General features: G+C 49.7%; 41 protein-coding genes and 1 pseudogene (2 of these 42 only partly in view). 10 read left to right on the top strand and 32 right to left on the bottom strand.

What is annotated here, in order from left to right:
- From ACFRAM_RS06765 to ACFRAM_RS06780, 4 genes are all read left to right on the top strand, one after another.
- Positions 1-591: the 3' portion of a ThiF family adenylyltransferase gene (locus ACFRAM_RS06765; protein ID WP_379465099.1), read on the top strand. It extends 444 nt beyond the left edge of the window; only the last 591 of its 1,035 coding nucleotides appear in the window; the start codon falls outside the window, past its left edge; the stop codon is at positions 589-591.
- Between the two features lie 34 nt (positions 592-625).
- Positions 626-1,396: a thiazole synthase gene (locus ACFRAM_RS06770; RefSeq protein ID WP_379465101.1), complete on the top strand. Its 771-nt coding sequence runs from the start codon at positions 626-628 to the stop codon at positions 1,394-1,396.
- 11 nt (positions 1,397-1,407) lie between these two features.
- Entirely contained in the window at positions 1,408-2,511 is a 1,104-nt protein-coding gene (gene thiH, locus ACFRAM_RS06775) for a 2-iminoacetate synthase ThiH (protein ID WP_175374075.1), read from the top strand.
- A gap of 159 nt (positions 2,512-2,670) precedes the next feature.
- Positions 2,671-3,759 carry a hypothetical protein gene (locus ACFRAM_RS06780; protein ID WP_379465102.1) on the top strand — a complete coding sequence of 363 codons (1,089 nt, stop codon included), beginning with the start codon at positions 2,671-2,673 and terminating at the stop codon, positions 3,757-3,759.
- Positions 3,760-3,901: 142 nt separating this feature from the next.
- Here ACFRAM_RS06780 and ACFRAM_RS06785 read toward each other — a convergent pair whose 3' ends face one another.
- The 3 genes from ACFRAM_RS06785 to ACFRAM_RS06795 all read right to left on the bottom strand — a co-directional run bounded on the left by ACFRAM_RS06785 (position 3,902) and on the right by ACFRAM_RS06795 (position 7,025).
- The gene (locus tag ACFRAM_RS06785) at positions 3,902-4,501 is read right to left on the bottom strand and encodes a YjgB family protein (protein ID WP_379465103.1); all 600 of its coding nucleotides are present in this window, start codon (positions 4,499-4,501) and stop codon (positions 3,902-3,904) included.
- Between the two features lie 324 nt (positions 4,502-4,825).
- On the bottom strand, positions 4,826-5,458 hold the full coding sequence (locus tag ACFRAM_RS06790) for a LysE family translocator (RefSeq protein WP_379465104.1): 633 nt from the start codon (positions 5,456-5,458) through the stop codon (positions 4,826-4,828).
- A 175-nt stretch (positions 5,459-5,633) separates the two neighbouring features.
- A complete protein-coding gene (locus tag ACFRAM_RS06795) occupies positions 5,634-7,025 on the bottom strand; it encodes an MATE family efflux transporter (protein WP_379465528.1) in 1,392 nt (463 codons plus the stop codon).
- Positions 7,026-7,270: 245 nt separating this feature from the next.
- On the opposite strand from ACFRAM_RS06795, the gene pdxR reads away from it, so the two are divergent.
- Positions 7,271-8,710: a MocR-like pyridoxine biosynthesis transcription factor PdxR gene (gene pdxR / locus ACFRAM_RS06800; protein ID WP_379465105.1), complete on the top strand. Its 1,440-nt coding sequence runs from the start codon at positions 7,271-7,273 to the stop codon at positions 8,708-8,710.
- Positions 8,711-8,747: 37 nt separating this feature from the next.
- On the opposite strand, the gene ACFRAM_RS06805 is transcribed toward pdxR, so the two are convergent.
- From ACFRAM_RS06805 to ACFRAM_RS06830, 6 genes are all read right to left on the bottom strand, one after another.
- Positions 8,748-9,752 (bottom strand): FecCD family ABC transporter permease, encoded by a 1,005-nt coding sequence (locus ACFRAM_RS06805; RefSeq protein WP_379465107.1) that lies wholly within the window; start codon positions 9,750-9,752, stop codon positions 8,748-8,750.
- Entirely contained in the window at positions 9,752-10,774 is a 1,023-nt protein-coding gene (locus ACFRAM_RS06810; protein WP_175374069.1) for a FecCD family ABC transporter permease, read from the bottom strand. Before ACFRAM_RS06810 ends, ACFRAM_RS06805 begins: the two co-directional genes overlap by 1 nt.
- Before the next feature lie 13 nt (positions 10,775-10,787).
- Positions 10,788-11,768 carry an ABC transporter substrate-binding protein gene (locus ACFRAM_RS06815; protein ID WP_175374068.1) on the bottom strand — a complete coding sequence of 327 codons (981 nt, stop codon included), beginning with the start codon at positions 11,766-11,768 and terminating at the stop codon, positions 10,788-10,790.
- Positions 11,769-11,974: 206 nt separating this feature from the next.
- A complete protein-coding gene (locus ACFRAM_RS06820) occupies positions 11,975-13,723 on the bottom strand; it encodes an extracellular solute-binding protein (protein ID WP_379465109.1) in 1,749 nt (582 codons plus the stop codon).
- 27 nt (positions 13,724-13,750) lie between these two features.
- Complete coding sequence (locus tag ACFRAM_RS06825) at positions 13,751-16,111, bottom strand: helix-turn-helix domain-containing protein (protein ID WP_379465111.1); 2,361 nt, start codon at positions 16,109-16,111, stop codon at positions 13,751-13,753.
- A gap of 329 nt (positions 16,112-16,440) precedes the next feature.
- Complete coding sequence (locus ACFRAM_RS06830) at positions 16,441-17,565, bottom strand: glycoside hydrolase family 88 protein (protein WP_379465113.1); 1,125 nt, start codon at positions 17,563-17,565, stop codon at positions 16,441-16,443.
- 617 nt (positions 17,566-18,182) lie between these two features.
- Here ACFRAM_RS06830 and ACFRAM_RS06835 point away from each other — a divergent pair.
- Together ACFRAM_RS06835 and ACFRAM_RS06840 are read left to right on the top strand one after the other, a co-directional pair.
- Positions 18,183-18,443 (top strand): hypothetical protein, encoded by a 261-nt coding sequence (locus ACFRAM_RS06835; protein ID WP_379465115.1) that lies wholly within the window; start codon positions 18,183-18,185, stop codon positions 18,441-18,443.
- 10 nt (positions 18,444-18,453) lie between these two features.
- Positions 18,454-18,588, top strand: a complete 135-nt coding sequence (locus tag ACFRAM_RS06840) for a hypothetical protein (protein ID WP_379465117.1) — start codon at positions 18,454-18,456, stop codon at positions 18,586-18,588.
- Between the two features lie 617 nt (positions 18,589-19,205).
- Here the strand turns inward: ACFRAM_RS06840 and ACFRAM_RS06845 are convergent.
- The 7 genes and pseudogenes from ACFRAM_RS06845 to ACFRAM_RS06875 form a co-directional block, all read right to left on the bottom strand.
- Positions 19,206-20,087, bottom strand: coding sequence for a carbohydrate ABC transporter permease (locus ACFRAM_RS06845; RefSeq protein WP_066373602.1), 882 nt, complete (start codon positions 20,085-20,087; stop codon positions 19,206-19,208).
- A gap of 10 nt (positions 20,088-20,097) precedes the next feature.
- Positions 20,098-21,054 carry an ABC transporter permease gene (locus ACFRAM_RS06850; protein ID WP_379465118.1) on the bottom strand — a complete coding sequence of 319 codons (957 nt, stop codon included), beginning with the start codon at positions 21,052-21,054 and terminating at the stop codon, positions 20,098-20,100.
- 70 nt (positions 21,055-21,124) lie between these two features.
- Complete coding sequence (locus ACFRAM_RS06855; RefSeq protein WP_379465119.1) at positions 21,125-22,759, bottom strand: type 2 periplasmic-binding domain-containing protein; 1,635 nt, start codon at positions 22,757-22,759, stop codon at positions 21,125-21,127.
- Between the two features lie 672 nt (positions 22,760-23,431).
- Positions 23,432-23,893: a GlcG/HbpS family heme-binding protein gene (locus ACFRAM_RS06860; protein WP_379465529.1), complete on the bottom strand. Its 462-nt coding sequence runs from the start codon at positions 23,891-23,893 to the stop codon at positions 23,432-23,434.
- A 78-nt stretch (positions 23,894-23,971) separates the two neighbouring features.
- Positions 23,972-24,094, bottom strand: a pseudogene (locus ACFRAM_RS06865) (RNA 2'-phosphotransferase); the annotation flags it as partial.
- A gap of 159 nt (positions 24,095-24,253) precedes the next feature.
- Entirely contained in the window at positions 24,254-25,111 is an 858-nt protein-coding gene (locus ACFRAM_RS06870) for a helix-turn-helix domain-containing protein (protein WP_379465121.1), read from the bottom strand.
- A 140-nt stretch (positions 25,112-25,251) separates the two neighbouring features.
- Positions 25,252-25,965, bottom strand: a complete 714-nt coding sequence (locus ACFRAM_RS06875) for a DsbA family protein (protein WP_379465123.1) — start codon at positions 25,963-25,965, stop codon at positions 25,252-25,254.
- Positions 25,966-26,363: 398 nt separating this feature from the next.
- Here ACFRAM_RS06875 and ACFRAM_RS06880 point away from each other — a divergent pair, with 398 nt between their 5' ends.
- Complete coding sequence (locus tag ACFRAM_RS06880; protein WP_379465125.1) at positions 26,364-29,030, top strand: glycosyl hydrolase family 95 catalytic domain-containing protein; 2,667 nt, start codon at positions 26,364-26,366, stop codon at positions 29,028-29,030.
- An 839-nt stretch (positions 29,031-29,869) separates the two neighbouring features.
- On the opposite strand, the gene ACFRAM_RS06885 is transcribed toward ACFRAM_RS06880, so the two are convergent.
- The 8 genes from ACFRAM_RS06885 to ACFRAM_RS06920 all read right to left on the bottom strand — a co-directional run bounded on the left by ACFRAM_RS06885 (position 29,870) and on the right by ACFRAM_RS06920 (position 44,632).
- A complete protein-coding gene (locus tag ACFRAM_RS06885) occupies positions 29,870-31,984 on the bottom strand; it encodes an alpha-galactosidase (protein ID WP_379465126.1) in 2,115 nt (704 codons plus the stop codon).
- 27 nt (positions 31,985-32,011) lie between these two features.
- Positions 32,012-32,830 (bottom strand): carbohydrate ABC transporter permease, encoded by an 819-nt coding sequence (locus ACFRAM_RS06890; protein WP_246316925.1) that lies wholly within the window; start codon positions 32,828-32,830, stop codon positions 32,012-32,014.
- On the bottom strand, positions 32,830-33,717 hold the full coding sequence (locus tag ACFRAM_RS06895; protein ID WP_246316924.1) for a carbohydrate ABC transporter permease: 888 nt from the start codon (positions 33,715-33,717) through the stop codon (positions 32,830-32,832). The genes ACFRAM_RS06890 and ACFRAM_RS06895 overlap by 1 nt, the downstream gene beginning before the upstream one ends.
- A 76-nt stretch (positions 33,718-33,793) precedes the next feature.
- Positions 33,794-35,122 carry an ABC transporter substrate-binding protein gene (locus ACFRAM_RS06900; RefSeq protein WP_379465127.1) on the bottom strand — a complete coding sequence of 443 codons (1,329 nt, stop codon included), beginning with the start codon at positions 35,120-35,122 and terminating at the stop codon, positions 33,794-33,796.
- Positions 35,123-35,316: 194 nt separating this feature from the next.
- Positions 35,317-36,906, bottom strand: coding sequence for a response regulator transcription factor (locus tag ACFRAM_RS06905; RefSeq protein WP_379465128.1), 1,590 nt, complete (start codon positions 36,904-36,906; stop codon positions 35,317-35,319).
- Positions 36,899-38,689 carry a sensor histidine kinase gene (locus ACFRAM_RS06910; protein WP_379465130.1) on the bottom strand — a complete coding sequence of 597 codons (1,791 nt, stop codon included), beginning with the start codon at positions 38,687-38,689 and terminating at the stop codon, positions 36,899-36,901. The genes ACFRAM_RS06905 and ACFRAM_RS06910 overlap by 8 nt, the downstream gene beginning before the upstream one ends.
- Positions 38,690-40,224: 1,535 nt before the next feature.
- Positions 40,225-41,163 (bottom strand): aldose epimerase family protein, encoded by a 939-nt coding sequence (locus tag ACFRAM_RS06915; RefSeq protein ID WP_379465131.1) that lies wholly within the window; start codon positions 41,161-41,163, stop codon positions 40,225-40,227.
- A 136-nt stretch (positions 41,164-41,299) separates the two neighbouring features.
- A complete protein-coding gene (locus ACFRAM_RS06920) occupies positions 41,300-44,632 on the bottom strand; it encodes a tetratricopeptide repeat protein (RefSeq protein WP_379465132.1) in 3,333 nt (1,110 codons plus the stop codon).
- A gap of 161 nt (positions 44,633-44,793) precedes the next feature.
- Here ACFRAM_RS06920 and ACFRAM_RS06925 point away from each other — a divergent pair, with 161 nt between their 5' ends.
- Positions 44,794-45,687 carry an AraC family transcriptional regulator gene (locus ACFRAM_RS06925; protein WP_379465134.1) on the top strand — a complete coding sequence of 298 codons (894 nt, stop codon included), beginning with the start codon at positions 44,794-44,796 and terminating at the stop codon, positions 45,685-45,687.
- A gap of 91 nt (positions 45,688-45,778) precedes the next feature.
- On the opposite strand, the gene ACFRAM_RS06930 is transcribed toward ACFRAM_RS06925, so the two are convergent.
- The 8 genes from ACFRAM_RS06930 to ACFRAM_RS06965 form a co-directional block, all read right to left on the bottom strand.
- Positions 45,779-47,401 (bottom strand): response regulator, encoded by a 1,623-nt coding sequence (locus ACFRAM_RS06930; protein WP_379465135.1) that lies wholly within the window; start codon positions 47,399-47,401, stop codon positions 45,779-45,781.
- A gap of 1 nt (position 47,402) precedes the next feature.
- Entirely contained in the window at positions 47,403-49,202 is a 1,800-nt protein-coding gene (locus ACFRAM_RS06935; protein WP_379465137.1) for a cache domain-containing sensor histidine kinase, read from the bottom strand.
- A 141-nt stretch (positions 49,203-49,343) separates the two neighbouring features.
- Entirely contained in the window at positions 49,344-50,996 is a 1,653-nt protein-coding gene (locus tag ACFRAM_RS06940; protein ID WP_379465149.1) for a type 2 periplasmic-binding domain-containing protein, read from the bottom strand.
- A 71-nt stretch (positions 50,997-51,067) separates the two neighbouring features.
- Positions 51,068-51,964 carry a carbohydrate ABC transporter permease gene (locus ACFRAM_RS06945; protein WP_379465151.1) on the bottom strand — a complete coding sequence of 299 codons (897 nt, stop codon included), beginning with the start codon at positions 51,962-51,964 and terminating at the stop codon, positions 51,068-51,070.
- Between the two features lie 4 nt (positions 51,965-51,968).
- Positions 51,969-52,862, bottom strand: a complete 894-nt coding sequence (locus ACFRAM_RS06950) for an ABC transporter permease (RefSeq protein WP_175370243.1) — start codon at positions 52,860-52,862, stop codon at positions 51,969-51,971.
- Positions 52,863-53,166: 304 nt separating this feature from the next.
- Complete coding sequence (locus ACFRAM_RS06955; RefSeq protein ID WP_379465530.1) at positions 53,167-54,780, bottom strand: extracellular solute-binding protein; 1,614 nt, start codon at positions 54,778-54,780, stop codon at positions 53,167-53,169.
- A 138-nt stretch (positions 54,781-54,918) separates the two neighbouring features.
- Positions 54,919-55,809, bottom strand: coding sequence for a carbohydrate ABC transporter permease (locus tag ACFRAM_RS06960; RefSeq protein ID WP_379465152.1), 891 nt, complete (start codon positions 55,807-55,809; stop codon positions 54,919-54,921).
- A gap of 25 nt (positions 55,810-55,834) precedes the next feature.
- Entirely contained in the window at positions 55,835-56,791 is a 957-nt protein-coding gene (locus ACFRAM_RS06965; protein WP_379465153.1) for an ABC transporter permease, read from the bottom strand.
- A gap of 283 nt (positions 56,792-57,074) precedes the next feature.
- Between ACFRAM_RS06965 and ACFRAM_RS06970 the strand changes: the two genes are divergently transcribed.
- Positions 57,075-57,671: the 5' end (the start) of a cache domain-containing sensor histidine kinase gene (locus ACFRAM_RS06970; RefSeq protein WP_379465155.1), read on the top strand. Its footprint extends 1,167 nt past the window's final position; only the first 597 of its 1,764 coding nucleotides appear in the window; it begins with the start codon at positions 57,075-57,077; its stop codon lies off the right edge, out of view.

Raw genomic sequence — 57,671 nt, forward strand, 5'->3', positions numbered from 1 at the left:
CCTTGGATTTACGGCGCTTGCACAGGAAGCAGCGGTATTTCTATGACAGTCCTCCCCGGAGAGAGCGCCTGCCTCCACTGCCTGATTGACGAGCTTCATGCGGAAGGCGATACCTGCGACACGGTGGGCATCATTCAACCAGCTGTTCAGATGACTGCCGCTTACCAAACGACCGAGGCGTTAAAATGGCTCGCCGGACAGAAGGATTCTCTGCGCGGCACGCTGGTTTCCTTTGACCTGTGGGAGAATCGGCATGTCTCGGTCGCTACGGAACAGCTTAAACGTGCCGACTGTCCGAGCTGCGGCGAGAAAGCGGTCTATCCCTTCCTGTCTGCGACCAATCTGTCCAAGACCGCTGTATTATGCGGGAGAGATACCGTACAGATCCGGCCGGCCCGGGCGGTTCTCCTGAATCTGGAACTATGGGAAGAACTGCTGGCAGTACACGGTGAAGTTAGGAGAAATCCATACATGCTGTCGTTGGAACTGGAAAAACACCGAATCGCACTGTTCCCGGATGGCCGGGTACTCATTCACGGCACGTCGGATACCGCCGTGGCCCGTACGTTCTATCATCGATATTTTGGCTAAAAAATAACTTGGCTTTAAGAGAGGAGTTCTACGTATGAACGACATCTTTCAGATTGGCGGCAAAGCACTGACCAGCCGTTTGTTCATTGGCACTGGCAAGTATAACCGCAACACACTAATTCCCGAGGTGATTACAGCATCAGGCGCTGAAGTCATTACTGTCGCGTTAAGAAGAGTCAATCCCGAGTGGGGTGAGGAAAATATTTTGCAGCATATCCCTGGCAGTATGACGCTACTTCCCAACACCTCAGGTGCCCGGACTGCAGAAGAAGCCATTCGTATCGCCCGGCTCGCCAAAGCGGCTGACATGGGCAACTGGATCAAGCTTGAGGTCATTAAGGATCAGCGCTATTTGCTGCCCGACAATATAGAGACGATCCGCGCGACAGAAGTATTGGCTGCGGAAGGCTTTGTCGTGCTCCCTTACATGACCCCTGACCTGGGCGCTGCTCTCAGGTTGCGGGATGCCGGGGCGGCGGCAGTTATGCCGCTTGGATCGCCCATCGGCAGCAACAGGGGACTGCGGACCAAAGAGCTCGTCGGAATTATGATTGAGGAAGTAGATTTGCCTGTGATCGTGGATGCAGGGATCGGCCGCCCTTCAGAAGCAGCGGAAGCCATGGAAATGGGCGCCGCCGCTGTGCTGCTGAATACGGCCATCGCCACTGCACGTGATCCGTTAGGTATGGCGGCTGCCTTCCGGAATGCGGTAACTGCAGGCCGACTCGCTTATCTGTCAGGGCTGGGTCCGGTACAGCAGGAAGCCGCCGCTTCTTCGCCATTGACCGGATTTCTGAGCCAATAGGAGGGTAAAACATGAGCTTCTACGATAGACTGCTAGAATTAGAACGCTTCCCGTTTAGAGAGCGGTTCCCGGAATATACGGATCTGGATATCCAGCGCATTTTGACTAAGCCTAAAATGAATGAAGACGACCTTCTTGCCCTCCTCTCTCCTGCCGCCGGGAGACATCTGGAGGCTATCGCTCAGAAAGCGCAGCAGGTCACCCGCAGTCAATTCGGTCAGGTGATGCAGCTCTTTACGCCGATCTATGTATCGGATTACTGTGTGAATCATTGCGAATATTGCAGTTTCAGCTATATTTATGATTTTCCGCGTAAGAAGTTGGACATGGACGAAGTCGAAAAAGAAGCAATCGCGATTGCCGGGACCGGCATTCGGCATATCCTGCTGCTGACAGGCGAATCCCCTAAAGACTCCCCTGTCAGTTATATGAAGGAATGTGTTCAGGTACTGCGGAAGCACTTCTCATCCATTGGCATCGAAGTTAACCCATTGTCCGTTCAGGAGTACCATGAGCTTGGAGAGGCGGGCGTGGACAGCTTGACACTCTTTCAGGAAGTCTATCATCAGGAGACATACAGAAAACTACATATAAAAGGCCCTAAACGTAATTTCAGGGCTCGTCTGGATGCTCCTGAACGAGGCTGTGCGGCTGGCTATCGCTCCGTCACGATAGGCGCGCTGCTCGGCCTGCATGATTGGCGGCAAGAGGCTTTTATTACAGCACTGCATGCTAATTATTTGCAGAGCAAGTATCCCGACTGCGAAATCAGCCTGTCGATCCCGAGGTTCCGCCCGTTTCTGGGAGACTATCATCCCGATTCGGATGTCACCGACAGTGCGCTGGTGCAGGTTATACTCGCGTATCGCCTTTTTCTGCCCCGGGCCGGAATTACCCTCTCCACCCGCGAACCAGCACATCTGCGCGACCGGCTCATCCATCTTGGCGTAACCAAAATGTCGGCAGGTGTATCCACCGCAGTAGGCGGACACGTTAGCGACGGAGGCACCCCTCAGTTTGAGATCTCCGACGGACGCAGTGTGTCCGAGATCCGGGAGATGCTGTATCAGAACGGACTGCAGCCAGTGTTCAAGGATTGGGATATTCTGGTGTGAAATTATACGAAACTCTATATGCAAATTAACATTTTTTTACTTGTTGCAATCATAGATGTTAGTATAATAATATATATTATGGAAATAGAGGGATATAATATTAATTCATTATTTTCTTAGGTGAATAGTGAATCAATATAAATAAAAAAGAAAAGGAAGATGAAATTGAAATCATACCGTAAGTATTTTTTGATCTTTTCGTTGCTTATCGTCGTGTTCACATCTGGTTCATTTAATACCTTAGCATCGGCTGAGCCCGCAACAGAAGATCTTACTGTCACTACGTCTGCTGTAGAATCAAGCAATGACGGAGCGGCACTTCAGCCTGCAACCATTCAACTTCAAGCTGACCAAACTATTCCTGTGAGCCGTCCAGCCTTTTCAATAATGGCCAATTACGATGTTACTGGTGACTTGATGAACTTTACTGATTCGCTTACAGCTGCAGACCCTACCGATTTTTGGTTTTTTAGCGTCCCTACTAACCGCAACATCCTCTTTCAGATCAAATCTACCAACTCGAATTATAGAGTCGAGCTGTATAAAATCGATTGGACAACAGGAACGGCTACATCCACTAATATCTCGTCCGCCCCAAATAATGTAATGTATGTTACTGGACTTGGTGCAGGGGACTGGGGACTGCGTGTAACTTCTACAGGTACACTCGGTACTTCCTACAGTATTCATATGAACGCCACAAACCCTTTTGATCATCAGGCGGCGGTTTTGTCTTATACTAACTCTCTGCTATACGTAACAATGCAGTACCCGGATGATAAAATTTTCGTCAATGGTTCATTTGTTGCCAGCACTAAGAATGCCGCCGACGTCAACCCTCATTTGGACTGGAAACGTGACTATACATTCTCCTATGGCGGCAATTATTCATCACGCAATCATAGTATTTCTGATGCAAGGGTGTCACGTGTGACCACTGGCGTCAGCTATTCTTCAGCATATGCCAGCTCCAATAATGCCGTTCTGCTTTATTTGAAAGAAGGTACGCTGTTCACTTATTTTGAATCCGAGTTCCGGTCCGGCCCGCCGACCCAACATTATTCTTCTTTTGTAGATACAAGCGGAAGAACAACACCACGCCGTTTTGATTTTATCGATACTGCTGGAGATCCGGATCTGCTGGTATTTGATTTGAATACCAATAAAGTCATCGATTTTGTCAGCAGTTTGAACAAGTGGTATGCAAGCGGGGCTGAACCTTCACCGACAATTAACTTTTATAATTAATCTCCGGCACAGCGGGGAATGTTTAGGTTAGATACCCCAATGCTCCTCCTCCAAAAAAAGCAGGGCAGCGGCTCCCTCAGGGAATCACTGCTCTGCTTTTTAGTTCTTTTCCAAGCCATTGACACAGGCTTATATCATGTTATTAAGAATGCAGCAAATTAATATGATCCAAATCCGTGCTGCTGTTGAAAATAAACTCCAGTTTATAATCACCGCGAACATAGGTTAGTTTTGTTTGTTTGAGCTTGCCATTTTTAATGGTAGTTGTAGAGGTCGGAGCAAACCAATTTTTCTTCAGCATACTCATCGTGATGCCGCCGATATTGGTCTGGCGTTCAACATTTGTGCCCAGGTAGCGAATTTCGCGAATCTTGTCCAGTTTATAGGCAATTGCATAACCCGGATGGCCCATTTCAGCGTGATAGACTTCAAATGCATCTGCATCTGGAGCCTTTTGCTCAGGCTTGCCGATCAATTTATAAACATCCTGACGAGTGCTCTTGCCCACGGCCAGTCCGCTGACAGAGCCAGGGAATTGGCCTTTAAGCGCTGGCTTATAGAAGCTGTTCAAGGTCTTCAGGGCTTGTTCTGACGCCGAGCTCGCCGCAGGTACGGTTGATTTCGCGGAAGCAGCATGGCTTACAGGCAGAAGGCCTGGATTCGCTATAACGGCCCCTACACCAACTACGGTCGTCAATGCAGCAGCAAGGGTTATTTTTAGAATGGGTTGTTTCAAAGTCATCGTGAACTTCCTCCTTGTGTATAGCGCTTATGTTAGGACCATCTTAGCACGGAGGATGTGGCGGTAAGTAACGATCCTATGAAAGAAACCTTACTGCTTTGTAACTTCACGAGTACTAATATACATCCTGAACTGGATGCCTTCCACTCCAATTCCAATAACAGGTTAGTTCTAATTCCGATGATGACACGGGTGAAGCCGGGAAAAAGCCCCTCCCTCTCTTTGCTGACAGTAACCGGCCCATAATCACGGCTATTATTGCGATCTTCGTTACAGAAAATTCATTTTAGTTTGCAAAGAATTTACCTTTAGGGCTGAGCTCACTTAGAAATATTGTCTCACACTGATCACAAACTGGTAGAAGAAATAACCTGCAAAACCGATCAGGACTACGCCCGCTGCAATTGTCACCCATTTGATGGCCGTGTGGTTCAACGCTCTCCGCGTAGTCGCTACAATCGTCATTAGGCCCAAGTCATGGATCAGAATGCCGAGCATGATCCCCAAACCGACGATCAGGAAGCTTCCTTTATTGGATTGGTCGAATGAATCCGCGAGCACGGTGCCGAAGACGCTCACCCAGAACACAAGATTACCTGGCGAAACGGCAACGAGCAATCCATTTTTATAAGATGAAAATAGCGATTTGGTGTTCTTCTCTCCGGCTAGTGAAATATCATGATTCGCATTCTTGATGCTGTCATAGCCCACGTAACATAAGAACAGTGCACCAACCAGCCACATAATCACTTGTATAATTGGAAGAGATAGTACCGAAGCCAGGCCCAAATAGAGCCCGATGATTAACAACATGTCCACGGTCATTCCGCCCAGTCCGACAATCCATCCGTGCATGAATCCATTCTTAAGTCCCTGCTTCGTCATTTCAATTGTAATCGTACCAACTGGAAGAGCGATAGAGAATCCTAATAGAACGTAGGTAAGTAATAGTGCCATTTCTTTAAAATCACCTCTGTATATTTATGCGTAATTATTTATTTTACACGATGAAATCATTAGGATCAATCCCTTTTTCTTCAATTTACTATACAAAAAAGAGAGCCACATATTTTATGCAGCTCCCCGCTATACCCATCTCTGTCCTGTCTCTTATTTAGCTTATGGCAGATTCTTAAATCAGCTTATGCGCATACCACTTCTTGCCGCGGAACCGCCACAGGAAAATACCCCCGCGGACGGCCCATTCGCTGTTCATCGCCAGCCATACCCCCAGAATGCCGTAGCCGAGCACGATCCCCAGAATATAGCCAAGAATTACCCGGAACAGCCACATGGTCAGCATTGAAGTGATGGAAGTGAATTTGGAGTCCCCCGCCGCCCGTAACGCGGACGGCAGGACAAAGCTGATGGCCCACAGCGGCACCTGTGCGATGGAATTGACCAGCAACACCACAAACAGATCATGAATGATCTCCGGCGGTGGCGAGAAGATCGATACCAGCGGGTGGAACAGTGGCATCAGAATTAAGGCAATCAGCGCCAGCGACCCGGAACCGATCCAGAGAAAGGCCTTGATGAACTTTCTGGCATCAGCGACATTCCCCCGTCCAATACATTGACCGACCACCGTCACAATGGTTAGTGACAACGCGCTGACCGGAATCTGAAACACCATAGCGAGCGAACCCGCGATAGCATTGGTCGCAATGGCGTAGGTACCCAGGCTGACAATGAATACTTGGGTCAAAAGCTTACCGCCATTGAAGAACATCTGCTCTGCTGCGAATGGCAGGCCGATGAACATGATTTTTCGAAGCATAGTCATTGGAATATGGAATAAGTCGCGCACGCGGACTCGTAGTGCAGTGTCTACTTTGAACAGATAGTACAAGGCACAGGCCATTCCCACATAACGGGCGATATTAATCGCAAGTGTCATTCCCAGTACACCCATATGCAGCAGGTTAATAAAAACTACGTTGAGGACAACGTACAGCAAGTTCATGATCAACGACAGTACCAGGGACGCCCGGGTTCTACCGACACCCCGTAAGGCTCCGCACACCGCCTGAACCGTAGCGATACCCAGATAAGAGATGCTGCTGCCGATCAGATAAACCCGCGCGCTATCCAGTACGTCGGCCGAAGCTGACCCGAACAGAAGATTAAGTATAGGCGTGTGGAAGCCCATCAGAAGAAGGCCGATGCCAACCGCGATCAGTGACACCGAAGTGACGGAGCCTGCTGTCGCCTGAGAGACCATTCGGTCATTGCCGCTCCCCTTATACTGTGCAACTACTACCGTTCCCCCGGTGGCAACCGCGACAAAGACGTTGATCAGGAAAATATTCAGCGCATCCACCATATTGACCGCACTGACCGCCGCTACTCCCGACGAGCTGATCATCGCGGTATTCACCAGGTTGAGCCCGATAATGAAAGCCTGATCAATCAAAACCGGAATAAACAACGCTATAATTTGCCGGTAATCCATGCTCTCCCCTGAGAGGTACTTTTCTAGAAAACGTTTCTTCGGAAGACGAGCGCGAAGCTGCATAACCATCATCACATTCTTTTCTGTAAAATTGGAAAAAACTCTTCACATGAAGAGCCTTTTCAGAAAAACACTAACTGTTCCGTAACCACTTTACATTCAGTTTACACTAAATACGATGTTAAGTCTGTACTCCAAGGCAACATATTTATCTCAAAAGCTGGAATATGGATCGACTGGGTAGTCCCCACCGAAATAGTGTAGAATGAAAAAAACTACCCTAATCAGGATTAGCAATGGCAGGTGATAAATATATGTGGAAACCGAATCGGCAAAGCAACAGACCGGTGTATCTTCAAATCGCTGATCTTCTGGGAGAAAAAATAGCACAAGGAGAGTACCCTCCTGGCAGTAAGCTACCCTCGGAACGGAAGCTGGCGGAGCAGTACAAGGTCAATCGCAGCACGGTAGTGCTCGCTTATTCAGAGCTGCGCTCACAGGGTGTGATCGAGACCCGGCCAGGCAGCGGGACGCTTGTCAGCCCGTTCAGACAAAGAAGTATGCCCCCTACGCCGAGTTGGCAGGCTTACGCGGATAGCGGCAACTTTCTGCCCAATCTCCCCCTGCTCCGCCGCGTCCGCGAAGCACTGGAGCATGATCCCGGGCTGATTGATTTTGCCAGTGGAAAGCTTTCGCTAGAATTAGTGCCGACAGACGAGATCAATCGTATTATTAGCGAATACCGTTATTCTCCGCATGAAGGGCCCGATCTTCCGCAAGGGTATCTTCCTCTACGTCAGGCCTTGGCAGAATTTCTTGCACGCTATAGGGGCATCCAGACGACTCCGGATTCTATAATGGTCACTTCGGGCTCACAGCAATCACTGCACTTAATTACCCAATGCCTGCTGTCACCGGGTGATGCCATTGGGGTCGAGTCACCTTCTTTTTTCCGTTCATTGTCGATGTTCCAGTCAGCAGGACTACGGTTATTCAGGCTGCCAGTGGATGATGAGGGCATTTGCCCGGATAGTCTGCGCACACTGCACAGGAAGCATCGGATCAAGATGCTGTTCATCAACCCTAATTTCCAGAATCCTACTGGAACGCTGCTGAGCAGGGAAAGACGTAAGCTACTGCTGGAGACAGCCAGCGAGCTGCGGCTTCCGGTTGTAGAGGATGATCCGCTGGGCTTGACCGGATACAACGGGGAACAGGCCTTCCCGCTGAAATCTGAGGATACAGCCTCCGGTATGCTCTATACAGGCTCCTTCTCCAGAATTGCTGCACCAGGCCTGCACATTGGCTGGATTGTTGCCCCGAAGTCTATCCTCAGTCGACTTGCCGATGCCAGACGGCAGATGGATCTTGGCTTCAGCATCATCCCTCAGCATATTGCGGCAGAGTTTATGTCTTCGCCTGCCTTTGTGTCCCACCTGGAGCTTTTGCGGCAAAGGCTTCTGTACAAACGAAATTTAACCATCAGTGCCTTGGAGCGAGAGCTGCCTGGGATAGTCAGCTTCAACAAGCCTGAGGGTGGAATCTATCTATGGTGCAAGCTGCCGGGCGAGATCAACGAAAGCCGGCTGCTGGAAGCAGCACTGCAAAGAGGTATAGCGTTTGTGCCGGGCGGGGTATACGGCGCTGAGTCAGGTTATCTGCGGCTGGCCTATAGCAGACCGCCAGATCAGGATATTGTACCTGGCGTAACTGGCCTAGCGGACGCTGTGCGCGCTGAATTGCAGAAATACTAGAAAAATGACACCAAACAAACCAAACAAGAGCCAGCCCTTAACGGGACCGGCTCTTGTTTGGCTGTGCTCTGCGAATGAGCAGCAGATAGATAAAGTAAGGCGCACCGATCAGGGCAGTGAAGATTCCCGCCGGAATTTCCAGGGGAGGCAGAACCACGCGGCCGGCCAGATCTGCCAGCGTAACCAGCAAAGCGCCCAGCAGAGCTGATACAGGCAAGTACAATCGGCTATCAGGACCGACAAGCCATTTGGACAACGGCGGGATGACCAGGCCAACAAAGCCGATCGTGCCGGAGACAGCCACCGAACTTGCGGACAGTCCTACTGCTGTAAGCAGCAGCAGCACGCGTACCAACTGGATACGCAGCCCAAGACCGGTTACCGTATCTTCGTCTAATTGCAGCGTATTGATCTGCCGGTGACTGAGCAGTGCCAGAATCACTCCACCCAGTGTCCAGGGCCAGAGCATCTCCACATGCTGCCATGAGCGGGCATAGAGACTACCTTTTAGCCAGACAAGTGCCTGGGAAGAATCCAGTGCATATTTGACAATCAAGAACGTAATCAGCGAATGAAAGCCCAGAGACACGGATACACCAGTTAATGCAAGTCGGGTAGGCCGGATTCCGCCGCGCTGGTAAGCGAACAAGTAGACGATCACAGCAGCTGTCACTGCTCCGGCAAAAGCTGCTATCGGGAGTCCCACCGCGCTCCATGTCGGAAAAACAAGTAGCACAACCACTGCACCAAAACCGCCGCCGGCGGTGACACCGACAATATCGGGTGCAGCCAGCGGGTTCCGGGTGATGCTCTGCAGGATGGCCCCGGAGACAGCCATATTGATCCCGGTCAGGACTGCGATGATCAGCCGCGGCAGACGATATTTAAGCACCAGCGGTTCTCCGCCGGCCAGTTCGGCCAAAATCTCCCGCAGCGGCGTATTCACCGCTCCAAAACGGAGACTCAAGACCGCCGCTATAATCAGCAGCAATAACAATAACGCAACGATCTGCCCAAAACGGGTCCATTTTCTCAGTTTCATTATCTATGGCCCTCCCGCTGACGGCGCAGCAGGTACAAAAAGAAGGGTACCCCCATGAATGCCGTAATAATACCTACTGGCAGATCAGCAGGATAAGTCAGCCATTGCGACAAAAAATCAGCAGCAGACAGCAGCACCGCTCCCATAATCGCGGACAGCGGTAAAATAACCTTGTGATCTAAACCGCCGAGCCGTTTCGCCATATGCGGTACCATGAGTCCGATAAAACCGATTGGTCCCGCTACGGCGACAGCACTGCCTGTCAGAACAACGATCAGTACACCGATCAGTTGCCGGACACGGGGCACATTTACCCCAAGCCCGGTGGCCAGCTCTTCCCCTTGCCCCAGCAAATTCAACGTTCTGGCCAGCAAAAAAGCCACGATTAGGGCGGGAATATCCAGTGCCCAGACCAGTTTGTTGTCACTCCATGTAGTCCCTGTCAATTTTCCGGCCATCCAGTACAAAATCTCGATAAGCTGCGTCTCAAAGAGCAAAATAAATCCGGTTGTTAAAGCACCCATAAATGCACTTATCGCAACACCCGCCAGCATTAGCCGGGAGGCATCATTTCCACTGTAACGGGATAACCAGGAAATTAAGAGACCGATAGCCCCGGCACCGCATAAAGAAGCCAGCAGAATCACGGTCGAGCTGTCCCGCTCGCCAAATCCGACGATGGCAATAACTGCGAAGCAGGAAGCACCTTGGTTAATCCCCAGAATCTCGGGATCAGACAGCGGATTGCGGGTCATACTCTGCAGCAGGCAGCCCGCAACCGCAAGCCCGGCGCCCAAAATGATGGACAGGAGAAGCCGGGGCGCGCGAATAGACCACAATGTGTAAGTCAAGACTTCATCGTTTGTGGTGGAGAACAACGTTGACCAGGTCAATCCCTTTACCCGGTAGCTGAGGGTGACAGCGGCTATAGCAAGCAGAATCACTCCGAAAATGCTGAAAACCAACCACAAGGGGGGCGCTTTACGCGCCTCCCCTTCTTTTTTCAAACCGATATCACTCAAAAGAGATCTCTCCCTACTTGGATGCACTTTTTTCCTTCAGGATATCCTGAACCTGAGTCAAAATCTTATCCGCTGCAATCGGTCCGCGGGCACGCGCCCATAGATCACGGTCTACATTCACAAGATGGCCTTCCTTCACAGCCTTCATATCTTGATATAGCGGGTTGGACTTCAGCTTATCTGTGCTGTCGCCATACATCATGATATAATCCGGGTTCAGCTCATGCAAACGTTCCAGTGCCATACGCGTTCCCTCGCCCTTGCCTTCCGTACTGGTAATCTCTCCATTGAAAGCATAGTTCAGGCCGCTTTGCGTCAAGAGCGTTCCGATAAAGGAATCCTTGATCCACACCGTGAAGTGATCGTCGAAGTAGCCGACTACCAGAACCGAAGGGGAGCCTTGCATACTACTCTTCACTTCTGCAATCTTCGCTTTCAGTCCATTGTTCACCTTGTCGGCTTCTTCACTCTTGCCCAGCATTTCTCCAATAGTGGTTACATTGCTCATGATTTGATCAATACTCGCATCATCAAAAGCAACCGTCTGCGTAATACCCTCCAGTTCCTTCCGAATCATGGCATGACGGTCCACACTGGCAATGATCAGATCTGGCTTCAGGGACTGGATGACCTCCAAATTGGGAGCCTTGCGCTCTCCCACATCGGCCACTCCAGTCACTTTATCCGCCAAGTATTCAGGAACCTTGGTCTTGCCTACGCCTGCATTCCCTACCGGCGTCACTCCAAGGGCAGTCAACGTATCAATAAAGGAAAAATCCAGTGTAACGATTTTTTGCGGCGTTTGTGCAAACTCCGTTTCGCCCCATGCGTGCTTAATGGAGACAGCCTTGGAAGCTTGCTCAGTGGGAGCGGCCTCCCCTTTTGTTGTGTTAGAGCCGGAAACCGACGCTTGATCTTTATTGCCGCAGCCAGCCAAAGCAAGGCTTAGCAGAATAGTAAAAACAATTCCCATATGTAGCTTTCTTTTACGCATCTCTGTTTTTCTTCCCCTCTTATGAAAATGATAATTATTATCAATGATTAGTTTAAGACAAGACCGTCACTTTTACACCATCCGGTTTTTCAAACAGGACCTCATCCAGTTTGGCTCAAATAAACAAGAAAAAACCCTGCCACTTTTCGGCAGAGCTCTTTATGTCTTTATAGCTTTCTGTTATATCGACATTCACTGATGCTCTCTCACCGTTTCACATAACGCTTCAGCGCTGCGGTCTGAATCTCGATCGCCTGGTCGATCTTCAGGGCTTTGATCTGGGCTACGTAATCGTCGAAGTTCTCTAGCGGCTCGATGCCAAAAATAATCTTCAGGGACATTTCATCCACCAGTGTCGTAACATCCGCCATGATTGCGGAGAACTCAGTACTCTCCTTCTCGGTTTTAGAGATTTGCGGCAGCATAGTGTGCTTGGCATCGGTGTCTGACCAGATGCTTACAGCATCCTTCTGCTCAGGCAGGAAGTAATACTGCTCCAGATAACGGGCATCCTGTACAAAAGGGCCAAAATAACTGGCCCGCGTATACATGGCCAGTGATTGAGCCGGTGCCAGCCTATCCTTGTTCTGCATGATAAGATCGGTATAAAGCGGATACCCGTTCTTCATCTCATAGCTAATTCCTTCAATACCAAAGTTGAAGAGCAGATGTCCTGCGGGACTGTAGCCGTAATCCAGCATGCGAACCGCTTCCTCTACATTCTTGCTACTGCTGGAAATCGCTACGCCACCACTGCCCATGTAGGCATTGGCTCTCTGCCCGAATTTCGGCTTCTCTCCAGCATGAAGCACCGGATAAGGAGCCGGGACGAACTTGGCCTGCGGCCATTTGTCCTTCACAGCGGGCTGCCACATCCCAATGCCTGCACCAGCATTCCAAATGCTGGCCCCGCTTCGGCCGGAGATCATATTGGCATCGAGCGTCTTGGTGTCGACGGAAGACATATTTTTGTCAATCAATCCTTCAGCATACCACTCTCGGAACAGAGCCAGAAAGGACTTGTATCCAGGCTCCATTGCCCCGTACTTCACTTGACCCTGATCCAGATAAAAGCCTTTCTTAATCCCGTAGGCCCCGACAAAGGCCCCACTCTCAATACCGAATAGCGGGCTGGGGACGCCCAGGAAACTAAGGGGTGCCGCAATCCCCTTCTTCTCCTTAAAGGCCTTCAGGACGGTATGCCAATCGTCAATGGTGACAGGCACCTGAAGCCCCAGCTCATCCAGCCAATCCTTGCGGATAATCGGCCCCTGGTAAGTAAGCAGTTGTTCTTCTCCCTGGATGAAGGGGAATACGTAATAGCTGCCGCTATCCGTCTTAATCTGCTTATCGATCTCGGGATGCTCACGTAGATATTGCTTCAGATGAGGTGCATACTTGTCCATGACTTCATTCAAGCGCAAAATGTACCCGTCGCTGATCGCCTTCTCCGGCCCCCCAGGAAAACCGGCCCATTCGTATTCCAGCATATCCGGTAGATCCCCCGAAGCCAGTAACACATTAATGGCCTCTCTGGCCTGATTGGCCGGAGGCTGAATGAAATCCAGCTTTACCCCGGTCCGGTGCTGCCATTCCTGAAAGAAGGGGACATCCTGAAAGGTAGGTTTGATATTGCCGGCGTTGCCATTCAGCTCAGCCCAATACGTGAGCGTCTTATTCGTATGGATCGGATAACCGTCCTCTTGGGGAATATCCGCCTCTATACTATTTTGTGCGAAAGGTGGCAATGAGGCCTCCTGTTGCCTTGGTTCCTGTGCCTTGCAGGAGGATCCCAACACCGCAAGCAACAGCAGCAGCCACAGGATGTGCCGGGATTGACCGACTATCCCCCGCTTGCCATCCTTGGTTGATTCGTTCTGATCATCCAGACTTCCTGTATATTGTTCTCCAGCAACTCTCTCTACACCATTGCTCTCCGTTCTATGTTCTCTCATGAAACGTCCTCCTTTCTTCCGGATGTGTCATTTCATTTCCTTGAATTTGCCCGGGGTAATCCCCTCATATTTCTTGAATACACGAATAAAGGTCGCCACCTCGTTGTACCCGGCCTGCTTAGCAATATCGGAAATTGAAGCCTGCCTCGTCTTCAGCATCTCCTTAGCCTGCCCGATCCGGTATTTGTTGATATAATCCAGCACGCCTTCCCCGGTCTGGCTCTTAAACAACTTCGATAAATAACTGCCCTTCATGTTAAAATGCTCACCGATCATATTGACGCTCAGATTGGAATTACTGTATTGGTCCTCAATATGCGCTGTAACCTTCAGAACCAGATCGCGCAGCGATTCTGCCCGTTCATGTGAGACGTTCTGCTCCAACTTGGCTGCGGCAAACGTACAGACTTCGGCAACCAATGTCTGGAGCTCCGCCTTCATCTCCAGGATGGTGTCACAAGCAATGATTTGATCCAGCCATAAAGGGTTATCGCCCAACATGCTGCTGTCCCCGTCGCCAAGTTCGTTCATCGCCTTCACCATAGTTCCAGCAAGATTAAAGATCAGACACCTTGCAAGCGTCAGTGAAATAATCGGCTGATTGAAGTTACGGTCTGTCACCTCGTCGATGATTTTGGTGACCTGCTCCATGTCACCCACCTTGATCAGATTGATAATCTGTTGCTCCACCTGTAGCGGATAATAATATCCGGTCTGTGAATGATCCGTTGTCTCTCTGCGAATTTCGTCATAAGCAATGATCTCCTGTTTGCCGAGCACCATTTTATAGGCCATGGCGTCTACTGCCTCGCGGTACGCTTCAGCAATACCTGACAGGGAGGAATGAATGCCGCCGATGGACAGCGTCAGTACCATCTGATAGCTGGCCAGAAAGCGCTGCGCTTCCGCAGCAATAGCCTTAAGGTCGTCTTTGAACACAGTGGACTCAGGCTCTCCACAATTCACCAAACACACCATCATATCATCCACTTCCACCGTATATCCGACATGGTGATACTGCTCCGCCAGCTCCTCTACCACATTACTGATGATGAACTGAATCAGCTTGCTTTTCTCATGCAGATCAATGCCTGGCAGCTGGGCGGACAAACTTTCACCGTTCTCCACCATGAACAGGATCACCGCAAACTCTTCTGACAACAGCTTGATGTCAAAAGACTCAAATGCCTCTTCGTATGGAATCAGCGGATCTGTTTTACCTTTGAGAAGCCGATTGAGCATATTAGAGCGCAGCACATGCTGTTGAGCCTCCAGCTGCAGAGCGATTTTTTCCTTTTCACTTCTGGTTTTCGAGATGGATCTTTGAATAAAGCTCAGTTCGTTCCAGTCGGTCCGTTCTTCATGAGAGTTCTTGTCTGTCAGAAGCTGTACAAGCTGCTGAATCGGTGAATAATTGCGGCGCATAAAGAACCAGGTCAGCACCCCCGCGCTCACAAAACTGAGAAAGAGGCTGATATAAGTGAATCTGCGGACATACTCCGCTTTTTCCCAATAAATACTGCTCGGGATCATCAGGACATATTTTAGTTTAGATATGGAAGATTGAATGTAAAAAAGCTCGGAATCCCCGTCTCTTGCCGGAATATTCATGACTTGGCCGCTGTCGGCCGGTAAATCCTGCAATAGCTGCTCCAGATTGATGGATACTGGCAGGTTGGACAGCAGTACCTCGTTCTCTTCATTAAGGACCAGGATTTGACCACCGCTGAAGCCGGATATGCCCTCGATGGCCTTCTGGAACCTTGCGGTATCCGCCATAACCACTACCGTCCCCGTCTCCCTCCCGTTCAAATCCTTCGGCAAGTGGGTCAGGTAAGCTATGCCGGTCTGCGGTTTGGCCGAATCTAGATGAGGCAGCAGCAGAAAACGGTTATTCGCCGATCCATGGATCGTATCCAGCCACTGTTCATAGGTCAAGGAACCGGTGTTGTGAATCGTATTGAAAGCGGTTTCCAAATCGCGCACATTACCGGACCGGATAACAGACCCATCTTGATCCCAGGTGACATAGAACTCGTCTATAGAGGCATACGAGGTCTGATACATCCGCAGCTCTTTGACCAATTGATAGACCGTGAACTGGGCATCGCCCGGGGTTTTGCTTGAATACATCAGATCCTGGAGCTTGTTGTTCCAGGTCATCTCCATATTCAGACGCTTCATCAGATCAATCTGGGTGTCAATGGTATACCGAACCTGTCTCAGCATCGAATCATTGGCACGATGAATCTCACTTTTCAGCGCCTGACTCGACTGGGTGTATACCAGCAGGCTGACAATCATCGGCACGAACAAGACGGCGCTGTATGAGATTAACCAGGTAACGATGATACTTTTCCGTTTCTCCCACAAATATTTTAGATTCAAAAAAACCCCTCATCTTCTGATATGATTTGGATTCGGCGTATTCTTATTATAACGATCATTTCAGCAGAGGGAATGTTCAAAAAGTTAAAACGGATTGATAAAAATGACAATGACCCGAGTGGAAGGTTCCATTTCGGGTCATTGTCATATGGGTGTTTATGCCTGAAAAAGGCCGTAATTACAAGGATGTGGGGTGACAACAGCTCAAAAAATCCGGTGCTGGCATCAAAAAATTCGGTGCTCCCAGCCTTTCAGCTTGGCGATGGCCTCCGCGAAGAAGTAGCTGCGCGGGTGCGGGTGACAACAACTAAAAAAATACGATGCTGCCTTCAAAAAATCCGGTGCTCCCAGCCCTTCAGCTTGGCGATGGCCTCCACGAAGAAGTAGTCGCCGTAGATCAGCGACACGTCCACGTTCTCACCGGCCGGTTTGTGGCCGGTGCCGTGGAGGAGGATGGCCTCATGGCTGTCATCCTCCCACGTGCTGTAGTGCGCATCCAGCGACCCCAGGATGCGCTCCGCCGCCGCGCGATAGACCTGGCCTTCGGCCGGTGTCAGACGCTCGGCGATCTCCAGCAGCCCCGACGCAGCGCAGGCGGCTGCTGAGGTGTCGCGCGGCTCGCCAGTAAGGCTCGCTGCCGCGCGGAAATCCCAGTGCACGACCTCATCCTCCGGGAGGTTCGCGAGGAAAAAATGGGCGACTCGCCGCGCCGCATGCAGAAATACCTCATCGCCCGTGTGGCGATAGGTATTCGCCATGCCGTAGAGCGCCCATGCTGCGCCCCGGCTCCAGCCCGAATCCGGGGCATGGCCCTGCCCGCCGAGCACTTCGAGGCGCTCGCCGGAATCCGGGTCGAACACCACGATGTGGTTCACCGACCCATCATCCCGGATGAAGTGCTTCAGCACGGTCTCCGTATGGGACCGGGCAATCTGCGCGAACCGGGGATCGCCGGACTGCTGCGAAGCCCAGAATAGCAGCGACAAGTTCATCGAGGTGTCGATGATGGACCAGCCATGCTTGTCGCCGTTCCAAGCCCGGATGAACCGGCCTTTCAGGTTGTACCGTCCGGCAAGGAAGTTCGCCGCGAACAATCCGCGGCGCAGACCGTCCGCATCGCCGGTCAGCAGATGCTTGAACACCGCCGTGGGCAAGAATTGAAAGCCCACATCATGATCGTAGGCATTAGGCTCCAGCATGAGCCGCTCCAGCCGCTCGTCCCAGCTCCAGGCAGCCTCTTTGTATGCTTCCTTGCCGGTCATGTCATACATGAGCCACAGGATCCCCGGCCAGAAGCCGGACGTCCACCAGTCGATCCGCTTATCGTCATACTTGCCGTCTTTCCCAGCTACATGCGGCGATTTATCGCCAATCAGGCGGAGCATAAGCGTCGTCTTGCGCTCCAGTCTGCCCCAGACTGCGGCAGCATCGAAGGTATATTGTGTTGTTTCCATAATTGAGGTGCTCCTTTCTATTTTTCTTTTAGATATTCTTGTTATCTCAGCAGTTTTAATGTCTCGTTAGCCCTTTAATATCACGTTAACTCCTTGTTATCTAGATGACTATTTATTACTTTAGTTATATAAGGATTTTAAAATTCAAACAGTGTTCCCCGTGGCTCTCCAGCAAAGACGAGCTTTCGGCCACAGTTGTCTTGGACTCCATAAAGATGATCAACGGTATTTCATTCTGCATTCCAAATTAACGGCATTTTTGTACCTTATATTTCTTGTTTCGTGGAAAATTAAGGATATAAGAGCAATATTGTACCTTATTTTGTGAAAAGTGTCGTCCTGGGACTATATCAGGAAGAATTAGCATACAAAAATGCACTTATTTTGCTCAGATCATCCATTTCAACAAAATTAAGGTACAAAAATGCCCTTATTTACATTCGGAGTAGCTTGAGAGTGGTAGCCAGGGAGCGGTTTGAGTTACTTAAGTTGCTTGAGTTGCTTGAGTTCGCGTGAGTTACCTAAGTTGCTTGAGTTGCTTGAGTTGCCTGAGCTGCCTGAGCTGCCTGAGTTGCCTGAGCCGCCTGAGTTACCTAAGTTTTCTTGAGTTACTTGAATTGCTTGAGTTACCTGCGTTGCTTGCGTTGCCTGAGCTGCTTAAGTTGCTTAAGTTGCTTGAGTTGCCTGAGCTGCTTGAGTTGCTTGAGTTGCTTGAGTTGCCTGAGCCGCCTGAGTTACTTGAGTTGCCTAAGTTGCTTGAGCTGCTTGAGTTGCTTGAGTTGCTTGAGTTGCTTGAGTTGCTTGAGTTGCTTGAGTTGCTTGAGTTGCTTGAGTTGCTTGAGTTGCTTGAGTTGCTTAAGTTGCTTGAGTTCGCGTGAGTTACCTAAGTTGCTTGAGTTGCTTGCGTTGCTTGAGTTACCTGAGTTGCTTGAGTTACATAAGTTGCTTGCGTTGCCTGAGTTGCTTGCGTTGCCTGAGTTGCTTGCGTTGCTTGCGTTGCCTGAGTTGCTTGAGTTCGCGTGAGTTGCTTGCGTTACCTAAGTCGCGTGAGTTGCTTGAGCTGCCTGAGTTACCTAAGTTGCTTGAGTTACTTGAATTGCTTGAGTTACCTGAGTTGCCTGAGCTGCCTGAGCTGCCTGAGTTGCCTGAGCCGCCTGAGTTACCTAAGTTGCCTGAGTTACCTAAGTTGCCTGAGTTCGCGTGAGTTACTTGAGTTACTTGAGTTTCCTGAATTTACCTTAGTTTCCTGAGTTACTTGAGCAGCTTGGAAGTAGCTTGAGAAACAAACATAGGCCCTACCTCACTACCGTGGATAATTTGGGCTTCCGGTCGCTTTGTCTCGAAGATTATCTCTTTTCAACCACTTCTAACGGCTAAATCTTCTGGCGCCAGATTATGCTTACGGGTAGGAGTTTCCTGCGGTAAGCTTTCAGGCGAGCGGCTCGCTCCTATAGTCCCAAACTTCTCCTCCCTCTTCGCTTTTCGTCACTTTCTTTTGTTCGGCATATTTTGTTCGGCTTATATAGTTTTATTTAATCCTTATCAGCTCTGGACATTTAACCAGCCCTTTACTGTTGCTGTTCACTAGCACTTTACTATCACCAACTCACTTTGCCTCTGCTTATATCGCCACTCTCCACTTATCCTTTCAGCGAACCCACCATAACACCCTTAACGAAAAAGCGCTGTACGAACGGATATACACATAGAATCGGGATCGTAGCCACCATTATCGTCGCGTATTTGATCGTTTCGCCGATCTGCTGACGGTCTCCGGCGCTGGCTCCGGCGGACATGCTGTCCGTGGAGTTGGCGATCAGGATTTCCCTCAGTACCAGCTGCAGCGGGTACAGTTCCCGGCTCTTGATAAATACGGAGGCATAAAACCAGCCATTCCATTTATCTACCGCATAATATAGAATCATCACGGCGATGACCGGCATGGAAAGTGGAATGATAATCCGGAACAGGATGGTGAAATGGTTCGCCCCGTCGATTTTAGCCGATTCCTCCAGACTGTCAGGAATGCCCATAAAGGCCGTGCGCATAATGATCAGATTGAACGTGCTGATGGCAAAAGGAATGATGGTTGACCAGAGCGAATCCAGCAGCCCCACCCCTTTGACGACAAGATACAATGGAATCAATCCGCCATTAAAAAACATCGTAAAAATAATCAGCACCATGAAGGCATTATTCCACAGCACGTTTTTGCGGGACAGTACATAAGCGCCCAGCGCGGTCATAACGAGGTTAACGGCAAGGCCGGCCACCACGATGAACATCGTATTGCGGTAACCGGTCAGGATGCCGGAGTTGGCCAGTACACTTTTATACGCATCAAAATTAATACCGAGCGGCCGCCACAGAATTCCCTTATGCACCATCAACTGCGCGGAGTCGCTAAAGGATGCGAACAGCACATACAGCAGCGGATACAGCGTGACCACAACAAGAAATGTCAGAAATACATAGATGCCGGCATAGAATAGTTTATCGAAAATAGAGCTTTCTTCCTTCATGGGTTTCACCTCACCACAAGCTGTTTTTGTTCACTTTACGGCTTATATAATTCGCGGTGACCAGCAGCGCCAGATTGATCACTGAATTAAATAAACCTACGGCAGAGCTGTAGCTCCAGCCGAATTCAAGCAGACCCTTACGATAGACAAAGGACGATATGACATCGGCCGTCTCGTACGTGATCGGGTTGTAGAGCAAAATGATTTTTTCAAAGCCAACATTGAGCAGGTTCCCCATTCGCAGAATGAGCATAATGGAGATGGTCGGCAGAATCCCCGGCAATGTGATATAAAACATCTGCTTGAGCCGGCTGGCGCCGTCCATGCGGGCCGCTTCATACTGTTCCACATCGATGCTCATCAGCGCGGCGATATAAATAATCGACTCCCAGCCGATCCGCTGCCAGATCTCTGACAGGATATAGATGGGACGGAACAGCTCCGGCTTTTGCAGCATGGCCTGACCGTCATAGCCGAAATAAGTGAACAAGCTGTTGATAATGCCGTCTGCATTCGTGAAGTCGGTAATAATCCCGCAAATGACGACAAGTGAAATAAAATAAGGCATATAGGTAATCGTCTGCGCTACCCGCTTGAAGGATTTGCTGCGTACCTCGTTGATCAGAAGCGCCAGGATGATGGGTGCGGGAAACTCAAAGATCAGCGAATACAGGCTGATGACGATTGTATTTTTCAAAATCCGCCAGAAGTAATAGCTGTTGAAGAAATCATAAAAATGCTTTAGTCCGACCCAATCGCTGCCCAGAATCCCCTTCATGGGGGAATATTCCTTAAAGGCGATGAGCGCCCCGTACATCGGCGCATAGTGGAAGATCAGATAGTACGCGACTACAGGGATCATCATGAGATAAAGATACTTGTTGATCCGGAAGTCGCGGATAAAACGGTTGGTGCTTCTAGCAGATCCCGGCGCTTGCTTGCCCACTGCGGGTTGTGTTTTTGCCATATGGCTGTCTCACCTCTATCCAATTTGAGAGAGAGGGCAGGCACGCCCCCTCCTTCTTATCCTGATGATCTTAACGTGCTTTGTAACGATCCAGTGCGGCCTGCTGAATCGCAATAGCGCGGTCCAGATGTAGCGAATTCATTTTGTTCACATAGCTCTCGTACTGATCAACCGGCTCCTGACCCAAAATAATCTTCAGCGTCATCTCATCCACCAGCGTGTTGATATCGTTCATAATCGTTGCGTATTCGGAGCTTTCCTCCGGTGTCGGTGTGATCGGCGGCAAGCTGTATTTGGCTGCGTCCGTGTTCTTCCAGATGCCCACCGCATCACGCTGGGTCTGCAGGGCAAAAAATTGCTCGGCATACCGTTTATCCTGAATGAATGGACCGTTATAGCTGCCGCGGGCATACATCGAAATGGCCTGTGCCGGAGCCAGCTTGTCAGGATTCTTCATCAGCAGATCGGTATATTTCGGATAACCGTCTTCCATGTTGTAGCTGACGCCTTCCGTCCCGAAGTTAAAGAACAGCCGGCCTTCCTCGCTATAGCCGTAATCCAGCATTTCCACAGCCAGGACAGGGTCCTTCGCAGAAGTCGAGATAGCGACCGTTCCTTCAGATGCATACGCCTGATGTTTTTGACCAAACTTCGGTGTTTCTCCCTTGTTCAGGACCGGATAAGGTGCAGCCACCAGCACGGCTTTCGGGTCATTACCCTCCACCAGCGGCTGCCATTTGCCGATCCCGCCACCTGCGTTACCTACGGATGCGCCAGTCGCACCTGAGGCCATGTTGCCGTCCAATGCCTTGGAATCGGCGGTTGCAATGTTCTTGTCGATCAGGCCATCGGCATACCACTGACGGAACAGCTTCAGGTATTCTTTGAATCCGCTTTCAGAAGGACCAAACTTAATCTTGCCATCCTCCTGATAGAAGCCGCGAGTCACGCCGAAAGCGCCCAGGAAAGCACCATTGCCGGATTCATTGAAGAAACGCGGTTTGCTTACGACCGCGAAAGGAGCCTTGGCGCCTTTCTTCTCTTTGAACGCTGTCAATGTCTTCGTCCAGTCGTCGATGGTTTCAGGTACCGGCAGACCCAGTTCATCAAGCCAGTCCTGGCGGATAATCGGTCCTTGGAACACCCGCAGGAAGTCGTCACCACGTACAAACGGGAAGGCATAATAACTGCCGCTGTCGGTCTTTACCATTTTGTCCACATCAGGATTGTCCTGCAGATATTTCTTCAGATTCGGTGCGTGCTTGTCGATCAGATCGTTTAGCTTCAGAATGTATCCGTCGTTAATCGCTTTCTCAGGCCCCCCTGGAAAGTCACCCAAAAAGTTGTATTCAATCATATCCGGCAAATCACCGGAAGCCAGCATCACGTTCAGTGCTTCCTTCACCTGTCCGGTCGGCGGGGCGGTGAACTTAAGCGGTACCCCGGTTTGCTTTTGCCAATCTCTAAAAAAAGGAACATCCTCGTGCGTTGCTGCAACTCCGATTAAGTTGCCGTTGATTTCTCCCCAATAGGTGAGCTTCTTGTCTGTCTTGATGGGATAGGTCACTGCTTCACTGCTTGTTTCCGTATCATTCGTTGACCCTGTGTTTTTGCTGTTCGTTGCCGTCTCTTCTTTAGAAGAACACGCGGCCAGCGACGTCCCCAGCATCATGAGGACCAGCACAGAAGATAACCATTTTTTCATTACATGACCTCCGCTACTTTAGGTTATGGTGGTGAGATGCATCTCTTCCACAGAATAATGAATATGGAGGGCTGGCGATATGGTCAAAAAATGAATTCGGATGGTGATTTTGAGCCAGGAGGATGGATGATTTGTGAAATAGAATGGGCAAAATCGGGGATGAATCAATTAAAATGACATCAAAAAACCATTTTTTAAATATTATCCTGTTAAAATACAATAAAATGTTACAAGTCAACTATTTCCGTTGATTTTCGGATAATAAATTTTACTTTGGGGATTGGCTGGCACTGGCGCTCTAGCTCTTCCTCTGCTCCATGCAAAGAACATCTCGGCAGCGGGTGACTACACGGAAGGTGTATGCCAGTTTGCTTGTATCATGGAAAAACCTCCTTTTCTCATCGTGATTCTACATTTCCATTTCATCTGCGTAGAATTAAAAAAACATCCCAATTAGCATACTAGCATTCGGGATGTTTCCGTTTGAACCAATTATATGATCATGCGCGATGCTTTTTAGGATGTGAAGAGTCCGGCAAATGGTTGTCTGCTGCTCAGCTTTAGCCTAGCATACAACCGCCAAGTTTGAGAATCACGGCTTGTCCAGCCGGCAAGCAGAAGCAGAACCTCGGTCACCCGAAGGCTCTGCAATGTAAATCCGGTCCGCAATCCTTAATACCGGTACGAGCCGATACGGGCATTGACGTTGACTCCATTCGACTTCCCGGCAACCATCGATTCAAAGGCTTGAACGGCAGCAGTCGCTATTTCGATATCCTGATCAGCGCTCCCTCCGCTTACGCCAACCCCGCCGACGAAATGATCGCCAATTTTTAACGGAATACCGCCCGCAAGAATGACGAGTCTGCCTTCATGGGTCGTATTAATGCCGAATGCAGGGCCTCCCGGCTGAGCAGACTGTTTCAAATTCGCAGTTGGCTGCTGCATGCTGATACTTGTCCAAGCTTTGTTTTTCGAAATTTCTACGCTGGCAATCCGGGTTCGCTCCATTCGATTTAAGACAAGCAAATGCCCTCCATCGTCCACAATTGAAATCGCAATCCGTATTCCCATTTGCCGAGCTTTATGCTCCCCAACTTCTGCCATATGCTTAGCTACCGCCAAAGTTAACACCAAACAATCGCCCCTCCCCATATTCTCTTACAGAATATGTTGTAGCAGAGGAAACCGTGATAGTAAACCAGATTTCAGACGTGAAGCGGACAACAGCTGCTCCATTCTCACCCAGCCTTCCGGGTCCAATTCCAACTGGTAATCCCACGGCGCATGTCTAAGTGCATAAGATACTTCTTTGCTTGTTTGTAAGTAATTCATTTTGTTATCCTCCACTTTCATTCTTCTAACATCCCATCTTACTCTTTGGAGCCACCATTGGAAGTATCCCCTTACTACTAATTACAATGCAAACACCCCTCCAATTCCCATAGAATAGATCCAATGAGCCCGAAGGGGTGCTAATGTATATGCCCAGACCTACTTCTGACGAAACTGCCGTGGGGACTGGCCTGTAAGCTGGTGAAACAACCGGGAAAAGTAATGCACAGAGCTGAAATGATATTTTTCGGCGATTTCTGTGATGCTGAGTGTGGTGTGGAGCAGGTCTTCCTTCGCTCGGCCGATTCGAAAGAGATTCATATACTGAATGGGTGAGCAGCCGGTAGATTTGCGGAACAGTTCAAAAAAATGCCCGCGGCTCATATTAAGATTGGTGTAATAAACCTCCAACGGTTTTGGAGCATCGTGGAGCAAATCCTGCTCCATTACCTCCAGCAGTTGACTGATCCTGCGGTCTGGAATCTGCTGGTCCTTCAGCAAGCTATTCAGGAAGTAATCGATGAAGGTCTGGAAATTCCGCTGAATCGTCAAGCTGCGCATGAAGGTCTGCTCATTGGTAAAGCTAGCGGTTTTATAAAAGTTCTGGAAGAGCTCCTGCCAAATACGCACGGATTCCACCATGACGATTTCCGTAAGCGAATAAGGGAATGGAGGACCCACAAGTTCCTCCAACAACGGCTCGGGCGGGTAACAGACTGGACAAGCTGTATCAAAAAACGCCGCTCGCTCGACATAGGACCAATCGAAATAGCAGCATAGGTGGACCATTGGCTCCTGCGAATCAGCCAGCCATTCATGTGGCTGCCCCGCCGGAAGATAAACAAGCGCACCCGGACCAAGCCGGGTACGCTCCCCATTTGTACACAACACGCCATACCCCTCGCTGATCAAGTAAATGGAACTGGTGTAGCATATCCGCGGAGAACTGGACTGCCCTTTGGAAAAAGGGTATCGGGTCGCAAGATATACATAGGGATGCAAGGAAGTAAAGTTCATGAGGTAAGTCCCTCCAATATTCCATTTAATTACTTGATCAAGGTAAGCGTGACCAAACAACACCATTGTAAACAATTTACTATAGCTTGTTCAAATCGAGTCTCAGCAGGATGTGTTCCTCAGTGCCGATCCAGGCGATTTTATTTGGCGGCAAGTTGTGACTCTATAGCTGCAGCCAGTTCTTCATAGGAGGAGCTAGGCAACAGCTTGCCATCTACCATGAACTGCGGAGTTCCGTTCACGCCGTAATTCGCTCCTGTTTTGAAGTCTTCTTTTACCGAAAGCATATACGTATGATCGTCCAGATCCTTGGCAAACCGGTCATAGTCGATACCACTGATATTCTCCTTAACGAAATCCTTCAAGAACTTGGGGGTCGCCCAAATCTGGGTCTCATCACCCTGGTGGTCATAGAGTTTGCTCATGAACTCCCAAAATTTCTCGTTGTTCTGTGCGGCAATAGCTTCCCCTGCACTAGCGGCCATAATGGAATCACGATCAATAAAAGCATAGTTTATGAAAAAAAGCTCCACCTTACCGGTCTCGATAAACTCTTGTTGAAAACGTTCAAAATAAGCCTGCTTCCAGTTCTTACACGCCGGGCACTTAAAGTCCGCAAACTCGATGACTTTGACCTTGGCGTCCGGACTACCCAGATGGGGCTGCTTCTCATATTTCAGACCTTTCGCGTCATAATCCCCTTTGATTTCCGTATAGTTAGGTAGCCCCTTCAGATCGGAGGCTGTGCCCGAGCCTTTCAGAAAGATTAGCGCCCCGGCAAGAATAAGCACGCTGATTGCAATCACTGTAAAAACATAAGGAAATCCCGATTTTGTCTTTGAATTTTTGGCCATTTGTTATTCATTCCTTCATGGTTGATAGAATAGTTACGGATAGATTTGCGATACAAAAGTACGATAGGATAAGCAGCAGTACATTCTTTTCAAAAAATATTCTAGCTCAAGCCCGAGTTTTTGTTCCGGAACCAGCTGCTACTCTTGGTGAAACAAGGTACCCCTCCCCTGCCGACTTAACAATTGCGCTATATAATGTTAGCGCTTTCTATATTTCGATCTTACCGTGTTCCCTCCTTGGCCGAAAGGTACAATTGGGAAGCCTGGGTACACTTCTCCGGCTCTATCAATTCATCCGCCAATCGTGCAACTATTGGACCTCCCGCTAAATACAGCAATCCGACATTCAGATACATTAGGAACTGTGAATAGCATGATATGACGGGGAGGAACACAAGATGCATAAGAACGTTAAACAAGCTGGCAAGTTAAAAAATAAGCACATGGGATATGAACGGGCCCGCCTGCATGATATTAAGTTCAACGGACCGGCAACGGATTTTTTTGAAGGCGCTTTGCTGGGCAACGGTGGATTAGGCGTGGTCGTCACGACCCGGCCGGATGCGGTGATGCTGCATTTTGGACATAACAATGTGTGGGATATCCGGATTGCGGAGGAGCATAAGGACGAGATTATGACCTTTCAGGAGGTGTTTGACCGATTCGCTGCTCTCCCGGCTGATTTGGCGCAAGTCACCGATAACCCGTGGTATAAACAATATTGTGAAATGGCCGGCGATAATTACCGCAAAGCCTACCCCAAGCCAATGCCTTGCGGTTCGTTGCTGCTTCGGTATGATCGGCGGAATGCCGAGGTGCTGGGCCATACTGTGCATATTGCCGATGGGCGTTGCACGATTGATTTTTTGATACAAGGCAAGCCCGCCGTGTTCGAGTTGTTCGTGGAGGGAGACCATGACCGTGTCTGGATGAAGGTAACCGATGCCGCTAGCGGTATGGCGGTTCCGCTGTTCACGGAGATCAAGCTGATCCCCGACCCGGAAACACCGCCGGAATTCCCACAAGCAGAAGTCATAACCGACACCCTAACGGGAGTACAACACTTCACGCAGATACTGCCGCGTGTAGAACAACCACCCGCTCCTTATATCGGACTGGCGAGCGACAAGGCGTTTCGGCTTGCGGTTAGAGCGACTGGAATATCTGGTGTGGCTGGCGTTTTCAGCGTTTCTGATGTCTGCGGCGATTCCAGCGTTTCTGACGTCTGCGGCGTTTCTAGCGTTTCTGACGTCTGCGGCGTTTCTAGCGTTTCTAGCGTGTTCGACGTATCTGGCGTTTCCAGTGTGGCTGGCGTTTCGAAAGTGCCCAGTCTGCATCCGGAGCACACTTCGGGCGAACCGGTCATTTCAGTGGAACAGACAGCAGCAACGCCAGAAACTAAGGTCCACGCGGCCGCGCAGGATCATTTATCTCAGGATAAATCTGAAGCGCAGCAAGAGCAGCAAGGCTTCATTGCCTGCGTCGAGCTGTGGGAAGGTCTTAGCAGCGAAGTTCAGGCGACAGCGTTCGCGGTGCCGCCCGAGCTAGGAAGTTTCGCTGAAGCCAAAGAAGTAACAGCAACACTCTGGCGAGAATACTGGAGTCGTTCCTCCGTCGCACTGGAGGATGAATTCCTGGAGCGTATCTGGTACCGGAATCTGTATTTCTTCAACTGCTCCGTGAAGGAAGGGGTTACTTGTCCTGGACTGTTCGCCAACTGGAGCTATCGGAAAATCGGTGCGGACTGGCATGGCGACTATCATATGAACTACAATACACAGCAGCCCTTCTGGCTGGCGTTCTCCAGCAATCATCTCGACAAGCACCTGCCTTATGTCGATATGGTGGATCACGTACTGCCCGTCAGCCAAACCTGGGCGCGAGATTACTACGGCCTGCGCGGAGCTTATTTCCCGCACTCAGCCTATCCGGTGGAAATGACGATGATGCCTTACCCTGTACCGCACTGGGGCTGGGAAATCTGCGAAACGCCGTGGACTGTGCAAAGTCTTTGGTGGCACTATCTTTATTCCATGGATGCTGTCTTCCTGCGTGACCGGGCTTTCCAGCCGATTAAGGAAGCTGTTCTATTTATGGTAGATTATATGAAACGCCCGGAAGCACGCGGACAACAGTGGGGAGACGAGAATTATCATATTTTCCCGACAGTTGTGCCAGAGCTGTACGAGATCACACCCGGTTTTGCCAAAAACAGCGACTGCCTCATCGACCTGACATTGACCCGGTTTATTTTTCGGGCGTTCATTCAAGCCTGTGCCGTGCTTGGATCAGAGCAAGAGGAGACTGAGCTGCTGGGTGAGGTAGAAGAAATCCTTAACCATTTCCCGTCCTACCCTACAGCCGAATCCCGAAACGGACGCGTCTTCGTATCGGTAGAAGGCGAGAATCCCGAAGTTGTCTATAACGTGCCAGTTCCGCTCACAACCGTCTTTCCAGGAGAAGATCATGGCCTGCATTCCTCCGAAGAAGACTACCAAACAGCAGTGAATTCCTATCTTAATCACCGCAATGAGGGCGGTAATGAGTTGGTATTCTATCATCTTGCCGGTGCCCGCCTTGGTGTATTGGATCTGGAGCGCTTCAAGCGGCAAATCCAATATTGCTTACTGCCAAACGGAACCTGCACAGACCGTGTCCTAATGAGTGGCGGCCGTTATGCGGACACAGAGAATTTCGATTTCATGTCCCGGATGGGCGTGTGGTTCGAGAATTTCTCCCTGCCTGCGGTTATTAATGAATGCCTGCTGCAAAGCTACAACGGGCACCTGCGCTTCTTCCCCAATTGGCCGGATGGACAGCACGCAAAATTCCATACGCTGCGCGCTGTGGGCGGCTTCCTGGTCAGTGCGGCATTCGGCGATGGTGAGCCAGAGTGGATTGAGATCATCAGCGAAGCTGGCGCTCCCCTCTCCTTCTACATCCCTTGGGAAGATGGTGCGCTATGCACACTCTCGTCCGGGGAACAGCTTGCATTGTTGGGTGAAGTGGGCCGGATCATGACCGCGCCAGGTGAAGTAATCACCATCGTGAAGTACTCACATTAGGAAGATAAATATGATAGCTATATAGTGTGAACTTAATAATCTAACGTCCTGGATCAGCGGGTCGAAATCCTTGGTCCACACTTCACCGGACTATTCACCTGAGGCCAAGTTCGAGCTTAAGAGGACTTTGATAACAGGAAAAAATACCGTTAATTGTTTCTTTTCAGCTTATTTGTCGTCAATAAAGGGAATTTCTCCCGTTAAAAACCTCTTTTATCCGTAATATGGTCTAATCTGAGGTGACTAACGGTATATTTTCCAGTTATTTTTAGAAAAGAAGAGAATTTAATCAAAATAACAGGAGTTATTCCCGTTATTCCAATGCCCTATCGAGTAAAGTTGAGCTTTTCGGCGTATTTGTCACTTGAATGAGTGAAATCCTTGTGAACCAAGGGTTCATTTTGTACCTTAGGATACAAGAAACCCGTTATTGAGACGTCGAAGTCATTTTCGAAATTACGTTGGTTTTCAAATGCGTTTTATATAGACAACAACATGAACCCTTATAGAGATCAATCATCAAGCACTTATCCCCGACAGCGAATAGTGTGGCTCATCGTGCTGTAGCACAGCTATTTATAACAACAAGCAGCAAAACATCATAACAACAACTAGCAAAACATCATAACAACAAGCAACAAAACATCATAACAACAAGCAACAAAACATCATAACAACAAGCAACAAAACATCATAACAACAAGCAACAAAACATTATAACAACAAGCAACAAAACACCATAACAACAACTAGCAAAACTTCATAACGCAAAGAAGCGTCCCCAATCGTACATCGGGGACGCTTCTTCTCTTTCACATTTCACCCATAGATCCGCCCGCTTACGACTGGCGCGTCAAGCGGAACAACTGGCTGGCGTAATCGCCCCACAGGGTCAGCGGCAGGCCAAGATTCATCAGGCTGGAGCCGTGCCATGTCGTACCGGCTTCGCCCTTCTCATCTTGCACGAGATATACGCCTTGCGGGTCAAGCCCTTGCAGAGTCAGTCTTTTCTCCGCGGAACCGAAATACTGGGCCTGCTGGAAGGCAAAGACCACGCTCTCCTGTCCATCTTGGCTGATGTATTGGCTGGCTGCAATATCGCCTTCACGGAACGAGGACAGCCGGTACAGACTTCCCTCCGTGATGACATGGCGAATGTCTTTATACAGCTGCACATACCGCCCTGCTTCGGCTATTTCCTCATCGGACCAGTTGCCGATATTCGCTCCAATGCCAAGGCCGCCCATCATGGCGCTGTGGAAGCGGAACGAGAGCGGCAGATTTCTGCCGTTCATACCATGCGGCGATTCTGTCACCCAGCACATCATAATGGATGGGCTGTAGGCATAAGTGAAGCCCTCCTGTATGCTCAAGCGGTCGCGGGCATCCGTATTGTCGCTGATCCACGCTTGGTCGGCGAACCGCAAAATGCCGTGGTCGATCCGTGCACCGCCGCCGGCACAGGTCTCGAATTCCACCTGCGGGAAGCGGTGTCTCAGCTCTGCCCAAATTTCATACAGGTGATCCACATGCTTGATCCACACGGACTGGTCTTCATGCTCTTTCAGCGGCAGCATCCCTGGCTCTGTGACCGTCCGGTTCATATCCCATTTAATAAAGGAAATGTCGTGGGTACTCAGCAGTTCAGTCATAAAATCAAGCACAAAGTCCTTGACCTCAGGCTTGCCTAAATTCAGCAACAGCTGATTGCGAAGCAGTGTCCCTTCACGGTTCGGGAACTGATAGACCCAATCCGGGTGCTCCCGGTACAGGTCGCTATCCGGGTTGACGGATTCCGGCTCTACCCACAATCCGAAATCCATGCCCAGTCCTTTCACATCATCTATCAGCTCTTGAAGACCCAGCGGGAATTTCTCCGGGTTTACGGTCCAATCCCCGAGACCTGCCCGGTCACTGTTCCGGCTGCCAAACCAGCCGTCATCCACGACGAACAACTCCGTGCCCATCCGGGCCGCCTGTCGGACCAGCGCTTTTTGGCCTTCGGCAGTTACAGCGAACTCCGTCGCTTCCCAGGAGTTATAGAGCACTCTTCTAATCCGCGAGCCTGGAAGGATGCATTCGCTTTGATAGCGATGCAGATTGCGGCTCATTTGCCCAAAGCCGTTCGCAGCGAACCCGCCTGTAAATACTGGCGAGGTGTAGCTCTCTCCCGGCGAAAGTGTGAACGAGCTGTCAAAATCATTGATCCCGCCGACGATACGCAGTCGGCCGAAGCTGGACTTCTCTGCGACAATCTTCCAGTTACCGCTCCAACCCAAGGCTCCGAACCAGACCTTGCCCTGAGTCTCCGTTGCTTGGCCTCCATCAATCGCGAACCATGGATTGGCATGCGGTCCCGTGAATCCTCTTCTGGACTCCAGCACCTTCTTGCCCTCGGTCAGCAGCTGGGAGCGAAGCTGATATTCTCCAGACCAGCGGCCTGTGACATGCGTCAGCCGGTAAGCAGGCAATACCGGGAGCGACCACGCCGCCGCCATAACCTGGTTAATACCCACAGGCAGATCTTCTTCATTCGTGACCTTCACAACTCTTTCGACCAGATCATGTTGAATAACTGCTTTATAGCAGACCTCCACCCGCAGCGAGTAATGGGCATCGGTCAGGATGATCACCAGTTCATTGTCACTGACAATTTCATGTCCTGTGTATTGCAGCTTCAGGTCACGGACCCCATCACCGAATTTCACTTTCAGGCAAGGCTCGGTATAGCTGCTACCTCCCCAACCGCCGTACTCCTCCAGCTCGCCGTTCAAGTCGGCGTCAAAGGAACTGTGAGTGCGCGCAGCCAGCAGGCCCACGCAGTCGCGTGCCTCTACTGGCTCGCCCCAGTACAGATGCTGCACACTATCTTTTTCATTAATGCCCAAAATATAAGAGGATTGCTTCATCCGGATTTCAAAAATTCGTTCCTGTTCCAAATACTGAATCGCCAACGTAAAACACTCCATTCATTTATCAGGTTATCCTTTGACTGCGCCTGCAGCGATCCCCTTAATGATAAATTTCTGCATCAGCAGGAAGAAGACGATGACCGGGATCATTCCCATGACCGCATAAGCGAACGCCAGGTTCAAATCACTGCTGTATTGACCGAAGAAGAAATATTGCTGCAGCGGGATGGTCCGGTATTGATTGTCCTGCAAATAAAGCAAAGGCAGCAGAAAATCATTCCAGATGTACAGTGCATTCAACACAACCACCGTTGCCGTCACCGGCTTTAACAAAGGAAGAATCACACGGAAGAAGATTCCCGGTGTAGAACAGCCGTCAATCGTGGCCGCTTCCTCGATTTCCCGCGAGATTTGCTTGATAAAAGCTGTATAGAACAGCACGCCCATCTGGATACCAAATCCCCCGTAGATCAGGATAATGCCCCAATGCGTATTGAGCATATGCAGGGTTTTTCCAAGCTTATACAATGGGAGCATCGTCACCTGAAACGGAATCATCATTCCCGACAGAAACAGCAGAAATATGATGTTATAAAAAGGCTTGTTCCTTCTTGCAATCGAATAACCAGCTAAGGCAGATACCAGTACAATCAGCACCACAGATAAACCTGTGATGATAAGACTGTTGCTAATCGCCACCGGGAATTTCGAGGTCTGCCAAGCGTGCAGATAATTAGAAAAATCAAGGCTGGACGGCAGAGCATAAAAAGAATCAAAGGTTTGCTTGGCTGTTTTGACCGACATCAATACGGCAATATATAAAGGAAACAAAAAAATCAAGGCCAACACCAAAATCAGTACAAAAACCGCGATTCGCGTCTTTTTCATTACATCTCCACCTCCCGTCTGCGGGAAATGGACATTTGCACAACTGTAACGATCACCAGGATCAGGAAGAACATCATGGACAACGCCATCCCGTACCCGCCCTGGAAGGAAGAAAAGGAAGTCCTGTAGATATACGTGGACACGACCTCTGTGGCGAAGCCCGGCCCCCCGTTCGTAGTTACGAAGACCAGATCAAATACCTTCAGCGACCCGGTCAGCACCAGCAACAGGTTAATGGTAACTGAAGGCGCGAGCAAGGGGAAGGTGATATGACGGAAGGATTTCCACACCCCTGCTCCGTCAATCTTGGCACTTTCGCTGAGTTCCTGCGGAATACCTTGCAGACCGGCAATATAAATGATCATCGGCGAGCCAATCCCCTGCCACAGCGCTACAAGAATCAGCCCGAACAAGGCATAATCAGGATTGCCGAGCGGGCTTGTGACATCCAGTCCGAAGTGGCTCAGCAATTGGGGAATCCCTGTGCTGTAGTTATAGCTCCAAATAAACCCCGACAGAACGATTGAAATCACACTCGGCAGAAAAAAAATCGTCCGGAATACATTGCGCAGTGGCAGAAAAGCATCCAGTACCAGCGCAAGCAACAGAGAGAACACATTCACAAGCAGCGTCAGTATGAGCGCGTATTTGGCTGTATTGCCAAGAGCAGCCCAGAAACCAGGGTCCTGATACGCTTTTACATAGTTATCCCAGCCGACAAAAGCGAACTTATTAGACACACCATCCCAGTTTGTAAAAGAATAACGCGCTCCCATGATCAGCGGAATAACAACCGCCATAATAAACAGACAAACACCCGGCACAATAAAAAGAAGGTACCACATCTCTTTCCGCAGGGCACGCTGGAGATTCCCCATAAGTCTCATATCCTTTCTTCCCGCAGGGTAAAAGACACAGAGTGTTCCTCCATGCCTTCCCCCACGTCTCTTTGTCTACTGAGCGCTATTTATGGTTCTTGCTCAACCAGTCGTCCATATTGGAAATAATCTGCTCCGGCGTAACTTTCTTAAAGAACAGATTTTGCAGGTTCTGATCAAATGGAGCCCGCCAGTCAATGGTCGTCTTCGCCAAATAAAGCTGGGAATCATAGGTCTGACCATTATCGAAGTACGGCTGCAAATCCTTGATGGCAGGGGCAATATCGGTAGAGGTTCCCTTAACATAGCTTAAGGATTTGATGTTCTCCACCCAGGCATCCCCGCCCTCTTTGCTGGACATGAATTCCAGGAATTTGAGTGCAGCTTCCTTGTGCTCGGTCTTGCTGCCGATAGCAAGTGATGCGTCTGCGTTAAAATCCAGCTTGTTCAGGCTCTCGTCGTTGCTGAAGGGGTACGGGAAGTAGCCCAAATCATTGTTGTACAGATCAGGATTCTTCTTCTCAATATCCGGGAGTGGCCAAGTGCCCATATACATCATACCGACATTTCCTTTAGCAAAAAGATCGACAGCGCCGTTGTAGTCCACGCCCAGCTGATCCTTGTTACCGAGCTCAAACAGCTTCGCGGCATGCTCTATCGTTGTTTTTACCGCAGGATTGTCCGCGAACTTCGCCTGACCTTTCTCTATCTTCTCGAAGAAGTCTGGCTGACCTTCTACCAAGGCACTGTTGCTCGGCAGATCACGGGTATTCCACATGGTCATCGTCCATCCGTCTTTCCAGCCAAGAGCGAACGGGGTTTTACCATCTGCTTTGATCTTCTCAGCGGCTGCGATCAGAGCATCATAGGTTCTCGGAACCTCAAGGCCCAGATCCTTGAAGATTTTTTTGTTATAGAACACTGCAATCGGGTTCGCGTTCAGCGGCATCACGTAGTTCTTGCCACCTGTCGCCTGGCCTTTGACTACGCTTTCATCAAAGTTGTTCAAAAAAGGCTGTCCCGTAAGATCTGTCAGATAACCGCCATCCGCAAAGAGTTGCGTATTGAAACCAGCATTTAGCGTAAAGACGTCAATGACGTCACCGCCTGCCAGCTTGGTTTTAAGCAGGGTATAGTAATCATCGTATTTGACTGGCTGTATTTCGACCTTGATATTAGGATTTTCGCTCTCGAATTGCTCTACAATCTTAGCAATCTGATCGGTAAAATCGCTCTTGAAGTGCATGAACTTAATCGTCACCGGTTCTTCAGACTTCGTATTCGTATTGCCTCCACTGCTGGGAGCGCCTTCGGCATTCCCGCCCGCAGACGGTGTATTATTGCCTCCGCCACATGCGGATAACAAGGTACTCAGCAGCATGACACCAAGACTGATGGACATCCATTTTTTCAACGTAATTTCCCCCTTCATCTAGTTCAAGCGTTGGACGCTATACAGATTGAACTTAAGAATCTGAATGGCCGGCTCGCGATACGTGATTCTTAAGTTCAGCTTATATGGCTCTTTATGTCCTGCTTTTATCGTACCGGCTTCCGGGAGAAACCGTAATAAAATAAATGGTGCAGCGTATGTTCAAATTTTTGTAATCAGTCCCGCCGCAGATGGCTGTCCCGGTATTCCGAAGGCGTCTGTCCCGTGCTCTTTTTGAACACCTGGCTGAAATAACGCTGATTCTCATAGCCCACAAGCTCGGAGATATCGCTGATTTTCCGGTCGGAAGCACGCAGCAGCTCGCACGCCTTTTCCATCCGTTTGCGGGTCAGATATTCGATGAAATTCTCTGAGGTCACCGACTTGAACAGTTTGCTCAGGTAGCTTGGGTCCATATGAAATCTAGTGGCAACATCAATCAGACTGATATCTTCAAAGTAATGGTCATCCAAAAAAGCGGCGATGCTCTGAATCATCTGGATTGATTCGGATTCGTTCCGGTCCGTACTGTACTCCTCAATCGCCTCCAGCCAGCGGCCCAGCAGCAAGGTGACTTCTCTGTCATCCATAATGCCTGTGATGGACTGGGGATCAAAGACCGTAGGAGAAGCCGATACCATCACCTTCAGCTCCGAGACTGCCACGTCCATAATTCTCGTCAGCTCCTGCTGAACCTCGCTCACCGTGATCACTCCGCATTCCATTACCTTTGTCAAATAATTGTGCAGCAGCTCCCGGACCTCCTTCACATTACCGGAGGCCACCGCTTGACGGAGAGCCTGCAAATCAAAGGAAGTTAGCAGACCGCCGCCCCTGGTCTCGATTTGATCCTCTGCAGGGTATAGACCGCAGCCGGAATCATGCAGCCGGGCTCCCCCGATGGCTTTATTGGCAGCACGGAACATATGCGGCAGCTCGGCTAGTTCACTGAAAGACGGACTGAGTCCGGCGCAGACCTCCAGCTTCAGCATCCGCTGAACAGCCTTGTGGAACTCCGGTAACCAGGCAGGCCCCTGTGTCCCGGTAGTCAGCGTCCCATTCACGACCAGGCAAATTCGCAGACGATCATCCGATTTGTAGACCAGCGCCAGTTCATCCTGCAAAAGCTCATGCAAAATGTTCTCGATGCTGAACATCAGCAGATCGGCGTTGCCGTGAAACCGGGTACGGGCTGTCTCCTGAAAATGCCGGAACATCATCACTACCAACCGGGAATGCTCCAGGCCAGAAGGAATCTGCAATTCTTCCTGATGCTTAAGGATGTCTGATGGATTAGTGATCCTTTCTGCAGTGACATTTTGCAAAAAAGCGCTCCGCTTCAGCTTGAGCAGATCTACAGCTTCCTTTTTCTGCTGCTGATGACTTCTGTATGTGCGGCTCAGTTCTGCCGCCTTGATCATCGCGCTGCGCAATTCGCCTATAGAAACCGGCTTGAGCAAATACTCGCAGGCCTGATAGCGAATAGCCCCATGCAAATACTCAAACTGGGAATACCCGCTGATCACGATCACCCGGATGTCGCTGTGGTGCTCATGAAGATGCTCCAGAAATTGCAGTCCGTCCATGACCGGCATGTTCATATCGGTAACCACGATATGCGGCTTGCTGACCCCGATCAGCTTAAGCGCTTCTTCCCCATGTCTAGCTTCCGCGATGACCTCGGCATCCAGGTTCAGTTCGCTGATCATCTTGCTGATCGCCCTGCGGCCCCATAGCTCATCGTCCACGACCATCACTTTATACATGCTCAGCCCCCGCTTTTTTATATGGAATTCGGATCTTCACTGTTGTTCCCTCGCCTAACCTGCTATCCAGCGTAAGGCCGTAAGGGGGGCCATAAAATAGCCGAATCCGCTCATGGACATTCCTCAGTCCAATAGAGACTCCCGAGAACACTTCCGGCGAAGGACTGGAAAGTGCGGCTTGCAGCTCGGCCAGCTTCTCCTCCTCCATGCCCGTTCCGTTATCACGGATGACAATCAGCACATCCTTCCCCTCACGGACAGCAGTCACGCCGATCACGAGTAGGTGATGATCCTCTTGGCCTAAAGCATGGACAATCGTATTTTCCATGATCGGCTGGAGCATAAAACGAATCATGGAGCAGTCCATCAGCTCCGACTGCACCTCAAACTCCGTCTTTAGCGATTCCTCGAACCGAAGCTGCTGGATATACAAATAGTTGTTCAGATGCGCCAGCTCTTGCCCCAGCGTCGATTCCATATTTCCTTCATAGAAGCTGTAACGGAACATATCCCCAAGGGCGCGGCACATCTCATGAATCTCATAATCCCCGATCAGCACCGCCTTGCCGCCGATCGTCTGTAACGTATTGTACAGAAAATGCGGATTAATCTGCATTTGCAGTGCCAGAAACTGGGCTTCCTTGTTCCGCAGCTGCATTTTATACTCCTTCTCAATCAGTTCCTGGATCTTCTCTGTCATGAAGTTAAAGTTCGCCGTCAGCTCTGACAAATCATCATGCCAACGATTGGGCTTTAGTGTGGTGTTAAATTTCCCTCTCCGGACAGCACGCATCGCTTTGCCGAGATACTGAATCGGCCTTGTGATGAACTGCTGCGCCAGCAGAGAAAAGCCTGCAATGACGAGCATGACCAGTATAAGCACAACAATGGTAATTCGCAGCGTGTTCCTGCGGTTATCCGCCAGCTCCGTACTGGGATACAAGACGCTCAGTCCGACGTTGGCATGATCCAAGTAAGAGGTGCTGGTTAGCAGTTCACGATTTTGCGAAAAATGCAGCTGGTGTGCATGGCTGTCGATCATCCGCTCCGGACGGACGTAGGGCTTGACCTCCCCGGCATAGGCCTCACTGGTACGGTAAAAAGTCTCTCCGCGCTCATTCTGCAAGACGATCACATTCGGCGAGCGGTTATACTTTTCCATTTTCTTATAGAAGTCTTTCCCTTTCACATAAAAGACCAGCGAACCAAACTTTTTCTTATAAAAAGGATCGTAAATGGTCATCGCATACACAAAAAGATCCTGCTCAATCACAGGATCCGTATAAGTGAACATCAGAGAGTGCTGGAAGGGAAGATCAGGAATCTCCCGGTAATGGGGAACCTGATCGTTCAGGGCAATGACATTGTAGCTGTCGGCTCTGGACCAGCTGTCCTGAACGGTGTTATCACTTCCGAGCACAGTAATCTTGATAATATCGGCATTATTGCTAACCACAAGCCGATAGTATCCCGCCAGCGATTCCCTGATGTCCATAATGTTAGCGTCACTATAGTTTGTTCCGTTCTCCATCAGATCAATGACCCGTTTGAAGCCGTAAACCTGGAGTGCCGAGGTGGATAGATTGCGAAAATATTGGTCCAGATTATCCGACACATATTCGGCGTTCTGGTCAGAGCTGCGGATCATTGCCTGCTCCAGCGAGCTAGTGCTTGTCTGGTAAAACAGATAGGACAAAATCAGCAGGGGGACGAGAGAAATCACCATATTGCTCCATACGATTTTGGTCCGGATGCTCCGGTTCATAAACAGCCATTTGATCATTCCTGTGTCCCTCCTGCTGTATAAATTGATCTTTTTCTTTTATTTTGTTCTATTATATATGACGAACTTAGGATCTGAACGTAAGATCCAAACTTAAGATCCGAACTTAACATCCAAACTTAAGATCCAAACCTAAGATCCAAACGTAAGTTCCAAACGTAAGATCCGAACCTAAGATCCAAACGTAAGATCCAAACGTAAGATCCGAACGTAAGATCCGAACGTAAGTTCCAAACGTAAGCTCCAAACGTAAGTTCCAAACGTAAGTTCCAAACGTAATATCCGAACGTAAGTTCCAAACGTAAGTTCCAAACGTAATATCCGAACCTAAGATCCAAACGTAAGCTCCAAACGTAAGCTCCAAACGTAAGCTCCAAACGTAAGCTCCAAACGTAAGCTCCAAACGTAAGTTCCAAACAGCTCCAAACGTAAGTTCCAAACAGCTCCAAACGTAAGTTCCAAACGTAAGTTCCAAACGTAAGCTCCAAACGTAAGTTCCAAACGTAAGCTCCAAACGTAAGTTCCAAACGTAAGCTCCAAACGTAAGTTCCAAACGTAAGTTCCAAACGTAAGTTCCAAACGTAAGTTCCAAACGTAAGTTCCAAACGTAAGTTCCAAACGTAAGTTCCAAACGTAAGCTCCAAACGTAAGCTCCAAACGTAAGTTCCAAACAGCTCCAAACGTAAGTTCCAAACGTAAGGCTCGATCGCCACTAGGGTGGATGTTTGGACTTCCGGCCGCTGTTGTCCCCGGATTTCTACTTTATGAACCACTTCTGGCGGTCGAAATCACGTGAGCTTATGCTTATGCTTATGCTTACGCTTACGGGTGAGAGCTTTCCTGCGGAAAGCTTGCAGTCGTGCGCTTTCGATGCTAGCTTCCTATAGAAGCTTACAGGCATACACTACTGCTCTTACAGTTCCAAACCTTCCCTCTGCATTCTTTCTCGCTATATAGAACGCATAAAAAACAAACATTGACAAGAAAAAAGAGAGCTTTATATAAGAAGGATCGAACTGTAATTAACGGCATTTTCGTACCTTAAATCCTCTGCAGCTAAGGGTTTATGGAGATTAAGTGCAATATTGTACCTTAAATCTTCCAGAATCCCCATTACAGCGTACTTTTTCGAAAAATAAGATACAATAATGCTCTTATTTTACTCATTTATCTACTTTCAAGAAAAATAAGGTACAAAAATGCTCTTAGTTGTGAATTTGCCCCTCTTATTCACCGTTAAGACGACTGGAGAAAGAAAATATACCGCTTCTGGCGACATCGCTGAATTTGATTAGCCATGGATTATAGGTCTTGCTGCTGACAATCTATATTTCGATGCGAGCTTTCCTATGGAATGCTTTCAGGCATACGCTACCTTTGCCAGCTTTCCTATGGAAAGCTGGCAGGCGAGCGCTCCCGCTCCTACAGTCCCAAACTTCCCCCTTCACTCATCTTCGCTTTTTGTTAATTTCTTTTATTCGCTTATATAGTTGTTATTTTCTTTTATTCGTCTTGTATATATTAAATTTCCCAGTTTAAACAAGACTCACCTCAAGGTGCCAGCGGTACACTTCGCCGCCTTCAACAACGGCGACCTCGTTGCGCCGCACGGCCTCCCCGAGATGGTCCATCCGTCCGGTGGCCGGTTCCAGCGCAAGCTGATAATTGCCGCCGAATCCGCCGTAATTGGCCCAGACGGCGAGATAAGGAACCTGTTCAGCGGGATAGCTGAACGTGATAGACTCTCCAGTCGCAGGATCGCTGACTGCTGCGACTCCTGCCTCTGCCTTGCCGATGAAATAATATTTCTCGGCAAATCGTCCCTCATTCGCTTCCGTCACACTCAAATCGACGGTTCCGCCAGAGCTGGGGGCCAGAGGCCAAGGCTGCCTGTCCCCGAAGACGCCAAGCCTTTCCTCTGCCGAATAAGAAATCTCAATCTCATCCAGACCATTCGGTACATGCAGCTTCATCCCCGCCTGTACCTTCAGCAGCGGATGGGCTGCCCAGAGGAAGGAGAACGGTGCAGCGGACGTATTCGTGACGGCATAGTCTATCCGCAGCGTACCATCTGCTCCGAAGGAATACGTCTTCTCCAGCAGGTAGGGGAACTGCTCACCTTTTACCTGGCAATTCAGGGTGGACCCTGTGCTGTGAGCTTCCCACGGGAGAGACCAAACCTCTCCATGATCCGGGATGGTCCGGCCTTGCCAAGGCTCCAGCGGATACTCACCAGCGTCGATGCAGGGAAACATCTCATCCCAGCCGCTCTCATCCCCATTCGGGAAAGGGGAACCATATCCCTCATTCCCGAGTGCTTTTCCACTGCGCCATAGCCATTCCCGCCCGGTCCGGGTGCTCAGTAGCGACACCGCTTTAGCCCCCAGCCCCGGCACTATGCAGACCGAGAGCTGTGACGATTCGCCAATCCAGGCGTCATGGCCTTCGATTTTATTTTCCCGCCAATGTGTCATGATATCCCTCCCTCTAGACCACCAGAGGATGATCATCGCAGACGACCCTGCAATAATCATCCTCCAGTATACACCCGCTAGTGTTCTTCCAGTATTATTCTGCCGCTATTTTGTCAGTGATGTTCATTATGAGCCGCTAGCTCAGGTTAAGATGGATGAGAGCTCCCTGATGATTGGCTTCCAGCGCCAGCACCTCTTGGAACCGGGTTTTGGCTTCCTCTGTACGTCCCAAGCCAAGTAATCCGAGACCCAGCATGTAGCGGCAATGGATTTCATTGCGTCTGTTCAGATCATCCTCGAAGACGAGGAAATCCGGGAGCGACACGGCAAAGTAATCAAATTCCACTTCATCGAACAGATGCTTTTCTGCGTAATCTACCAGCTTGTTGAAACGGCGTTTGCTTTCCTTCTCGACTTGTAACTTCTGCCAAGCCAGCCCTTGATAGAAAATCATATCCGGCGGCTGATCGTTGTAATACATTGCTCCCGCTGGTTCCTCCAGCCCTTGCGAAGCGGCGCTCCAATAGAATTCGGCCTGCTCCCTGTTGCCCAAGCCCTCATACGCGTTACCCAGATAGTACAGGATATTGTTCTCCTGCGCGCCGTCCAGCTTGCCTTCCCCGAGATTCTCTGGATAGATACGCGCCTTCAGCAGCAAGGACACCGCTTCTTCGTAGTTTCCTTCTTGCAATTTCTTCTTACCCAGCTCCACATGGCCGAACACATACTGTCCGGTCACCTTGCCTTCTCCGCCTTCCCATGGATGGAAGTTGCGGTTTTCCAGTACCGAGATGGCCTCTTCGTGCCGCCCCAGAGAATTGAGCAAGGCCACGAACTCCACATACAGGTCATCACGTTTGCCGACAAGGTCCGAATGGGATTCCAGTTTGGCAAAGCGCCAGTCGGCAGGACGACCCAGCTTCTTGTAGAGCTGATCCAATTCATAGAAGACACGGGCATCGGCTGTGTTCAATTCAAAAGCACGTTCCAGCGACTGGAGTGCGGCCTGTGGATCATTTCGTTTGTTGAAATAAGCCAGCGCCAGATTACGGTGCACCGTTGGAAAATCGCTCTGGAGCGACGCAGCCGCTTCCCAGTGGGCGATGGCATCCGCGTGGCGCTTCTTGTCATACAGCCAGTTGCCCAGATAGTAGTTCGCCATGCCATCGGCAGGGTTTGCCGCGATGGCGTTCTCCAGCACAGCCAGATCTACCAGGCTGTTCGGGAAGCAGTAATCGGCAGGCGCCTGGCTGCCGGCCTGGCGGTGTGCTGCCGCAAGCTCAGCCGAGCCAAGCTGTGCGTAGGCATAGGCCAGTGTGTAGTGCAGCATCGGATAGGCGGATGTGCCCGCATCCGGTGCGATCCGCGCCATGACCTGCACGGCCTCTTCATACAGGCCGGAGCCGATGTAATCGGCAGCCAGCTGCAGCGTGTTATGAACATCGCCGCGCATGAAGCGCTGCAGTTCAGCCAGCGCAGCTTCCGCCTGGGCGGCTTCGCCCAGCGCCAGCAGTGCCGCCCACCGTTCGTTGGCGGCTCCAAAGTCAGCGGGATCGAGCGCCAGCGTCTCTTCCGCAAAGGCCAGACCCTTCGCAGGCTTGCCCAGCCTGCGTAGCAGCGCCGCCTTCAGATGGCGCGCCTTGTAGTTTCGGCTGTTGCGGATGAGCGAACGCTCCACCAGCTCCAGCGCTTCACCGTATTGCCCCTGGCCGCTAGCGATGCCAGCCAGCGAGAAGTATCCGCTGTCCTGCCAAGCAGCGGACCATACGGCTTTGTAGAACGCAGCGAAGGCCTCTTCGCTCCGGTTCTGCAATTTCAAGGCCATCCCGAGCTGATAGTAGGCTTCGCTATCATAAGGGTTCGGATTCCGCCAAGTCAGCGATTTCACTGCGGTGCGGAAATGTCCCTCCGCCTCGGCAAAGCGCCCGCGGCGCAGCAGCAGTGTACCGTAAGCTGTGTTGATCCGGATATCATCCGGGTCGCGCTTCAGCCCTTCGAGGTAATACGACTCCGGCTCAAAGGTGGCATGGCGATATTGCTCAAGGTGCAGACCAGCCAGATACAGTTGCTCGTTCGTGAGCAGTTCTTCCGGCTTCGGCAGCGGCTTAGCTGCATCCGGGACCTGTTCAATGGACGGCTTCGCCGGACGGTAGGCAATCAACAGACGTCCAGAAGCATCCCGCACCGTAACCGTAAGATCATGCGGAAGGTCGCCCTCGTCCAGCGTGATGACTGACTTGTAGGTCGAGGTCGGAGAGAGGGTCACCTCATCGGAGACATAGGTGCGGCTCCGGCCCTTCAGCTCAATTACGGCACCCTCGAAGACCGATGTCGCATAGGCCAACACTGTAGCCGTGCGTTCTGTCTCATCCACTTCCAGATTGACAGCGGCTTCAATCGAAGCATTCTTGACCACGCCGATATCTTTATAAGGCATGAAATATTGCTTGAAGGATTTCTCTTCATACGGCTGGAGCCATGTGAAGTCCGGCTGGTTGTCCGTGAACACGCCTGTCATTAGCTCAATATACGGGCCGTCCTCATCAGTCAGATTGCGGTCCCACGCCTGGCCGAATTCGCCGTTGCCCCAGGTCCACTGCTTCTTACCCGGTGAGACATGATGATTCGCTACGTGCAATAATCCAGCCTGTACCCCATGATCATAACCGCCTACGAAGTTAAAGTCCGACTTGTAGGCCATATAAGAGGTCGGCACCGGGATGTTCTTGTAGCGGGAAATATCTACACCCTCGGAGTAGTCCATCTTGTAATAGGTGCCAGTCGCTATCGGGAAGCGCGAGACATCGCGTTTGCCGTGGTCAAAAACCGCTGTTACGTCCGGAGGGAACACGGACTGGGTGTGATCGTTGACGGCAACCGCCGGATTCGCCCACCATAAGAAGGTTTGTGGCTCCGGTGTCCGGTTGTACATCTGCGCCGAAATCTCCAGATAAGCCTTGCCGGGATGCAGGGTGAATCCTGCGGTCACCTTGGTGCCGCTCATCCGGTCAATCTCGCTGACCCAGACCGTAGCGCTTCCGTCTTCACCCTGCTCCAGCCGGTATTCCACCGGACCAAAGGTATTGGGACGGTGATGCTGCGGCCAGTTGAACTCAATACCGCCAGAGATCCACGGCCCGGTCAGGCCAACCAGTGCTGGCTTAATAACTTGATTGTGATAGACAAAATCATAATCGTTGGTTTTATCAATCGCCCGGTAGATCCGTCCGCCGATCTGCGGCATAATCTGAATCTGTACGAACTCATTTTCCAAAAAGACTATCTGGTAAGGCTTCATGACCTTCTCATCGTAAATTTTATCAATGACAGGAAGCGGATACACGCGTCCCGAGCTTCCTTGATAGACCCGCTTTTCCAGGAACATCGGATTCTTGTCCGGCTGTCCGACTTCATAGGTGGGAATCTCGATACTTTCCTCCCAAATCTTCACTTCTTGAATTGTTGACACGGGTGCCCATCCTCTCTTGTAAGGGATTCACTTGCTACCTTTATCTTACGAGTGAACACGCATAGACACCATTGACTATCTCATGAGGATGATGGACTATATGATGATTGTAGGCCATTGATAGATTTGACAAAGAAATTCCGCTCGAGCATAGTGTATATATGAAAAATATACGAATCGAGGAAGGCTTCAACGCCCAGAAATTAATCGTCTTGCCGGATCATATTATTAGAGACTATGCCCAGCATCCCCTGATCCGCCCGCTGCATCTAACCGATATCGGCTACTTTCCGCTGGCGCAGCATCACTACAGGGAACGCCCGGAAGGCAGCGCAGCGTATATCGTTATCTACTGCATCAGCGGCGAAGGCTGGTACAGGGTGCAGGGTCAGAAGACTCAGACACTGCACAAGGGTTCCGCAGTCGTTATCCCCGCAGGAATGGCGCATGAATACGCCTCTTCCGCGGAGCATCCATGGAGTATTTACTGGTGGCATATGAAAGGAGAGCACGCCGCCGATTTCTTCTCGGGGAGCGACGGGGCATGTGAACCGATTCCGATCCCGGTCGACAAATCCTTGAAGATCGTAGAGCTGTTCGATGAGTGCTATGAGCTGCTGCAAAAAGGCTACACCCTGCACCATATCATCTATGTCTCACAGCTCGCCTGTCATCTGGCGGCCATCCTGAAGTTCTCGCAGCTTCAGCCGCTCACTAGCCAGCAGCAGCGTAACAAGCACGATATTGAGCGCTCTGTGAAGTTTATGACTGAGCATTTGGAGCATAATCTGTCACTCAAAGAACTGGCGGCAGAGAGCAACCTGTCCGTGCCGCACTTCACCCACAGGTTCAAAAAAACGACCGGCTATTCGCCGATCGATTATTACTTACGCCTTAAGGTGCAGCTGGCCTGCCAGCATCTTGACCTGACGGATCACAGCATCAAGGAAATCAGCCACCGGCTGGGATTTCAGGACCCTTACTATTTCTCCAGACTGTTCAAGAAGATTATGGGTTGCTCGCCCTCGCAGTACCGCAGCACACATAAAGGGTAATAGATGCGCAACAGGCATACTGAAGCGTAAAAGACACCATATCATAAGAAGGATCCGAAAAAGCCGGTACTGATTCGAACCCTTCAAAAGCTCACCTCTTATCCCGCCCTTCCTCCTTAGAGTGATAATTCCGGTACTCCTGCGGGGTGCAGCCGACGATCTTCTTGAACAGGTAGGTGAAATACGCCGAGGTCTGGATACCGACCTGCTCGGCTACTTCATAGATTTTAACACTAGGGTCCTGCAGCAGTTCCCGTGCCAGCTTGATACGGGTCTCCTGGACATAGTCGGAGATGGTGATGCCCATTTCTTTTTTGAATAACACGCTTAGGTAGCTGGCATTCAGGTTGAATTGTTCCGCAAGCTGCTTTACCGTCCAGTTCTCCTTCACCTTCTCCTCGATAAAAACGGCGATTCTGCGAATCAGACTGCGCTGCTGGTTGAGCTGATCATTCTGGTCTTCGGTCATATAACGGTCTACAACCTCGGTCAGTACTTCAACAATCTGCAGGGTACTGCTGCAATCCAGCAGCCGCCGCCACATTAGGATATTGATTTCGCCTTCTGTTTTGCTGTGCCACTTGAGTGCCCGAATCAGCTCGCTAAGGAAGCTCATGCCGAAAGCCTGCACATGTGAAAAAGATATAGGTTCCTGCCCCAGCACCAAATCGAAAATGGATTGCATATGCTCAGACACGCCGGGGGCATCTCCCTCTTCCATCAGCTTCACCATTTTGGGCATCAATTCCTCACGCAGCCGGTAATCCTTGAAGCCCACAGTATCGAGCTGCTCAAACCGGGCAATCTGCCCATCGGCAATCAGGCGCGATTGAGCCATCATGAACCGGACCTCTTTGTACAGCAGCTGAGCCTCTCCCCAGCCGCTGCCTTCTCTGCTGCAGCCAACGGTCACTGTCGAGCCATACTGTTCCAGCACCATCTCCTGGATAAAGCTAAACTGCTTCTCCATCCGCGCACGTTCCTCGGGACTTGCATTCAGCTCCAGCACCACGATCTCATCAGGGGCGGTCTGCCCTTGAAATAACAGGGAACCAAGGTCGGATAGGCCGATATCAATCGTTTTGCGAAAAAGCCCCCCAAGGACAACACGCTCCCTCGCCTCCTGCCCCGAGGTTAGAAAATGATCCAGACCAAAGACAATGACCCGCAGCCCCTGTTCCATCTGCGGTAGCTCCAGCAACCGCTCCCAGGAGGACAGCATTTCCTCCGTCTGAGCAATCCCGGCAATGAGGTCGCTGACAAAGCGCTCCTTCGCCACCCGGATACTCTCCGATACTTTTTGCTCCAGTTCACGGGTCTGATCTTTAATCGCATTCATCTTCTCCAGCGTCACCCGCAGCGAAGTCAGACGGCTTGCGACCTCCTCCAGTTTAAGCGGTTTCAAAACATAAGCCTGAGCCCCCACATCAATAGCGTCGCGGACAAACTCAAATTCGTTATAGCCGCTAATCATCAGCACCTGCAGCTGAGGGTACATCCGCTTGGCATGCGCTACCAGCTCTATCCCGCTCATTTCAGGCATCGACACATCCGAGATCAGCACATCAAAAGCCGTCTCCTTAAGCAGATCCAGCGCTTCCTCACCTGATTCACAAGTCATCGGCTGCTCGTAACCAAGGCTCTCCCATTCTATATAACGGACCAGCCCATAGACATTGGACGGTTCATCATCCACAATCAGTACCTTCAGCATGCTACACATCCTTTCCCAGACTCATTGGTTCGGTACAAGCCGGGAACTTGATCGTCACCAGCGTCCACTCGCCTGCTTCACTCTCGATCTCAAATGACGCTTCCCCGCCAAAATAAAGACTGAGGCGTTCTTTAATATTGGCTGTCCCAAAGCCGTTGCTTCTATTTTTACTCACCGTTCGTCCCTCCCGGACATCCTTCAGCTCCTCGGCCGGGATTCCTTTCCCGTTGTCAAAGACGGTGAGCGCAATCTTCTCCTGTTCATACCGTACAGAAATAATAATCAGGGCATCTTTCTTACGGGTAATGAAACCATGCTGATAACAATTTTCTACAATCGGCTGCAAAATCGTCTTGACGGTAAAATAACGGAGCGCCTCCTCATCAATCTCCCATTCCACATGCACCCGGCCCGGATAACGAAGCTGCTGAATTTCCATATAAGCCTGAACATGCTGGAGTTCTTCTGCAATCGGCACCACGCTGATGTTATTATTGAGCGTTAGCCGGTAAAAGACGGTGAGCGCGTCGATAATCCGAAGCTGTTCTTCATCCTGCAAATCCAGTGCCCGCCAGCGAAGCAATCCCAGCGAGTTATAGACAAAGTGAGGATTAATCTGCGCCTGCAGCGCCTTGAAGGCTTGCTCCTTCTCCATTACACCAGCCATACGGATATCCTGCACCAGCTTGCCCAGCCGGCCGGACATGGAATTGAAGATATTCTCCAGTTCGCCCAGTTCATCATGCCCGGAGCTCCGCACCATGACCTCAAATTCACCGCGGGACAGGTCGCTCATCCGGTTGCCCAGCCTGCGGATGCGCAGCACGATGTTCTTGATAATAGTCAGCATCAGGAAGATGGACAAGAGCAGGAAGAAGGCCATAATACTGATCATCAGAATCAGTACAGTCCAATTCTGGCCGTCTACAAATTTCGCATGAATGACAGCAACAACCTGCCAGCCTGAAGATAGCGGCTTACTGATCACCATCGCTTTGGTTTCATGCGGATTGTAGACATTGGCATTCACCGGTTTAGCCGCCTTCCCTCCGACAGCTTCATCCGGCAGCATGCGGTTCCCGATGACTTCGCGGTTTGTCCCCGCCAGAATCTGACGAGAGCTATCGATCACATACAGGCTCCCGTTGTCGTTAAACGGCTGACCCAGCAAATCGCCGAAGACAGCATCGTAATTCAGCAGGATATAGACTGCACCCAGAATATTTCCCGTCGGATTGATAATTTTACGGGAGAGAACAATCTGGTTCGGATTACCGGGAACACTAGCCCAGTGCAGTGAATCCGGGGAATTCACCACCTCTTCGAACCAGGATTGTTCATCCCGTCCGGCCAGGGGACGGTCCTCCGGGCGCCACAGCAGCTGTCCGTCCTGCACCAGGGTGTCGTTGGTATGATAGATACGGAAATCCGCGATTCCCGGCAAATATTTGCTTGTAACCAGAAACGTCCGATCCACATAGTTAACCGTATCCACAATATCCGCCCGGTCTGTATATTCCCGCCCCAGCCGGGCCACGAGCTCACCGTCGGTGGCGGTGCGGACAGCTAACAGATCATAGCTCTGTTTGCCAAAATCCACATTGCGCGCCGTCTGCCGGACTGCCTCATCAACCGTAGCCAGAAAGCTGTTATGAAAGCTTTGAATGACCAGGTAAATGGCACCGCTACCAAGCAGCAGCGTCGGAATCAGCAGGATTAGAATATACATGGATAAAATTTTGCCGTACAGATCCATCCCTTGTGTGAACCCGATAATCCTGCGCTCCAACCATTGTCTCAAGAAAGTTCCTCCTCCCGCCATCCCCTCATGTATAAAACCGTCTTAAAACAGGAATAAACGGGAGCCCTTCCCCCAAAAAAAGGAAGGTCCCCGTTCTTCGATGTCCTGACAGGATCCGCCGTCATCCGGCGGTGCTGCATTTTACTTGCTTGCCTGAGCTTGCAACTCCTCATGCCATTCATTCTTTAGCTCGCTCCAGTGTGCGCGCTTCTCCAAGGCACCCTGGAATTCCGTCCAGGCCTGTTCGAACCCGGCCTCATCCTTGGCCATGATCAGCTTGGCCTTGTATTCCTTGCGCACATTTTCCAGCTCCGGCAGATACTTTTCCCAAAGACCGCCCGGTTTAGCTTTAACCATATCATAGTCCTCGGCGACGCGGGCACCGCCCATTTTACCGATACTTTCGGTGAATTCAATCGTCTTGAGTCTGCCCTTAGGATCGGTTACGCCGTAGTTCCACCAAGGATACCATTTGTTGCTGTAAGAAGAGGTCGCATATAGCTCCGGTGTCGTACTTGCTTTCTTGGCGGAGTCTCCGGAATCATGCAGCTCTTTGTACTTGGCATCCGTATACACCCATTTACCCAGCGGTTGATCAACCCAATCCCAGAACACTCCGGCTGGTCCTTCGTTCGCTACCTGCTGCTGCTCAGGTTTTTGCTGCAATGTGTAATCAAAGAAGGACAGGATTGCATCCAGATTCTTGGTGTTCTTGTTGATGTATACATCGTTTGCCGGGTACGGATTAATGATTTGATTCGCACCGACATGGTCAACACCCGGAACTTTCGGGTAAGGAATAACATCATAGAACCAGGCTGGTTCGGTTGGGCCATCCAACGTTTCCCACAGGGAAGCGTCCATGTTGAAGAATCCGCCTACGTTCATTGCTACCCGACCCGTTTTGTTCTTCTCCTTGTAGCGTTCCTTCTTATCAGTAATCGCTTCAGGATCAAGCAGGTTCTCTCTGTACAGTTTGTTCATCCATTGGTATGCCGCTTTGTACTCCGGGTTGTCATAGATGAATTCGTAATCGTTACCCTTCTTCTCTACTGGAATTACACCGCCTGCCGAGCTGACGGTCACACCAAAGGTACTGAGAACAACGTTCTCGTCATTGGCATCAGACATGAAGCTGAGCGGAAGCAGATTTTTGCCGGATGCATCCTTCTGACCTGCTGCCAGCTTCAGATACTTCTCCACACCATCAATCGTTTTCAGATCATCTTTGGTCATGCCGACCTGCTCCAGCACGTCGCTGCGGACGAACCAGCCTAAGGAAGCCCAGCCCGGCCACGGGTCTGCAGGATCCTGATCGAACCAGGTCGGGATCGACCAGATGTGACCATCGGCATCCTTCATTTTATCAAGATATACTTTAGGAATGGCTGCCAGACTTGGATATTTGTCCGGCATATCGAAATATTGCTCGAGCGGAAGAACGCTCTTCGAACGAATCATGGCATTGGTCACCACATCTCCGCGTGAGAAAATGGCTGCATCCTCAAAACCGCCGGTGTTCAGCTTCAGATTTAACTGGGTCATGGCATCACCCTGCGTAGACTCCAATTGAACGTTGATACCCGGCTCTTTCTCTCTCCAATACTTCTGTACCATGCTGTCATTGTTGACGGTCGCCGACCAGCCGAGCCACAGCTTGAATGTCTTAGAACCGCTGGCGCCTTCATCTGTGCCAGGTGTGCCTGCACCGCCTGAGCATGCGGACAGTACAGAAACTAGCATGGCAGTACTGAGTACCGCCGCCCCTTTATTTCTCCAGCCACGTAGATTCACTATTTATCCCCCTCATGGATAACAGATTGGTATATTGTTGTTGCCTCATACCCACTAATACAGGAGCTGCATCATCCCTTGACGGAACCGATCAGAACCCCTTTGACAAAATACTTTTGCAGGAACGGATACACACAGAGAATCGGAATTGCACTCACCATTACGGTAGCCATCTTAATAGACATCAACGTTACGTTGGAGAGCATCGTTCCCCGTGCCAGTGCTTCCTGGTTATTGTTGGAGCCAAGCACTGTAGAGATATCCTGAGCGGACAAGAGCTGCTGCAGGAAGGTCTGCACCGGAATGAGATTCTGATCGCTGACATAGAATGCGCCGGCGAACCAGTCATTCCAATGACCTACTGCGGTAAATAATCCGATGGCCGCCAGCATAGGCTTGGAGAGCGGCAGCACGACTACGAACAGAATCCGCAGCGGATTGGCGCCGTCAATCTCTGCTGACTCAATCAACGCCTCGGGAATGCCCTGAATGAATTTCATCATAACGAACATGTTCCAGGCTGAGAAGGCCGACGGAATAATATATACCCAGAAGGAATTCAGCAGAGACAGATTGTTCAGCTGAATATACAGCGGAATCAATCCGCCGCTAAAGAGCATCGTAAGCAGAACGTAAGCGAGAATCTGCTTTCTGAATGGCAGCAGCCGGTAAGATATGCCGAACGCCATCAGGAGCGTCACCGCAAGTCCGATTAGCGTTCCCAGCACCGTCCGGGCAATCGTAATCAGATAGGCATGGCGGATTACAACGTTGCCAAGTACAATTTCATAATTGTACAGTGTGAACTCCCGCGGCCATAGATACACCCCGCCCTTGGCAGCATCGCTGCCTACGTTGAGGGAAACTGCCAGCATATACAGGAACGGATAGATGACCGATACGCATAGCAGGGACAGTAGAACAATAATGATTACCTGGGCTGTTCTATCTCTTAACGAAGTCTTCATCTCTCTACCACAGCCCCTCTCCATTGAATTTGCGGGCCAGCTGATTCGTAACGAGTACCAGAATCAAACTGATCACTGAAGATAACAGACCGATCGCAGTAGCCATTCCGAAATAGCCTTGCTGCAAGCCGCTGCGTAAAATGTACGTATCCAGCACATCTGCAACCGGCTGGTTGGCCGGATTCATCAGCGGATAGATCTGATCCATCCCCACTGCAATCAAGCTCGGCATGCTGAGGATCAGTACAATCGCAATGGTCGGCATCATACCCGGCAACGTGATATGGCGAATCTGTGCGAGTCTGCCTGCGCCTTCCACCTTCGCCGCTTCATAGAGCTGCGGGTCAATAGTCGTGATTGCTGCGAGATACAGAATCGTATTCCAGCCGACTTCCTTCCACAGGCCGCTCGCCACAATCATCGGACGGAACCACTCGGTCGAACCAAGGAAGAAAACCGGATCTCCGCCCATATTGACGATCAGCTGGTTGACTAGACCGCCATCGAGGGTCAGCAGGGACTGTAGAATGTAAGCCACCACGATCCATGAAAAGAAGTGAGGCAGATAACTGACCGATTGCACGAAACGTTTAAAAGCGTTATTTCTGACTTCGTTAATGAGCAATGCCAGAATAATCGGCGCAGGGAATCCAAATATGAATTTGAGTAAAGCAATCCAAATCGTATTTTTAACTACAATCCAGAATTGGTCATCCTGCAAGAAAGAAAAGTTCTCCAGCCCTACCCACGGGCTGTTCCAAATCGTCCCTCCGATATGGAAATCCTTGAAGGCGACTTGAATGCCGGCCATCGGAATATAACTGAATAGAAACAACAGCACTACAGCCGGCAGAATCATTACATATTGCCAGCGGTATTTAGAGAGTCTTGCAAGCATTTCATCACCTCTTTCAGCACGTTAATCATCTTGTATTGTCATTATAGTGCCGTTCTGTAAGCGCATCCATATAACAACGATTGGATTTTTGTCGTTTTCATTGGAACTTGATTGCTCGTCTCCTGATTTCTGCCTGTCTCCTGATTTAATCATATAAGTTGAACTAATGGGTACGCAGCTATAGAATACGAAGAAGACACTGACACGTTAAATAGTGCTGGAATTGCAAAAAAATAACCCGTAAGCACGTCACCTCAACAGAGGTTCGTCTTACGGGTTATTTATCAATTCAGAACCGGGCTAATTATTTTCCGCCCCAAAGCTTCATACGTTCTTCATGCTTCTGGTTAATAATCTCTTCTACTTTCTCATCGCCAGCCTTTTTCATATCTTCAAGCATCTTGTCGAATGTGGCATTAGCTTCAGCTTCAGTAGGAGCAATGATTACTCGGGTGGTGCTTTGGTCCATAATATCTTTAACCTTCTGAGCTGTCAGTGCTTCAGGTGTTCCGCCATCAGGAGTCAGGTTATCATATTCCGCTGTATCCCAAACAGAATCCCCAAGGTTCTTGATCGCCATTTCATCTACTTCGTTGCGTTGGAATTTAACCGCCATATCGTATGGCTGTCCATTTGGATCCAGACCATTCTTGATGAACCACAGCCATTTGCGGACGCCGCTCTTCTTCACAGTATCATCCCAGTTATCTTTGAAGCTTTGCAAGAATGCAGGATCCGGTTCTCTCTTGCCATCTACCATCGTGTAGTTGGTTCCTTCTTGACCCCACAGCAGCAAATGCTGACCTTCATCACTTGCCAGGAAGTTGAACAGTTTCATTGTTTCTTCAGGGTGCTTGTTATTCTTCGTGATAGCGATTGCATCCCATCCTAGCGAGCTTCTTGGTCCAAATGTCGTTTGGGCAGGGTCTGTACCTGGTGCGACAACCTTGTAAGGGAAGAGTTGGTTTTCTACGCCGCCATCCTTTTTCAAAGCTGCATTACCATTACCTGGATCCCAGTAAGCGCCTGGTGAGGAGAATACTGCGCCAGTAGCCAGCTTTTGAATCCAAGTTTGCGTTTTACTAATAGCAAATTCTTTCTCGATCAGACCTTCTCTATACAAACGGTTCACATAGAGCAGCATCTCACGATACTTCGGATCCTTCACATCATACTGCAATTTTCCATTGTTATCGTAGTAGGTTTTCAGGCCCCACATACCTTTGAACGTTCCAAGATTGGCGCCCATATTCTCACCGTTCATTGTCATAGGAACGGATTCTTTTCCATCAATAGTTTTGTGTTTCTCTTTAAAATCTTTCAATATTTTTTCCAGATCGTCCGTTGTGAGTGGTGTAGTACCATCTGCCTTATCCGGAGCCAGTTCCGAAAGCAGATTTTTTCTCATCAACATCCCGAAGACAGGATCACTATCCAGTCCATACCAGTTCGCCAAATAATAGTTTTGGCCGTCTTTATAGCGTGTTTTAGTCAATGTGTCGCCATACATTTCTTTCACATCAGAACCATATTTCTCAATCAACTCATCGAGCGGTACGAATGCTCCGCTTGTAATATACTTATCGAGTGAAGCGTCCCCACGGCTCATTACCACTACGTCCGGGTAGTCACCGCTGGCAAGCATCAAGCTCAGCTTCTCTGTTGGATTTCCGGTAGGTTGTTGTATAGAGAGCGAAATGCCAGTCTTTTTAGTAATTTCCTGTGCTACAGCATCAGTAAACGGCTCTCCCTTTGTATTAGAATCAAACCAGGTCAATGTGATCGGCTCTTCTTTTTTATTGTCTCCGGCCGTTTGGTTTGCATTGTCTTTTCCATCGTTTGAACCACATCCCGCCAGTAAACCAGCAGCTAGTGCAGCCGTAATACCTACGCTCATCCATTTGCTTTTCTTTATCATTGACACCCTAATTCCTCCCATTGAATAAGTTACTTTACATGTCGTTCAAGCAACCAAGCAAGTCTGTCACCTCACCCCCCTTCAGGGCCGCCAGCCGGACAAGTCTTCTCCAGCTGGCGTTCGGTTTATTTAACCATATTAACTCTTAACAGCACCCAAAGTCATACCCTTGACAAAGTACTTTTGCAGGAATGGATATACAAGCACGATAGGCAAGGTCGCAACCATCGTCGCTGCCATCCGGATGGTATCGCTTGAGACGGCATTCCGCTTGGCCGAGTTGGCTAGCATTTGCGTCTGTGACACCATACCCCCGGTCTGGAACTGACTCAATATTTTAACGAGTACGGCTTGCAAGGTCTTCAGGTCTGAACTGTAGGTGAACGCATAGGAGTCAAACCAGGAATTCCAATGTGAAATCGCCTGGAAGAGTCCGACGGTTGCAAGTACAGGTGTTGTCAGCGGCAGGACAATCCGGAAGAAAATCGTCAAATCGTTCGCTCCGTCTACTTTAGCTGACTCTTCAATCTCGTAAGGCAACCCTTCCATAAAGGTCCGGACAATGATCATATAGAAGACGTTCATCAAGCTCGGCAGAATGAATACGGAGAACGTATCAATCATGTTCAGCGCTTTCAGAACCATATAATAAGGAATCAGACCACCGGCAAAGTACATCGTAAAGACGAAGTAAAGGTTCCACCCTTTGCGTCCTACCAAATTCCGGCGACTTAGCGGATAAGCCAGCATCGTAATGACGAGAACGGACAGCGGCGCACCGATCACGGTCCGTTTCACGGTTACCCAGAGACCGTTCATGATCTCACTGTCTTTCAATATCTGATTGTAGCTGTCTAGCGTCCACGCTCTTGGCCATAAGTAGACGCCTCCTCTTACCGTATCCTCCGCGCTATTTAATGAAAGAACGAGAATGTTCCAAAAAGGCAGGAATGTAACTAGCAATACAATTGTGAGAATGAAATACACAATGAATTTAAAGATATGATCTCCGAATCTACTTGAAATCATCACAAGCGCTCCTCTCCCGTTATATTTAGAACAACGCCTGGTCGTTCACTTTTCTGGAAATGTTATTCACAATCACTACAAGAATAAAGGCGACGACTGATTTAAACATCCCCACGGCAGCCCCGTAAGAGAACATGCTGTTCTGTAGTCCGTATTTATAAGCATAAATATCGATAACTTCCGAATATTCAAGGACTGTATTATTTTGCAGCAGGTATTGCTGTTCGAAGCCTGCGTTCAGAATGCCACCGACTGCGAGAATTCCCAGAATTACAATGGTTGGGCGCAGAGCTGGCAGCGTAATATGCCACATTTGGCGGAACCGGCTGGCTCCATCCACTCTTGCTGCTTCGTAAAGCTCCGGGTTAATGGCCGAAATCGCTGCAAGGTACATAATTGCGCTGAAACCCATTTCTTTCCACATATTTGATAAGGCGATAATCCACCAGAACAACGGTCCATTCTGCAGGAAGGCTACCGGTTCTTTGACCACTCCCAGCATAACCAGGAAGTTGTTAAGCATTCCATCCGAGGCAAGCAGTGTAATTACAATGTTCGCTGCGATAACCCAGGAGATAAAATGCGGCAGATAAGAAACCGTCTGTGTAAAACGCTTGAAGAATCCTTGTTTGGCTTCATTCAGCATCAATGCAAGTATGATTGGAGCAGGAAATCCGAATAACAGCGTCAGCAAGCTTGTTGCAAGCGTATTCCGCATTACCCGATAGAAATCTCCTGTGCTAAAGAAATATTCAAACCACTTTAAGCCAACAAATTCAGCACCGAAGAACTGATGTAAAAACGATCCTCCACCCGGCTGATAATTTGTAAATGCCATATACAATCCAAACATAGGACCGTAAGAAAACAGCAATGTCGCAATAAAGGCAGGGAACATAAGTACAAATAACCACTTTTGTTCTTTTAGTCTGTACCACAGACTGTTGCCCCTGACTGTTTTGATAGCGCTTGCTTTATACATCAAATACCCTCCCTTTCTCTTTACACAGCATGCCTAGCCATCTCTTGGCTTTACTTCTCTCCTCCTTATCTTAAGGCCGCTACAGGTTCCTTTCTATACTTGAATCCTCCGAAAGATACCGCTTTTTAAAGATGTTTTGCAGCAAACTATTGTTGGATTTCGATATTCAGTCTGCTATGATAAACTTGGAAAACTTGTCTTTGTGAGTCAGGAAAAATATGTATATCACTATTTGTTAGTCATTAAGGTACATCAAATACTCCTTAGAGAAAGGGCTTCTTCGATGCGTCAGTTTTATAGAAAATACTTCTACATGCCGTTCCTGGATCTAAGCTTTCGTTCCAAGCTGTTCCTGGTGTTCGTCCTGGTCACCATTGTTCCAATGATGCTGTTGGCCTACATATCATTCGAGCTGACAAAGTCCAAGCTCACAGATCAAATCTATATCAATATGATGAATTCAACCGCACAGATCACCAAAAATCTGGAGAACAAGATGGATAGCTATGAACATATTTCAGCTTCTATTTATTTGGATAATAGACTGGCCAATTATCTTACAAACGAATATCAGGATGACCCTTCTTACCTGGATGTCTATAAATACATTGCCAATCGGATCGACACGGTAATGGCTGCCTACCCTGATTTTGATAGCGTATTCATTTATTCGAATAATCCATCGCTACCCAAAGACAACTACTACATCAAGCCGGTTACACCGGAAGTTGAAAAGACAGAATTGTTCAAGCAGCTGCAGCATACTTACGGGAACATTGTTCATTTGTCCACGCCGCAAACCCAGGATAGTCCCGCCATGTTCACACTGGCCAGGCAGTTGAATAATAACCGCAACCAATATCCATACGGGATTCTCGTC

Source organism: Paenibacillus sp. NPDC056722, from assembly GCF_042790635.1.
Classification (GTDB): Bacteria; Bacillota; Bacilli; order Paenibacillales; family Paenibacillaceae; genus Paenibacillus_AQ; species Paenibacillus_AQ agri.

Coding starts and splice junctions, on each gene's coding strand:
- ACFRAM_RS06820 (WP_379465109.1), bottom strand. CDS start 13,723: ATGAGAGAACATAGAACGGAGAGCAATGGTGTAGAGAGAGTTGCTGGA.
- ACFRAM_RS06870 (WP_379465121.1), bottom strand. CDS start 25,111: ATGAACTTTACTTCCTTGCATCCCTATGTATATCTTGCGACCCGATAC.
- ACFRAM_RS06925 (WP_379465134.1), top strand. CDS start 44,794: ATGAAAAATATACGAATCGAGGAAGGCTTCAACGCCCAGAAATTAATC.
- ACFRAM_RS06770 (WP_379465101.1), top strand. CDS start 626: ATGAACGACATCTTTCAGATTGGCGGCAAAGCACTGACCAGCCGTTTG.
- ACFRAM_RS06780 (WP_379465102.1), top strand. CDS start 2,671: ATGAAATTGAAATCATACCGTAAGTATTTTTTGATCTTTTCGTTGCTT.
- ACFRAM_RS06895 (WP_246316924.1), bottom strand. CDS start 33,717: ATGAGACTTATGGGGAATCTCCAGCGTGCCCTGCGGAAAGAGATGTGG.
- ACFRAM_RS06855 (WP_379465119.1), bottom strand. CDS start 22,759: ATGAAAAAATGGTTATCTTCTGTGCTGGTCCTCATGATGCTGGGGACG.
- ACFRAM_RS06815 (WP_175374068.1), bottom strand. CDS start 11,768: ATGCGTAAAAGAAAGCTACATATGGGAATTGTTTTTACTATTCTGCTA.
- ACFRAM_RS06930 (WP_379465135.1), bottom strand. CDS start 47,401: ATGCTGAAGGTACTGATTGTGGATGATGAACCGTCCAATGTCTATGGG.
- ACFRAM_RS06960 (WP_379465152.1), bottom strand. CDS start 55,809: ATGATTTCAAGTAGATTCGGAGATCATATCTTTAAATTCATTGTGTAT.
- ACFRAM_RS06805 (WP_379465107.1), bottom strand. CDS start 9,752: ATGAAACTGAGAAAATGGACCCGTTTTGGGCAGATCGTTGCGTTATTG.
- pdxR (WP_379465105.1), top strand. CDS start 7,271: ATGTGGAAACCGAATCGGCAAAGCAACAGACCGGTGTATCTTCAAATC.
- ACFRAM_RS06955 (WP_379465530.1), bottom strand. CDS start 54,780: ATGATAAAGAAAAGCAAATGGATGAGCGTAGGTATTACGGCTGCACTA.
- ACFRAM_RS06850 (WP_379465118.1), bottom strand. CDS start 21,054: ATGGCAAAAACACAACCCGCAGTGGGCAAGCAAGCGCCGGGATCTGCT.
- ACFRAM_RS06910 (WP_379465130.1), bottom strand. CDS start 38,689: ATGATCAAATGGCTGTTTATGAACCGGAGCATCCGGACCAAAATCGTA.
- ACFRAM_RS06915 (WP_379465131.1), bottom strand. CDS start 41,163: ATGACACATTGGCGGGAAAATAAAATCGAAGGCCATGACGCCTGGATT.
- thiH (WP_175374075.1), top strand. CDS start 1,408: ATGAGCTTCTACGATAGACTGCTAGAATTAGAACGCTTCCCGTTTAGA.
- ACFRAM_RS06830 (WP_379465113.1), bottom strand. CDS start 17,565: ATGGAAACAACACAATATACCTTCGATGCTGCCGCAGTCTGGGGCAGA.
- ACFRAM_RS06905 (WP_379465128.1), bottom strand. CDS start 36,906: ATGTATAAAGTGATGGTCGTGGACGATGAGCTATGGGGCCGCAGGGCG.
- ACFRAM_RS06880 (WP_379465125.1), top strand. CDS start 26,364: ATGCATAAGAACGTTAAACAAGCTGGCAAGTTAAAAAATAAGCACATG.
- ACFRAM_RS06785 (WP_379465103.1), bottom strand. CDS start 4,501: ATGACTTTGAAACAACCCATTCTAAAAATAACCCTTGCTGCTGCATTG.
- ACFRAM_RS06950 (WP_175370243.1), bottom strand. CDS start 52,862: ATGCTTGCAAGACTCTCTAAATACCGCTGGCAATATGTAATGATTCTG.
- ACFRAM_RS06790 (WP_379465104.1), bottom strand. CDS start 5,458: ATGGCACTATTACTTACCTACGTTCTATTAGGATTCTCTATCGCTCTT.
- ACFRAM_RS06965 (WP_379465153.1), bottom strand. CDS start 56,791: ATGTATAAAGCAAGCGCTATCAAAACAGTCAGGGGCAACAGTCTGTGG.
- ACFRAM_RS06875 (WP_379465123.1), bottom strand. CDS start 25,965: ATGGCCAAAAATTCAAAGACAAAATCGGGATTTCCTTATGTTTTTACA.
- ACFRAM_RS06795 (WP_379465528.1), bottom strand. CDS start 7,025: ATGGTTATGCAGCTTCGCGCTCGTCTTCCGAAGAAACGTTTTCTAGAA.
- ACFRAM_RS06890 (WP_246316925.1), bottom strand. CDS start 32,830: ATGAAAAAGACGCGAATCGCGGTTTTTGTACTGATTTTGGTGTTGGCC.
- ACFRAM_RS06945 (WP_379465151.1), bottom strand. CDS start 51,964: ATGAAGACTTCGTTAAGAGATAGAACAGCCCAGGTAATCATTATTGTT.
- ACFRAM_RS06845 (WP_066373602.1), bottom strand. CDS start 20,087: ATGAAGGAAGAAAGCTCTATTTTCGATAAACTATTCTATGCCGGCATC.